The 55,102-nt window shown below is 71.4% G+C and carries 54 protein-coding genes (2 of these 54 running past the window's edge); 27 read left to right on the top strand and 27 right to left on the bottom strand.

Translation table 11 applies throughout. The annotated features are described in order from the left end of the window. On the bottom strand, positions 1-657 hold the 5' portion of the coding sequence (locus tag ACFPFQ_RS11110) for a LacI family DNA-binding transcriptional regulator (RefSeq protein WP_379617538.1). 381 nt of this gene lie to the left of the window's left edge; the window shows 657 of its 1,038 coding nt (coding positions 1-657); it begins with the start codon at positions 655-657; the stop codon falls past the left edge of the window. A 203-nt stretch (positions 658-860) separates the two neighbouring features. Here ACFPFQ_RS11110 and ACFPFQ_RS11105 point away from each other — a divergent pair, with 203 nt between their 5' ends. Genes ACFPFQ_RS11105 through ACFPFQ_RS11090 form a run of 4 tightly spaced genes read left to right on the top strand, consistent with a single transcriptional unit; the run spans position 861 to position 4,305 of the window. Further along, positions 861-1,958 carry an ABC transporter ATP-binding protein gene (locus ACFPFQ_RS11105; RefSeq protein ID WP_379617536.1) on the top strand — a complete coding sequence of 366 codons (1,098 nt, stop codon included), beginning with the start codon at positions 861-863 and terminating at the stop codon, positions 1,956-1,958. 10 nt (positions 1,959-1,968) lie between these two features. Next, positions 1,969-2,625 (top strand): ABC transporter permease, encoded by a 657-nt coding sequence (locus tag ACFPFQ_RS11100; RefSeq protein ID WP_379617534.1) that lies wholly within the window; start codon positions 1,969-1,971, stop codon positions 2,623-2,625. Next, on the top strand, positions 2,622-3,338 hold the full coding sequence (locus ACFPFQ_RS11095) for an ABC transporter permease (protein ID WP_379617532.1): 717 nt from the start codon (positions 2,622-2,624) through the stop codon (positions 3,336-3,338). Before ACFPFQ_RS11100 ends, ACFPFQ_RS11095 begins: the two co-directional genes overlap by 4 nt. Before the next feature lie 25 nt (positions 3,339-3,363). Then, positions 3,364-4,305: an ABC transporter substrate-binding protein gene (locus tag ACFPFQ_RS11090; protein ID WP_379617531.1), complete on the top strand. Its 942-nt coding sequence runs from the start codon at positions 3,364-3,366 to the stop codon at positions 4,303-4,305. A gap of 68 nt (positions 4,306-4,373) precedes the next feature. Here ACFPFQ_RS11090 and ACFPFQ_RS11085 read toward each other — a convergent pair whose 3' ends face one another. From ACFPFQ_RS11085 to ACFPFQ_RS11075, 3 genes are all read right to left on the bottom strand, one after another. Next, complete coding sequence (locus tag ACFPFQ_RS11085; protein ID WP_379617529.1) at positions 4,374-4,805, bottom strand: hypothetical protein; 432 nt, start codon at positions 4,803-4,805, stop codon at positions 4,374-4,376. Positions 4,806-4,929: 124 nt separating this feature from the next. Next, positions 4,930-5,643, bottom strand: coding sequence for a permease prefix domain 1-containing protein (locus tag ACFPFQ_RS11080; protein WP_379617527.1), 714 nt, complete (start codon positions 5,641-5,643; stop codon positions 4,930-4,932). Further along, positions 5,640-5,975: a PadR family transcriptional regulator gene (locus ACFPFQ_RS11075; protein ID WP_379617525.1), complete on the bottom strand. Its 336-nt coding sequence runs from the start codon at positions 5,973-5,975 to the stop codon at positions 5,640-5,642. Before ACFPFQ_RS11075 ends, ACFPFQ_RS11080 begins: the two co-directional genes overlap by 4 nt. A gap of 99 nt (positions 5,976-6,074) precedes the next feature. On the opposite strand from ACFPFQ_RS11075, the gene ACFPFQ_RS11070 reads away from it, so the two are divergent. Beyond that, complete coding sequence (locus ACFPFQ_RS11070; protein WP_379617523.1) at positions 6,075-6,497, top strand: hypothetical protein; 423 nt, start codon at positions 6,075-6,077, stop codon at positions 6,495-6,497. After that, entirely contained in the window at positions 6,494-8,038 is a 1,545-nt protein-coding gene (locus tag ACFPFQ_RS11065) for a multicopper oxidase family protein (RefSeq protein WP_379617521.1), read from the top strand. The genes ACFPFQ_RS11070 and ACFPFQ_RS11065 overlap by 4 nt, the downstream gene beginning before the upstream one ends. Positions 8,039-8,093: 55 nt before the next feature. Here ACFPFQ_RS11065 and ACFPFQ_RS11060 read toward each other — a convergent pair whose 3' ends face one another. The 9 genes from ACFPFQ_RS11060 to ACFPFQ_RS11020 form a co-directional block, all read right to left on the bottom strand. Then, positions 8,094-8,504: a PIN domain-containing protein gene (locus ACFPFQ_RS11060; protein ID WP_379617519.1), complete on the bottom strand. Its 411-nt coding sequence runs from the start codon at positions 8,502-8,504 to the stop codon at positions 8,094-8,096. Beyond that, a complete protein-coding gene (locus tag ACFPFQ_RS11055; RefSeq protein WP_379617517.1) occupies positions 8,501-8,800 on the bottom strand; it encodes a type II toxin-antitoxin system Phd/YefM family antitoxin in 300 nt (99 codons plus the stop codon). The genes ACFPFQ_RS11060 and ACFPFQ_RS11055 overlap by 4 nt, the downstream gene beginning before the upstream one ends. Positions 8,801-8,843: 43 nt before the next feature. Then, positions 8,844-10,010, bottom strand: a complete 1,167-nt coding sequence (locus ACFPFQ_RS11050; RefSeq protein WP_379617515.1) for an acyltransferase family protein — start codon at positions 10,008-10,010, stop codon at positions 8,844-8,846. Next, on the bottom strand, positions 10,007-11,077 hold the full coding sequence (locus tag ACFPFQ_RS11045) for a D-alanine--D-alanine ligase family protein (protein ID WP_379617513.1): 1,071 nt from the start codon (positions 11,075-11,077) through the stop codon (positions 10,007-10,009). The genes ACFPFQ_RS11050 and ACFPFQ_RS11045 overlap by 4 nt, the downstream gene beginning before the upstream one ends. After that, entirely contained in the window at positions 11,067-12,227 is a 1,161-nt protein-coding gene (gene alr, locus ACFPFQ_RS11040) for an alanine racemase (RefSeq protein ID WP_379617511.1), read from the bottom strand. Before alr ends, ACFPFQ_RS11045 begins: the two co-directional genes overlap by 11 nt. Positions 12,228-12,396: 169 nt before the next feature. Further along, on the bottom strand, positions 12,397-13,398 hold the full coding sequence (locus ACFPFQ_RS11035) for a TIGR03842 family LLM class F420-dependent oxidoreductase (protein ID WP_379617509.1): 1,002 nt from the start codon (positions 13,396-13,398) through the stop codon (positions 12,397-12,399). 2 nt (positions 13,399-13,400) lie between these two features. Then, positions 13,401-14,801: a dihydropyrimidinase gene (gene hydA, locus ACFPFQ_RS11030; RefSeq protein ID WP_379617507.1), complete on the bottom strand. Its 1,401-nt coding sequence runs from the start codon at positions 14,799-14,801 to the stop codon at positions 13,401-13,403. Beyond that, positions 14,798-16,081 carry an aspartate aminotransferase family protein gene (locus ACFPFQ_RS11025; RefSeq protein WP_379617505.1) on the bottom strand — a complete coding sequence of 428 codons (1,284 nt, stop codon included), beginning with the start codon at positions 16,079-16,081 and terminating at the stop codon, positions 14,798-14,800. Before ACFPFQ_RS11025 ends, hydA begins: the two co-directional genes overlap by 4 nt. Next, positions 16,078-16,929, bottom strand: a complete 852-nt coding sequence (locus ACFPFQ_RS11020) for a nitrilase-related carbon-nitrogen hydrolase (protein WP_379617503.1) — start codon at positions 16,927-16,929, stop codon at positions 16,078-16,080. Before ACFPFQ_RS11020 ends, ACFPFQ_RS11025 begins: the two co-directional genes overlap by 4 nt. 201 nt (positions 16,930-17,130) lie before the next feature. Here ACFPFQ_RS11020 and ACFPFQ_RS11015 point away from each other — a divergent pair, with 201 nt between their 5' ends. Next, positions 17,131-17,754: a DUF5134 domain-containing protein gene (locus ACFPFQ_RS11015; protein WP_379617501.1), complete on the top strand. Its 624-nt coding sequence runs from the start codon at positions 17,131-17,133 to the stop codon at positions 17,752-17,754. An 18-nt stretch (positions 17,755-17,772) separates the two neighbouring features. Here ACFPFQ_RS11015 and ACFPFQ_RS11010 read toward each other — a convergent pair whose 3' ends face one another. From ACFPFQ_RS11010 to ACFPFQ_RS11000, 3 genes are read right to left on the bottom strand one after another with little or no spacing between them, the layout of a single operon-like run. After that, complete coding sequence (locus tag ACFPFQ_RS11010) at positions 17,773-18,699, bottom strand: TAXI family TRAP transporter solute-binding subunit (RefSeq protein ID WP_379617620.1); 927 nt, start codon at positions 18,697-18,699, stop codon at positions 17,773-17,775. Beyond that, a complete protein-coding gene (locus ACFPFQ_RS11005) occupies positions 18,696-20,078 on the bottom strand; it encodes a HAMP domain-containing sensor histidine kinase (protein WP_379617499.1) in 1,383 nt (460 codons plus the stop codon). Before ACFPFQ_RS11005 ends, ACFPFQ_RS11010 begins: the two co-directional genes overlap by 4 nt. 1 nt (position 20,079) lies before the next feature. Beyond that, positions 20,080-20,742: a response regulator transcription factor gene (locus tag ACFPFQ_RS11000; protein WP_379617618.1), complete on the bottom strand. Its 663-nt coding sequence runs from the start codon at positions 20,740-20,742 to the stop codon at positions 20,080-20,082. 119 nt (positions 20,743-20,861) lie between these two features. On the opposite strand from ACFPFQ_RS11000, the gene ACFPFQ_RS10995 reads away from it, so the two are divergent. Genes ACFPFQ_RS10995 through ACFPFQ_RS10980 form a run of 4 tightly spaced genes read left to right on the top strand, consistent with a single transcriptional unit; the run spans position 20,862 to position 24,528 of the window. Beyond that, entirely contained in the window at positions 20,862-21,122 is a 261-nt protein-coding gene (locus tag ACFPFQ_RS10995) for a hypothetical protein (protein WP_379617497.1), read from the top strand. Beyond that, on the top strand, positions 21,119-21,373 hold the full coding sequence (locus ACFPFQ_RS10990; RefSeq protein ID WP_379617495.1) for a hypothetical protein: 255 nt from the start codon (positions 21,119-21,121) through the stop codon (positions 21,371-21,373). The genes ACFPFQ_RS10995 and ACFPFQ_RS10990 overlap by 4 nt, the downstream gene beginning before the upstream one ends. A 9-nt stretch (positions 21,374-21,382) precedes the next feature. Then, a complete protein-coding gene (locus tag ACFPFQ_RS10985) occupies positions 21,383-24,166 on the top strand; it encodes an FtsK/SpoIIIE domain-containing protein (RefSeq protein ID WP_379617493.1) in 2,784 nt (927 codons plus the stop codon). Next, a complete protein-coding gene (locus ACFPFQ_RS10980) occupies positions 24,163-24,528 on the top strand; it encodes a hypothetical protein (RefSeq protein ID WP_379617491.1) in 366 nt (121 codons plus the stop codon). The genes ACFPFQ_RS10985 and ACFPFQ_RS10980 overlap by 4 nt, the downstream gene beginning before the upstream one ends. Positions 24,529-24,588: 60 nt before the next feature. On the opposite strand, the gene ACFPFQ_RS10975 is transcribed toward ACFPFQ_RS10980, so the two are convergent. Beyond that, positions 24,589-26,046 carry an MFS transporter gene (locus ACFPFQ_RS10975; RefSeq protein WP_379617489.1) on the bottom strand — a complete coding sequence of 486 codons (1,458 nt, stop codon included), beginning with the start codon at positions 26,044-26,046 and terminating at the stop codon, positions 24,589-24,591. Positions 26,047-26,129: 83 nt separating this feature from the next. Between ACFPFQ_RS10975 and ACFPFQ_RS10970 the strand changes: the two genes are divergently transcribed. Together ACFPFQ_RS10970 and ACFPFQ_RS10965 are read left to right on the top strand one after the other, a co-directional pair. Continuing rightward, positions 26,130-26,768, top strand: coding sequence for a TetR/AcrR family transcriptional regulator (locus ACFPFQ_RS10970; RefSeq protein WP_379617487.1), 639 nt, complete (start codon positions 26,130-26,132; stop codon positions 26,766-26,768). 103 nt (positions 26,769-26,871) lie between these two features. After that, a complete protein-coding gene (locus tag ACFPFQ_RS10965) occupies positions 26,872-28,533 on the top strand; it encodes an HNH endonuclease signature motif containing protein (RefSeq protein WP_379617485.1) in 1,662 nt (553 codons plus the stop codon). 65 nt (positions 28,534-28,598) lie between these two features. Here ACFPFQ_RS10965 and ACFPFQ_RS10960 read toward each other — a convergent pair whose 3' ends face one another. The 5 genes from ACFPFQ_RS10960 to ACFPFQ_RS10940 form a co-directional block, all read right to left on the bottom strand. After that, entirely contained in the window at positions 28,599-28,775 is a 177-nt protein-coding gene (locus ACFPFQ_RS10960; protein ID WP_379617483.1) for a DUF6104 family protein, read from the bottom strand. Positions 28,776-28,782: 7 nt separating this feature from the next. Continuing rightward, positions 28,783-32,502, bottom strand: coding sequence for a multifunctional oxoglutarate decarboxylase/oxoglutarate dehydrogenase thiamine pyrophosphate-binding subunit/dihydrolipoyllysine-residue succinyltransferase subunit (locus tag ACFPFQ_RS10955; protein ID WP_379617616.1), 3,720 nt, complete (start codon positions 32,500-32,502; stop codon positions 28,783-28,785). Positions 32,503-32,693: 191 nt separating this feature from the next. After that, complete coding sequence (locus ACFPFQ_RS10950; RefSeq protein ID WP_379617481.1) at positions 32,694-33,500, bottom strand: hypothetical protein; 807 nt, start codon at positions 33,498-33,500, stop codon at positions 32,694-32,696. 155 nt (positions 33,501-33,655) lie between these two features. Continuing rightward, positions 33,656-34,687, bottom strand: coding sequence for an LLM class F420-dependent oxidoreductase (locus ACFPFQ_RS10945; RefSeq protein WP_379617479.1), 1,032 nt, complete (start codon positions 34,685-34,687; stop codon positions 33,656-33,658). 44 nt (positions 34,688-34,731) lie between these two features. Then, positions 34,732-35,571 carry a DUF427 domain-containing protein gene (locus tag ACFPFQ_RS10940; RefSeq protein ID WP_379617477.1) on the bottom strand — a complete coding sequence of 280 codons (840 nt, stop codon included), beginning with the start codon at positions 35,569-35,571 and terminating at the stop codon, positions 34,732-34,734. A 138-nt stretch (positions 35,572-35,709) separates the two neighbouring features. Between ACFPFQ_RS10940 and ACFPFQ_RS10935 the strand changes: the two genes are divergently transcribed. The 3 genes from ACFPFQ_RS10935 to ACFPFQ_RS10925 are packed head-to-tail and all read left to right on the top strand — an operon-like array spanning position 35,710 to position 37,004. Then, complete coding sequence (locus ACFPFQ_RS10935) at positions 35,710-36,294, top strand: helix-turn-helix domain-containing protein (RefSeq protein ID WP_379617475.1); 585 nt, start codon at positions 35,710-35,712, stop codon at positions 36,292-36,294. Between the two features lie 36 nt (positions 36,295-36,330). Then, positions 36,331-36,543, top strand: a complete 213-nt coding sequence (locus ACFPFQ_RS10930; protein WP_379617473.1) for a hypothetical protein — start codon at positions 36,331-36,333, stop codon at positions 36,541-36,543. Next, complete coding sequence (locus ACFPFQ_RS10925) at positions 36,540-37,004, top strand: NUDIX domain-containing protein (RefSeq protein WP_379617471.1); 465 nt, start codon at positions 36,540-36,542, stop codon at positions 37,002-37,004. Before ACFPFQ_RS10930 ends, ACFPFQ_RS10925 begins: the two co-directional genes overlap by 4 nt. Before the next feature lie 20 nt (positions 37,005-37,024). On the opposite strand, the gene ACFPFQ_RS10920 is transcribed toward ACFPFQ_RS10925, so the two are convergent. Then, positions 37,025-38,584: a long-chain-fatty-acid--CoA ligase gene (locus tag ACFPFQ_RS10920; protein WP_379617469.1), complete on the bottom strand. Its 1,560-nt coding sequence runs from the start codon at positions 38,582-38,584 to the stop codon at positions 37,025-37,027. Positions 38,585-38,911: 327 nt separating this feature from the next. On the opposite strand from ACFPFQ_RS10920, the gene ACFPFQ_RS10915 reads away from it, so the two are divergent. From ACFPFQ_RS10915 to ACFPFQ_RS10905, 3 genes are read left to right on the top strand one after another with little or no spacing between them, the layout of a single operon-like run. Then, positions 38,912-39,574, top strand: a complete 663-nt coding sequence (locus ACFPFQ_RS10915) for an SGNH/GDSL hydrolase family protein (RefSeq protein ID WP_379617467.1) — start codon at positions 38,912-38,914, stop codon at positions 39,572-39,574. Between the two features lie 52 nt (positions 39,575-39,626). Further along, positions 39,627-40,478: an ATP-binding cassette domain-containing protein gene (locus ACFPFQ_RS10910; protein ID WP_379617465.1), complete on the top strand. Its 852-nt coding sequence runs from the start codon at positions 39,627-39,629 to the stop codon at positions 40,476-40,478. Continuing rightward, on the top strand, positions 40,475-41,266 hold the full coding sequence (locus ACFPFQ_RS10905; RefSeq protein ID WP_379617463.1) for an ABC transporter permease: 792 nt from the start codon (positions 40,475-40,477) through the stop codon (positions 41,264-41,266). Before ACFPFQ_RS10910 ends, ACFPFQ_RS10905 begins: the two co-directional genes overlap by 4 nt. A gap of 32 nt (positions 41,267-41,298) precedes the next feature. On the opposite strand, the gene ACFPFQ_RS10900 is transcribed toward ACFPFQ_RS10905, so the two are convergent. Next, complete coding sequence (locus ACFPFQ_RS10900) at positions 41,299-42,129, bottom strand: aldo/keto reductase (protein WP_379617461.1); 831 nt, start codon at positions 42,127-42,129, stop codon at positions 41,299-41,301. A 153-nt stretch (positions 42,130-42,282) separates the two neighbouring features. Here ACFPFQ_RS10900 and ACFPFQ_RS10895 point away from each other — a divergent pair, with 153 nt between their 5' ends. The 3 genes from ACFPFQ_RS10895 to glmS all read left to right on the top strand — a co-directional run bounded on the left by ACFPFQ_RS10895 (position 42,283) and on the right by glmS (position 48,129). Then, positions 42,283-45,948: an ABC transporter ATP-binding protein gene (locus ACFPFQ_RS10895; protein ID WP_379617614.1), complete on the top strand. Its 3,666-nt coding sequence runs from the start codon at positions 42,283-42,285 to the stop codon at positions 45,946-45,948. 108 nt (positions 45,949-46,056) lie between these two features. Continuing rightward, positions 46,057-46,287, top strand: a complete 231-nt coding sequence (locus ACFPFQ_RS10890) for a hypothetical protein (protein ID WP_379617459.1) — start codon at positions 46,057-46,059, stop codon at positions 46,285-46,287. A 15-nt stretch (positions 46,288-46,302) separates the two neighbouring features. Next, positions 46,303-48,129, top strand: a complete 1,827-nt coding sequence (gene glmS / locus ACFPFQ_RS10885; RefSeq protein WP_379617457.1) for a glutamine--fructose-6-phosphate transaminase (isomerizing) — start codon at positions 46,303-46,305, stop codon at positions 48,127-48,129. Between the two features lie 292 nt (positions 48,130-48,421). Here the strand turns inward: glmS and ACFPFQ_RS10880 are convergent, their stop codons facing one another. Beyond that, the gene (locus tag ACFPFQ_RS10880; RefSeq protein WP_379617455.1) at positions 48,422-49,900 is read right to left on the bottom strand and encodes a GAF domain-containing protein; all 1,479 of its coding nucleotides are present in this window, start codon (positions 49,898-49,900) and stop codon (positions 48,422-48,424) included. 184 nt (positions 49,901-50,084) lie between these two features. Between ACFPFQ_RS10880 and ACFPFQ_RS10875 the strand changes: the two genes are divergently transcribed. From ACFPFQ_RS10875 to ACFPFQ_RS10860, 4 genes are all read left to right on the top strand, one after another. Beyond that, positions 50,085-50,801, top strand: a complete 717-nt coding sequence (locus tag ACFPFQ_RS10875) for a LuxR C-terminal-related transcriptional regulator (protein WP_379617453.1) — start codon at positions 50,085-50,087, stop codon at positions 50,799-50,801. A gap of 31 nt (positions 50,802-50,832) precedes the next feature. Beyond that, the gene (locus tag ACFPFQ_RS10870; protein WP_379617612.1) at positions 50,833-51,420 is read left to right on the top strand and encodes a DUF4126 domain-containing protein; all 588 of its coding nucleotides are present in this window, start codon (positions 50,833-50,835) and stop codon (positions 51,418-51,420) included. Positions 51,421-51,546: 126 nt separating this feature from the next. Beyond that, the gene (locus ACFPFQ_RS10865) at positions 51,547-52,197 is read left to right on the top strand and encodes a DedA family protein (protein WP_379617451.1); all 651 of its coding nucleotides are present in this window, start codon (positions 51,547-51,549) and stop codon (positions 52,195-52,197) included. 116 nt (positions 52,198-52,313) lie between these two features. Next, complete coding sequence (locus ACFPFQ_RS10860; protein ID WP_379617449.1) at positions 52,314-52,973, top strand: DedA family protein; 660 nt, start codon at positions 52,314-52,316, stop codon at positions 52,971-52,973. Here ACFPFQ_RS10860 and ACFPFQ_RS10855 read toward each other — a convergent pair. Further along, a complete protein-coding gene (locus ACFPFQ_RS10855; protein WP_379617447.1) occupies positions 52,963-53,814 on the bottom strand; it encodes an alpha/beta fold hydrolase in 852 nt (283 codons plus the stop codon). The two genes, ACFPFQ_RS10860 and ACFPFQ_RS10855, sit on opposite strands and share 11 nt — an antisense overlap. A gap of 76 nt (positions 53,815-53,890) precedes the next feature. Here ACFPFQ_RS10855 and ACFPFQ_RS10850 point away from each other — a divergent pair, with 76 nt between their 5' ends. Further along, the gene (locus ACFPFQ_RS10850; protein WP_379617445.1) at positions 53,891-54,493 is read left to right on the top strand and encodes a TetR/AcrR family transcriptional regulator; all 603 of its coding nucleotides are present in this window, start codon (positions 53,891-53,893) and stop codon (positions 54,491-54,493) included. Here the strand turns inward: ACFPFQ_RS10850 and ACFPFQ_RS10845 are convergent. Further along, positions 54,490-55,102, bottom strand: the 3' portion of a protein-coding gene (locus tag ACFPFQ_RS10845; RefSeq protein ID WP_379617443.1) for a 6-phosphofructokinase. It continues 413 nt past the right edge of the window; 613 of the gene's 1,026 nt are visible here — the last part of the coding sequence; its start codon lies off the right edge, out of view — the gene reads right to left on this strand; the stop codon is at positions 54,490-54,492. The genes ACFPFQ_RS10850 and ACFPFQ_RS10845 overlap by 4 nt on opposite strands.

Below are 55,102 nucleotides of genomic sequence, written 5' to 3'. Positions count from 1 at the left end.
CGGTGAGCCGACCAGCACGACGTCGAGGCCGAGCTCCTCGCCGTGGCGTTTGGCGAACACGCCGGCCGGGCGGTCGGGTGTGCTGGGGGTGGACGGGGTGAGCACGGCGACCCGGCGGTGGCCCAGGTCGGCGAGGTGCTCCAGTGCCATCGCGACGCCGTGACGGTTGTCGAACAGCACGCAGCCGGCCTTGGGGGCGGCCAGCAGCGCGTCGCCGATGGTGACCACCGGGACGGCTGCGCTCAGGTCGGCCCAGAAGTCGGCGGCCGGGTCGAGCGGTGACACCAGCACGCCGTCGACCTGCTGGTCGAGCAGCTGGCGCGCCAGCTGTCGTTCGCGGTCGGGCTCGCCGTTGGCGTCGGTGATGATCGCGTAGCGGTCCTTGGCCAGCAGCCCGCGCGACAGCTGCACCGCGAGGCCCTGCTGCCAGAGGTCCTCGAGGGAGCCGCACAGGACGCCGACCATCCCCGTGCGCCCGCCGGCCAGCGCCCTGGCGATGGGGTTGACCTCGTAGCCGAGCTCGCGGGCGGCGGCACGGACCCGCTCCTGCGTCTCGACCGGCACCTGCAGCCCGCGCAACGCATAGGAAACCGCAGCGGGGGAGAGGCCCGTCGCTGCCGCGACGTCCTTCAGGGTCGTCCGCCGACGGCGTTGCACGCGGGCGAGCCTACGGGGGTTGGGCTCGCAGGGCTTGCCGGCGTCCGCGCGCGCCGGGATCGAGGTTGGGCCAGAGGGGTGATCATGGTGACGGCGGGTGGTCGCGGAACTGTCACAGTTGTCGCGACTGTCGGCTGATCGGGATAGCCTCTTGCGACGCGGCGACCGGCAAGGGGTCGTCGGTGAACACGGAGGTCTCCCGGATGATCGAATTCCGGGGCGTGACCAAGCGCTTCCCCGACGGCACGGTGGCAGTCGACGAGCTCGACCTCACGGTGGATGCCGGGAAGATCACGGTCTTCGTCGGTCCATCCGGATGTGGCAAGACCACTTCCCTTCGCATGATCAACCGGATGATCGACCCGAGCGGCGGCACCATTACCGTCGACGGTCGCGACATCATGTCCACCGATGCTCCGGATCTCCGTCGGGGCATCGGCTACGTGATCCAGCAGGCCGGGCTGTTCCCGCACCGCACCATCCTCGACAACATCGCGACGGTGCCGCTGCTGCTGGGATGGGCCAAGGACAAGGCCCGCAAGCGCGCCACCGAGCTGATGGAGATCGTCGGGCTCGTGCCCGAGATGGCCAAGCGCTACCCGGCGCAGCTCTCCGGTGGGCAGCAGCAGCGCGTCGGCGTCGCCCGGGCGCTGGCCGCCGACCCACCCATCCTGCTCATGGACGAGCCGTTCAGCGCCGTCGACCCGGTGGTGCGCGAGACGCTGCAGGACGAGCTGCTGCGGCTGCAGTCGGAGCTGGGCAAGACCATCGTGTTCGTCACCCACGACATCGACGAGGCGGTCAAGCTCGGCGACAAGGTGGCCGTGTTCCGCACCGGTGGCCTGCTGGCCCAGTACGACGAACCGGGGCGGCTGCTGGCCCGTCCGGCCGACAGGTTCGTCGACAACTTCGTCGGGCGCGACCGCGGCTACCGCGGGCTCGGCTTCCTGTCCTCCGCCGACCTGCCGCTGGGCGAGCTGCCCACGGTCGCGCTCGGCGCGCAGGTGCCCAAGGGCTCCGGCTGGGTACTCGTGGTCGACGAGCGGCGCCAGCCGCAGGGCTGGTTCCACGGCGCCGAGCACGGCGGCGCGCTCGTTGTCGGCGCCGAGCAGGTCGTACCGGGTGGATCGCTCTACGACGTCAGCTCCGGCTCGTTGCGCAGCGCGCTCGACGCCGCGCTGTCGTCGCCGTCCGGGCAGGGTGTGGCGATCGACGCCGACGGTGCCGTCGCCGGCTCGATCAGCGCCGACGACGTGCTGCGCGCGCTCGCCGACACCCGGCGCGACGAGCCCGTGGCGTGAGGCGCCGTCCATGACCTGGGTTCTGGGCAACCTGCCCTTCATCCGCGGCCTGATCCTCGATCACCTGGTGTTCGCACTGGTACCGGTCGTGATCGGGCTGGTGCTGGCGATCCCGATCGGCTGGCTCGCCAACCGCACGCGGCTCGGGCGCACGATCGTGATCAACCTGGCCGGCCTGCTGTTCACGATCCCGTCGCTGGCCCTGTTCGTGATCCTGCCGATCATCCTCGGCACCGGCATCCTCGATCCGCTCAACGTGATCGTGGCGCTGACGGTCTACACGATGGCGCTGCTCGTGCGCAGCGTCGCCGATGCGCTCTCCGCGGTGCCGCCGCTGATCGTCAACTCGGCCACGGCCATGGGTTTCCGGCCGATGCGGCGGTTCCTCACGGTGGAGCTGCCGATCTCGGTGCCGGTCGTGCTGGCCGGGCTGCGCGTCGCGACCGTGTCCTCCATCAGCATGGTCACGGTCGGCTCCGTCATCGGGTTCGGCGGGCTGGGCCGCATGTTCACCGACGGGTTCCAGCGCAACATCCCGGAGGAGATCATCGCCGGCATCGTGCTCGTGCTCGCCATCGCGCTCGTCATCGACGGGCTGTTGCTGCTGCTCGGGCGCCGCCTCACCCCGTGGGACCGCGTCGCCGCAGCCGTGGGGAAGGCCACATGACCCTCTTCGGCTGGTTGTTCGACCCCGCCAACTGGAAGGGGTCGGGAGGGGTGCCGCAGCGACTGGTGGAGCACCTCGGCTACAGCGCGCTCACGATGATCATCGCGCTCGTCATCGCGATCCCGATCGGCGCCTGGATCGGGCACAGCGGCCGCGGGGGTTTCGTCGTCGTCGGCCTGGCCAACGGGTTGCGAGCACTGCCGACGGTCGGCCTGCTGGTGCTGCTGGTGGGAGCCGTGGGCATCGGCCTGCTCGGCCCGCTCGTGGCGCTCGTCATCCTCGCGGTCCCACCGATCCTGGCCGGCACCTACTCGGGTGTCCGCAACGTCGATCGCTCGGTGGTCGACGCCGCCAAGGGCATGGGCATGCGCGGACGCGACATCCTGTTCCAGGTCGAGCTGCCCAATGCCCTCCCGCTGATCATCGGGGGTGTCCGAAGTGCACTCCTGCAGGTGATCTCCACTGCCACGATCGCGGCATACGTCGCGCTCGGCGGGCTCGGCAGGTTCATCATCGACGGCCTGTCCGTACGTGACTTCCCGCAGATGATCGCCGGGTCGATCCTGGTGGCGGTACTCGCCATCGTGGCCGATCTCCTGCTCGCCGGCCTGCAGAAGCTGCTCGTCTCGCCCGGCCTACAGGCCGCCCCGGTGAGCCGACGCAGATCTCGGGCCGTAACCGAATCCCGACCTGCTGCCGCACAGGCGGCATGATCCCCCGCACGGAGGACGACCGAAGATGAAGCGTTCCTTGATCGCACGGACGGCCGCAGTCGCGGCCGTAGCCGCCATCGGCCTCACCGCGTGCGGTGGCGGCGGCGACCCTCTCGCCAACGGCGGCTCCGGCGCGGCACCCTCGGGTGGCGCCGCTGCCTCCAACAAGATCATCGTGGGCTCGGCGAACTTCGTCGAGAGCCAGATCCTCGCCGAGATCTACGGGCAGGCGCTGGCCGCCAAGGGCGTCACGGTGCAGCAGAAGCCGGCCATCGGCAGCCGGGAGACCTACTACCCGGGCCTGCAGGACGGGTCGATCGACCTGATCCCGGAGTACACGGGTGTGCTGCTGCAGTTCGTGAAGAAGGACGCCACGGAGACCGACCCCGACGCGGTCTACTCGGCGCTGCAGAAGGCGCTGCCGGCCGCGCTGACGGTCACCGCGAAGTCGGCGGCCGAGGACAAGGACGCGGTGGTGGTCACCAAGGAGACCGCCGCGAAGTACAACGCCAAGAGCATCGCGGACCTGGCCCCCAACTGCGGCCAGCTCGTGTTCGGTGGACCGCCGGAGTTCCAGAAGCGGCCCGACGGCATCCCCGGCATCGCGGCGAAGTACAACTGCAACTTCAAGGAGTTCAAGTCGCTCGACGCCGGTGGCCCGCTCACCGTCTCGGCGCTGAAGAACGGTGACGTGCAGGCGGCCGACATCTTCAGCACCGACGCGTCGATCCCGGCCGACGGCTTCGTCGTCCTCGACGACCCGAAGAGCAACTTCGCCGCGCAGAACGTCGTGCCGCTGATCAACAAGGCGAAGCTGACCGATCCGATCAAGGCGGCGCTGGACGCCGTGTCGGCCAAGCTCACCACCGCGGAGCTGACCGCGCTCAACGCCGAGGCCGCCGGCCCGACCAAGCCGAGCGCCGAGACCGTGGCGAAGAGCTGGCTGTCGAAGAACGGCCTGAGCTGACCCCGGGGTGCTCCGGCCGTGCCAAGCACGGCCGGAGCACCTGAGGTTGCGTGCAGATCTGGCTCCCGCTACGGCCAGGTGCAGATCCGGCGGCTCGCGTCGCCGTTCGGGTCCAGGCAGGCCTGGAGATCGCGCCCATGGTCGCCGGAGAGATACCACTCGCCCGGCATGTTCCCGAACCGGTCCAGGTCATGGGGCGCCGACCGGTAGGAGTGCTCGACCCATCCCTTGCTGTAGTAGGGCGTGTAGCCGATCCGCAGCACGTCACCGTTCTGCGGTCGGGTGACGATGCCGCGGTACATGTACGTCTGCCGGGCCGGCGCGTAGCAGACCATGACGGAGACGACGCTCCCCGGAGCGCGGCCGGGCACATCACGGCTCACGCTGTCCCCGCCCGAGCCCGCACATTCGAAGAAGTCGGCGTAGGCCGGGGTGGCGAGCACCGTGCCCATCGCCATGACGGCGACGAGGATCGACAGTGCTTTGACACGTAGCTTCACAGCAGTTCCTAGCTTCGGATTCTCGCGGTCGGCCTCCTGCCGCCCGGCCGCGTGTTGCCGAGCGATCTCCGCCTGCCGTTGGTCCGCGCCCCGGATGATTCGAGGAACGCCGAATCGATTCCGCCTAGCCGACCTGCGAGGGTGGTCGGAGGCGGGCCAGTCGTAGCGTCCTGGACGCCGACCAGACCACCAGTGCGAGCATGCCCACGCTCACGACGTACGCGGTGGGCGCGACCGGCCCGGCGGCGAGCATGACGTCGGCCGCTTCGGCGCTGACCAGGTGCATCGACCCGGACGTGACCAGCGTCAGGAGGGCGCCGGCGATGGCGGTGAGTGCCACCGTCAGGCCGATCCGGCGGGCCGGTGCCGCCCGGTGGAACGTGGCCGCGAACAGCAGGAGTTCGAGGGCGCCCACCCCGATCGACGTGGCGTCCTGCAGGCGGGCCAGCGCCGAGACGATCGCGGGTGGCGGTGCGGCGCCCGCAACCGCCTGCCAGGAGATCCCGTTGCTCCAGAGCAGATCCCAGGCGAGCATCATCCCCGGGAACGCGACGGCCAGCAGGAACGCCGTGCGCCGTCCCTGGCGGGCGGTGAGCTCCACCTGGTACTCGGGCGCGATCTCGGGGACCGTGCCGAAGTCACGCACGGCGCGCACCGCGGCGTCGTGCGGCGGGAGGCCACCGTCACGGTAAGCGGCAGCGGCGTCCTCCAGTCCGTCCCTGACCTCGGTCAGCATGCTGTGGCGCACGCGCGCGGGCCCGCGCAGGGCGCGCGACAGTGTCCGGACGTACTGGGCAACGGGATCGGTGTCGGGATCCATTCTGGCGGGCGTGGTCATGCCTGGCCTCCGGCGACCGGTCGCAGCACGGCGTCGACGACGCTGCTGAACTCGGTCCACTCCGTGCGCTGGCCCGCGAGCGCGTGCCGCCCGGCGCGGGTGAGCGTGTAGGTGCGCCGCTTGCGCCCGCCGACCACGCTCCATGCGCCCGACAGCAGTGCGGCCCGCTCGAGGCGGCGCAATGCGGGGTAGACGGTCCCGGTGGGCAGGTCGAGGACGCCACCGCTGCGCAGTTGCAGCGCCTCGATGATGGCGTAGCCGTGGCGGGGCCCGGCCTCGAGCACGGAGAGGATGAGGCCGTCGAGGTGGCCGCGGATCGCGTCGGGTCTCACGGGTAGGGATTCTACGTATCCCACGAGCGCTGACATCAGGGATCCGATCAGGGAAATCCCCGATGTATAAGTAGACACGCTACTTATAGCTTGGTGGGCATGGACACACTCGCACGACCAGCGGAGGCGCGCCGGGCACCGGCCACGCTGTGGCTGCTCCGCTGCGTGATCACGGTGCACCTCATGGCGGTACTGGGGCAGCCGGTGTTCGCGGGCCTGTTCCTCACCGGGGACGTGAAGGCGATCCAGGTGCACGCCATGGTCGGAAGCATGCTCGCGGCGTTCGACCTGCTCGTGATCGTCGCGGCGCTCCTGCACGTGATCGGTGGCCGCGGGCGGTTCTGGGTGCTGCCGGTCGCGGTCGTGCTGTTCCTCGCCGTCGGCCTGCAGATCGGGATGGGCTACGCGCGCATCCTGCAGGTCCACGTCCCGCTGGGCGTCGCGATCGTCACGGCATCGGTGCTGCTGGCGATCTGGGTGTGGAGCCCGTCCTCCCGACGTCCCCGCGGTGGTGTGCGATGACGGGGTTTTCGCGCCGCGGCTTCCTCGGCCTGCTCGGCGGTGCGGCCGCGATGACCGTGCTCGCCGGATGCGGCCCCCGCGGGCAGACCGGGGTCGAACTGGCCAGCCGGGCCTCGCTGCCCGAGGCGTTCCGCGTGCCGCTGCCGGTACCGCCGATCGCGCGACCGGTGGGCGTCGACCCGTCGGGTGCGCAGCTGTACCGGATCACCCAGCGCGTGGGGCAGGCCGAGATCCTGCCCGGGCTGCGCACCCCGATCCTGGGGTACGACGGCATCTTCCCGGGCCCGACGTTCGAGAGCCGCTCGGGCCGTCCGATCGTCGTCCGCCACCGCAACGAGCTCCCGGTGCCGACCGTGGCGCACCTGCACGGCGGGCACACCCCGCCCGAGAGTGACGGCTGGCCCCTCGACCTCGTGCTGCCCGTCGACGACCCGGGCGGCTGGATGCAGCACGGTTCGATGGTCGGTGACGTCGTGAAGGGGGAGCGCGAGCACCGCTACCCGCTGGCGCAGCGGGCCGCCACGCTCTGGTACCACGACCACCGGATGGACTTCACCGCTCCGGCGGTCTACCGGGGGCTGGCGGGTTTCCACATCGTCCGTGACGACGTCGAGGACGCGTTGCCGCTGCCGCGCGGCGACCGGGAGCTGCCGCTGATGATCGTCGACCGGGCGTTCAACGCCGACGGCTCGTTCGCCTACCCGGGTCTGGACCAGGCGATGCGCAGCCTTCCCGGCGTCGAGGACAACTGGATGGAGGGCGTGCTGGGCGACGTGGCACTCGTCAACGGCGCGCCGTGGCCGGTGCACGACGTCGACGCCGCGCGCTACCGGCTGCGGATCCTCAACGCGTCCAACGCCCGCCGCTACGGCCTTGCGCTCACCGTGCCCGGCGGCCCGGCACTGCCGCTGGTGCAGATCGGCTCCGACGGCGGGCTGCTCGCTGCGCCGATCGAGCACCAGTCGATCGAGACGGCTCCCGGCGAGCGCTTCGACGTGATCGTCGACTTCGCGGTGGTGCCCGTCGGCACCGAGGTGACGCTGGTGAACCAGCTCGGCACCGGCCGGATGGCCGAGATCATGAAATTCCGGGTGGTGCGCGCGGCGAAGGACGACAGCGCCGTGCCACCACGGTTGGCGGACGTGGAGCCGCTGGTACCCGCCGCGGGCGCGACCCTGCGGACGTTCCAGTTCACGCGGGGCAAGGTCGGCCGCCACGCCGGCTGGACGATCAACGGCACCTCGTTCGACCCCGACCGGTCGATCGCCGACATCCCCCTCGGGCAGACCGAGATCTGGCGGTTCGTCAGCGACGTCCACCATCCGGTCCACGTGCACCTCGACGCGTTCCAGGTGCTCGGCCGCGGCGGGCGCGAGCCGGGTCCCTACGACGCCGGCTGGAAGGACACCGTCGACCTGCCGCCCGCCGAGATCCTGGAGGTGGCGGTGCGGTTCACCGACCACACGGGCCGGTTCGTCCTGCACTGCCACAACCTCGAGCACGAGGACATGGCCATGATGGCGACGATCAGGACGGTGTGATCAGGACGGTGTGATCAGGACGGTGTGATCAGGACGGTGTGATCAGGACGGCTGATCAGATGACCGCGATCACGTCGAGCACACGCCGGAGGTCCTGCAGGTCCCGCGCATTGCGGGTGGCGATGCTGTACCCGTGACGCTCGGCGCTGGCGGCGATCATCAGATCGAGGCGGCGAGGACGGGGATCTCGCCCGGCGGCGCGCACGGCATTCGCGAGCATGCCGTAGGACGCCGCCGTCGCCAGGTCGAACGGCACGATGTCGAACGTCTCGATCACCAGCTGCAGCCGCCGCCTGCGCCGCTGGCGTCCGATCGGATCGGAAGCGGCGCCGACGCCGTACTCCAGCTCTGCGATCGTGACCGTGCTGATGGCCACCACATCGGCGATGGAACTCAGGCCCGCGGCAGGAGGCTCGATCACCACGGAGGTGTCGAGCAGGACCTGGCGCTCGACCGCGGCCGTCATTGATCGCGGCCCGGTGTCCACGGATCCGTCGGGAGGTCGTCGCCGAACAGCGCGTCGGCCGCGGCGATGTCGAGAGCCCATGCCGCTGGGTCCGGCCCTGGCCCTGCGGAAGCGAGGAGCGCATCGAACTCGGCCGCGGGGACGAGTCGGCGTTTGCGGGGGCCACGCTGATGCGGCACGAGATCGGCGACGGCATGGCCATGCACGGTGATCGTGAAGGACTCTCCCTCGGCCACCCTGCGCATGATCTCAGCATTGTTGTTGCGCAGGTCTGACTGCCGGATGGATTCGCTCACCACGCCAGAATAGCTACGGCATAGCGATAGTGCTATCTCCGGTTCACCGTGGTGGTTCGGATCCTCCGCCGCGTGGACGGTCGCCGCTCTCCTGGTCTGCGGGCGCACCCGTCGGGCGGGTGCGCGGGGGCCCGGCGGCGGTGGGCAGCAGGCGGGTCAACAACCGGCGCAGCCGCGGGGCCAGCGGCCGCTCCACGAGCCGGTGGATCGCGTAGGCGACCAGCAGCATCAGCGTCACGAGCCCGATGACCAGCACCCAGCGGTTCAGCGCGGGGCCGAGCAGCGTGAACAGCATGAAGCCGATGTGGGCGTGGATGAGGTAGAGCGGGTAGGTCAGGCTGCCGAGCACGGCGAACCAGGGCAGCGCGAACCGGCGCGTCGCCCCGATGGCCACCAGCGTCATCACCCCGTAGATCGCGATGATGATCACCGCGACCACGACGTCGTTGAACGCGGCCGCGTAGCGCTCACCCACCGCATCGGCGAACCCGACACCGCGGTAGACGGCGTTCACCAGGCTCAACCCGAGTATCAGGACGATCTCGAGCGACGGCCCGAAGCGGTGCAGCAGGAACAGCGCCATGCCGGCGACGAAGTAGTGGGCGAACTGGGTCTGCACCACGAGGTCGGCGGTGTTGGCCAGGCCCGCGGGCACCAGCCCGGACTCCAGCACGGCGATCGCCACCAGCCAGATCCACAGCGCGTTGAGCGTGCGCCTGCGGGTCATCCCGATCACGGTGAGCAGCAGGATGAGGGCGTAGAAGCGCAGCTCCGACCAGAGCGTCCAGTAGACGACGTCGACGTTCTCCTGGTTGACCAGCGAGTTGAGCATGGTCAGGTTCGTCAGGTACTGGAACGCCGTGACGCCGAACTTCGGGGCGCCGATGAGCACCGTCACCACGGCGGTGAGCGTGACGGCCACCCAGTAGGCGGGGTAGAGCCGCACGATCCGCGAGATCAGGAACTGGCCGGGCTTGCGCTGCCACGCGCTCATCAGCACGACGAAGCCGCTGATGACGAAGAACAGGTCGACGCCGAGGTACCCGTAGCGCGCGACCTGGTTCAGCTCCGGGTACGCGACCGGGCTCAGCCCGCCCGCGTAGGCGGAGAACAGGTAGTGGTAGAGCACCACCGACAGGGCGGCGATGATCCGCAGCAGGTCGATCTCGTGCAGGCGGGGCCGGGTGGCTGGGGCGTCGAGGGTCGTCATGCCACCGCCCGGGCGAGTGCCGTGTCGATCAGGGTGTCGAGCAGGCTGCGGTAGCTGACGCCCACGGCCTGCCACATCCGCGGGTACTGGGACGCCGCGGTGAACCCGGGGAAGGTGTTGATCTCGTTGAAGACCGGTCGGCCGTCGGGACGCACGAAGAAGTCGGCTCGGATCAGCCCGGCGCAGCCCAGTGCGCGGAACGCCTGCACGGCCAGCCGTCCCACCTCGTCGACGGTGGTCGTGTCCAACCGGGCTGGCACCTCGAACACGGTCTGCGTGGAGGCGTACTTCGCGTGGTAGTCGAACAGCGTGCCGTCGGGGACGCGGATCTCCAGCGGTGGGCTGACCGAGAGCGTGCCGTCGGGCAGCTCCAGCACGCCGATGTCGATCTCGCGGCCCGGCACGGCGGCCTCGACGAGGACCATGTCGTCGAACTGCCGCGCGACGGTGACGGCGGCAGGCAGATCGGCCCACCGGTCGACCCGGGTGACACCGAGGCTCGAGCCCGAGCGGGACGGCTTCACGAACACCGGCAGGCCGAGGCGCTCCCTGGCGTCGTCCGCGACGTCGACCTGCGATCCGGTGAGGACCACGTCGTCGGCGACGACGAGACCGGCAGCGGCCGCCGCGCGCTTCGTGCGCACCTTGTCCATGCCGAGCGCACCGGCGAGCGTGCCGCTGCCGACGTAGGGGATGCCGATGGCCTCGAGGCAGGACTGCAGGGCGCCGTCCTCCCCGAGCGGGCCGTGCAGCGCCGGGAACGCGACGTCGCACGCGCCGACCGCGGCGAGCCCGGCCAGTACGCCGGACGCCGGGGGCACCGTGGTGTCGGCCGCGGGCAGCTGGGCGTCGAGCGCGCGGAGCGTGGCCTCACCGCCCGCGGCGAAAGCGGCGGGGTCGTCCACGCCGACGGCCCAGTAGCCCTGCCGATCGATCCGCACCGGAACGGCGGTGAACCGCTCCCGGCCCAGGTGGGCGAGGATGCTGGCGGCGGACAGGCACGAGACGGGGTGTTCCCCGCTGCGGCCACCGAAGATGACGGCGACACGGATCGGCTCAGCGGGCACGGGCGACCTCTCCGGCGGGCACGGGTGATGGGCGCGTGGCGGCGTCCCCGCCGACGTAGAGGCGCTCGACACGGTTGCCGATGCCCGTGAGGACCTCGTGCGGGATCGTGCCGGCCCACGCGGCCCACTCGGTCACCGTCGGCTCGCCCCGGTCACCCGGGCCGAAGACCACGACGTGGTCGGGCTCGACGGCGCGGATGCCGACGTCGACCACGAACTGGTCCATGGCGATCCGGCCGGCGACCGGACGTCGCTCGGTGCCGACCCAGACCTGGGCGTACCGGCCTGCCGAGCGCGGGACGCCGTCGGCGTAGCCGAGGGGGACCAGCGCCAGCCGGGTGCGACCGCGGGTGACGTAGTCGTGGTGGTAGGAGACGCCGGTGCCCTCGTGCACGCTCTTCAGCGACACGATCGGGGCGCGCAGCGTCATGACCGGTCGGAGCCCGGTCTCGTGGCCCGGGATCGGTTCGACGCCGTAGAGGCCGATGCCCATTCGCACCATGTCGAAATGGGTGCTGGGCCGGTGCAACGCCCCTGCCGAGTTGGCGAGGTGCTTGATCACCGGCCGCAGGCCGGCGCTTTCGGCGACGGCGATGGCGTCGGTGTAGCGGGCGATCTGCGTGCCGACCAGCGCGCCGCTTTCGGCGTCGGCGTCGACGAGGTGCGACCAGACGGAGGTGACCGACACGTGCCCGGCCCGCTCCGCCGCGCGGGCGCGTGCGACGAGTTCCGGCCAGCTCTCGAGCGTCGCACCGTTGCGGGAGAGCCCGGTGTCGATCTTCAGGTGGACGTCGGCCGACCGGCCCACCCGGGCCGCGGCCCTGGCGACGGCGTCCAGCTGAGCGGCGGTGGCCACCGACAGGGTGATGTCGGCGGCCACGGCCTCGCGCAGGTCGGTGGCGGCCGGGTAGAGCCAGCTCAGGATCGGTGCCTCGATGCCGCCGGCCCGCAGCGCGAGCGCCTCGGCAGGCGACGCGACACCCAGCCAGCCAGCACCGTGCGCCACCGCCGCCCGCGCGACGGGCACCGCGCCGTGCCCGAAGGCGTCGGCCTTCACCACCGCCATGATCATGCTGTCGGTCAGCGACCGGGCGATCGCCACGTTCGTGCCGATGGCCGCGAGGTCGATGACCGCTTCTCCAGCGGTCACGCGCGAGCCTCGCGGGTCGTGGATCCTGCGCACTGCATGGTCGGCCCCCTCCACCCAGCGGGTGCGGCTGTCGATCAGCCTGGTGCCGGCCTCGCGCCGACACGTCTCAACAGGTTTTCATGCCCGTTTCGTTGCCGGCTCAGTAAGGGGGTGTGTTGACGCCACGGGTTCACGCCAGTCCGGGGATCACCTCGGTCCCGTAGGCCTCGACGGTCGCGTCGACCGCGTCGTGCATGGCGTAGACCGCGAACTGGTCGACCCCGAGCGCCTGCAGCTCGGCGAGCCGTTCCCGCTGCGCGGCGGGCGGCCCGAGCAGGCAGAACCGGTCGACGACCTCGTCGGGCACGAACGTGGTGGAGGCGTTGCCCGCCCGGCCGTGGTGGGCGTAGTCGTAGCCGTCACGGTCCTTGATGTAGCCCGTGAGCGCGGCCGGGACCGCCGCCGACGCCTCGCCGTAGCGCGTGACGAGATCGGCGACGTGGTTGCCGACCATCCCGCCGAACCAGCGGCACTGGTCCCGCGCGTGCCCGAGGTCCTCGCTGACGTAGGCGGGTGCCGCCACGCAGATCGTGATCTCCGCGGGATCCCGGCCGGCCGCCTCCGCGGCGGCACGCACGCTCTTGACCGTCCACTCCACGAGGTAGGGATCGGCCAGCTGCAGGATGAACCCGTCGGCGGCGCGACCGACCAGGTCGAGCGCCTTGGGTCCGTAACCCGCCATCCAGACCGGCAGCGCCGCCCCGTCGGGAACCCAGGGGATCTGCACGGTGGTGCCCTCGAGATCGACGGCACGACCCTCGGCGAGCTCCCGGATCACGTGCATCGACGCCTCGAGCCGCCCGAGCGTGGTGGGCGGCCGGCCCTGCACGCGCACGGCCGAGTCACCGCGGCCGATGCCGCAGATGGTGCGGTTGCCGAACATCGAGTTCAGCGTGGCGTGCAGCGACGCGATGACCGTCCAGTCCCGGGTGGCCGGGTTGGTGACCATCGGGCCGACCACCATCCGCGACGTGCGCTCCAGTATCCGCGGGTAGATGACGTAGGGCTCCTGCCAGAGCAGGTGCGAGTCGAACGTCCAGCCGTGGGTGAAGCCGAGCTCCTCGGCGTGCGCCATGCGATCGACGACCGTCTGGGCCGGCGGGTCGGTCTGGAGAACGAGCCCGATGTCCATTGTCACCTCAGGTACTGGCAGGTGTCGCGGCGCAGGTAGCGCCCGTGTCCCGGTGAGCCGTGGTACTCGCCACCGTCGATGATCACGCGACCGCGCGACAGCACCGTCTCGGCCTTGCCCGTGATCGTCTTGCCCTCGTAGGGGGAGTAGTCGACGGCCATGTGGTGCGTCGACGACGACAGCACCTGCTCCGCCGCCGGGTCGTAGATCACGATATCGGCGTCGGCGCCGGGGGCGACGGTGCCCTTGCGCGGGTAGAGCCCGAACATCCGGGCCGGTGTCGCGCAGGCGATCTCGATCCAGCGCCGCCGCGAGAGGTGCCCGTCGACGACACCCTGGTGCAGCAGGTCCATGCGGTTCTCGACGCCCGGCAACCCGTTGGGGATCTTGGAGAAGTCGCCGATGCCCATCTCTTTCTGCCCCTTGAAGCAGAACGGGCAGTGGTCGGTGGAGACCACCGACAGGTCGTCGTTGCGCAGCCCGCGCCAGAGGTTGGCCTGGTGCTCCACCGGGCGCAGCGGCGTCGAGCAGACGTACTTGGCGCCCTCGAAGTCCGGCCGCGCGAGGTCGTCGGTGGACAGGAACAGGTACTGCGGGCAGGTCTCGGCGAACGCGTTGAAGCCTTCCTCGCGTGCCGCCGCGACCTGCGCCAACGCCTTCGTCGCCGACAGGTGCACGATGTAGAGCGGCGCCCCGGCCACCTGGGCCAGCTTGATCGCCCGATGCGTGGCCTCGGCCTCGAGCAGCTCGTGGCGCACGTCGCCGTGGTAGCGCGGGTCGGTCTGGCCGCGGGCCAGTGCCTGCTCCACGAGCACGTCGATCGCGATGCCGTTCTCGGCGTGCATCATCGTCAGCGCGCCGGTCTCGGCGCCCTTCTGCATCGCGCGCAGGATCTTGCCGTCGTCGCTGTAGAAGACCCCTGGATAGGCCATGAACAGCTTGAAGCTGGTGACGCCCTCGCCGACGAGCCCTTCCATCTCCTTGAGCGACTGCTCGTTGACGTCGGCGAGGATCATGTGGAACGCGTAGTCGACGGCGCAGTTGCCCTCGGCCTTGGCGTGCCAGGCGTCGAGCCCCTCGCGCAACGTCCCACCGACGTTCTGGATGGCGAAGTCGACGATCGTGGTGGTGCCGCCCCAGGCCGCCGCGCGGGTGCCGGTCTCGAACGTGTCGGAGGCGAACGTGCCGCCGAAGGGCATCTCCATGTGCGTGTGCGCGTCGACACCGCCAGGGATCACATACTTGCCGGCGGCGTCGATCACGGTGTCGGCGGTCCAGCCCGCGGCCACCGACGAGCCGCTCGCGGCGAGCGCCACGACCTGCTCACCGTCGATGAGGACGTCGGCCGCGGTCTCCTCGGCGGCCGTGATGACCAGGCCGTTCCTGATCAGGGTTCTGGTCAAGGGGTGACCTCCTCGATCGACGCGACGAGCGCGGCAAGGCCCTCGGCGGCCTCGTCGGCCGTGAGGGTGAGTGGCGGGGCGATGCGCAGGACGTTGCCGTGCAGGCCGCCCTTGCCGACGAGCAGGCCGCGGCGCTTGGTGGCCTCCAGCACGGCCGTGGCGAGTTCCGGAGCGGGGTCACCCGGCGTGCCGGTGCCGGGGCGCACCAGCTCGACACCCAGCATCAGGCCCTTGCCGCGGATGTCGCCGATGATCGGCGAGCCGATGGCGCGCAGGCCCTCGAACAGGCCCGGGCCGACGCGGGCCGCGTTGCCCTGCAGGTCGTGTTCCAGCAGGTAGCGCAGGTTGGCCAGGGCTCCGGCGGACGTGAGCGGCGAACCGCCGAACGTCGAGATGGAGTTGGCGCCGAGCGAGTCCATGATCTCGGCACGGGCGATCACGCCACCCATGGACAGGCCGTTGCCGATGCCCTTCGCGAACGTGACGAGATCGGGGGTGGCACCGTGCGCCTGCCAGCCCCAGAAGTGCTCGCCCGTGCGTCCCCAGCCGGTCTGCACCTCGTCGGAGATCCAGAGGATGCCGCGCTCGCGCAGCACCTCCGCGAACGCGCCCAGCAGGCCGTCGGGACCGGAGGTGAAGCCGCCGACGCCCTGGATCGGCTCGGCGATGAACGCCGCGATGTCGCCGCCGGACTGGTCGAGCACGTCCTTGAGGTCGGCGACCGACGCGGCGATGTACTCGCCGTCGGACAGACCCGCGAACGGCGAGCGGAACTGCTGCCCGCCGTGCACGTAGTAGGTCTGGAACGGCGAGAGCGACGTGGGTGACCAGCTGCTGTTGCCGGTGATGGCGATCGTGGAGAAGGACCGGCCGTGATAGCTGTTGCGCAGCGCGAGGATCTGGTTGGACCGGCGCAGCGAGCTGGCCAGCAGCAGGGCGGCGTCGTTGGCCTCGGTGCCGCTCGGGGTGAGGAACACCTTGGCGTCCGGGATCGCGGAGACCTCGGCGATCTGCTCGGCGAGCTCCACCATCGGCCGGTTCAGGTACAGCGTGGAGCTGTGGATGATCCGGCCGGCCTGCTCGCTGACGGCCTTCGTGACCTCGGGCAGCGCGTGCGCGGTGGCCGTGGTGAGGATGCCGCCGAAGAAGTCGAGGTAGCGGTTGCCGTCGGCGTCCCAGACGTGGCGGCCCTCGCCGCGCTCGATCTCGATGGGCTCCTGGTAGTAGATCGCCAGCCAGGACGGGAGGACGGCGCGGGTCCGCGCAAGAAGCTCGCTCATGACTCCACCAGCGGTCCGTAGGCGTCGGGGCGGCGGTCGCGGTAGAACGCCCACTGCTGCCGCACCTCCTCGATCATGGCGAGGTCGAGGTCCCGGACGACGAGCTCCTCCTCGTTGCCCGACGCCGGCTCACCCACGAACTGGCCGCGCGGGTCGACGAAGTAGCTGGTGCCGTAGAAGTCGTTGTCGCCGTACTCCTCGACCCCGACCCGGTTGATCGCCGCGACGAAGTACTCGTTGGCGACGGCGGCGGCTGGCTGCTCGAGCTTCCACAGGTAGGACGACAGGCCGCGGCTGGTGGCACTCGGGTTGAACACGATCTGCGCACCGGCGAGGCCGAGCGCGCGCCAGCCCTCGGGGAAGTGCCGGTCGTAGCAGATGTAGACGCCGATCTTGCCGACCGCCGTGTCGAAGATCGGCCAGCCGAGGTTGCCGGGCCGGAAGTAGAACTTCTCCCAGAAGCCCTTGACCTGCGGGATGTGGTGCTTGCGGTACTTGCCCAGGTAAGAGCCGTCGGCGTCGATCACCGCGGCGGTGTTGTAGTAGAAGCCCTCGGACTCGAGCTCGAACACGGGCACGATCAGGACCATGCCGGTCTCGCGGGCGAGTGCCTGCATCCGCTGCACCGTCGGGCCGTCGGGAACGGCCTCGGCCCAGCGGTAGTGCTCGGCCTCCTGCACCTGGCAGAAGTAGGGGGCGTTGAAGACCTCCTGGAAGCCCATCACCTTGGCGCCCTGCTGGGCGGCTTCCCGCGCGTACTTCTCGTGCACCTCGATCATGGACTCGGTGTCGCCGGTCCACTTCGTCTGCACGATCGCCGCGCGGACCACCCGGGACTGCTCCGCCATGAATCAACCTCCACTGCTGATCGCCCGAAGGGGAAGGGGACACCTTCGAACGTCGGACCACCTCCGTGCAAGGGCTTCGGTGATGTGCCAGTACAAACGGTGCCGCACGGTTGCTACCCCCTCACGGTATGGAGCCGGAGGGCCGTTCTGACCTATCGTTCGAGTGGGCGTCCCGCCTGCCGACCGGATGAGGTGCGCAGCATGGAGCTGGTGACCGGAGCTCTTGCGGTCTGCTGCCTCGCGCTCGGCGTCATGCATCTGTTGCGACTGGCCGTGCGGCGCGTCGACATGATCGGCGAGGGCTCGCACGCGGCGATGTGCATCGGCATGGCCGCGATGTTCTCGCCGCTGCCCGATCCCGTCCCGACGCCGGTGTGGATCGTGATCTTCGTGGCCTGCCTGGGCTGGTTCGGCGCCGTCGCGATCCGGGGCCGCAGCCTGGGCGGCGAGCCCGGCCACCATGTCGTCGGCAGTGCGGCGATGCTCTTCATGCTGCTCAGCGGGCACGCCGGAGCGGCGGGGCATGCCTCGGGGAACGCGGGCCACGGTGGCGGGGTCGGGGGGTTCACCGCCACCTCGATCATCGCCATCGTGGCGGCCGGCTACTTCGCGTGGCACGGGCTGCGGTGTGCCGACCGGTTGCGGATGTGCCACGCGCAGGCCGAGCCGGTCGACACCGTGCAGGTCCGGGCGGGGTCGGACTCCGTCGCCGCGCTGGGTGGGTCCGTGCTCGCGCTGCCGGCTGTCACGCGGCCGCAGACCGCAGCCGTCGCCCACATCGTCATGGCTGTGGCGATGACGGTCATGCTGCTCGGGATGGTCTGAGCCCGGATTCAGCTGTGGTCAGCCGTGCAGCGCCCGGTAGGCCGCCATCGCGCCGGGGTGCAGCGGCACGTCTCCGGTGCCGATGAGGGAGCGCTGGTCCAGGTACTGGGTACCCAGCGCCGTCGTCGGGACGAGTGCCGGCGCGGCCTGCACGAGCGTGCGCACGACCTCGCCCGCGACCTCGTCCGGCAGGGTCGGCATGGCGATCAGCAGGTTTGCCACACCGACCGTCGGGACGCCGGGCGCCGGGCCGTACGCGCCCGCCGGCACCGACACCGGGCCGTACGCGGAACCGAAGGCGGCCTGCAGCTCGGGCAGGTGCGCGGCGAGCGGGAGCAGGCGGATGGGTCGCCGCGCCGCCAGCTCCGCGAGCGCCGGAGTCGGAACACCACCCGACCACAGCAGCGCGTCGGACCTGCCCGCACCGAGCGCGTCGACGGCCTCGCGCAACGGCCGGTGTGACACCTCGGCGGCGATGCCGGCGACCGCGAGCAGGCGCTCCCCGAACACCGCGGCCCCCGAGCCCATCGCGCCGAGCGACACCCGCTTGCCCACGAGATCGGCGGCACCGGCGATCGGGTCCTCGGCTCGGACCACGAACTGCATGTAGTTCTCGTAGACCCGCCCCAGCGCCACCAGCGGAACGGGCGCCGTGAAGGGCGCGGAACCGGTGAGCGCGGTACCGGCGACGTCGGCGAGCGCGAGGGCGAGGTTGGCGCGGCCCCCGGTGAGCAGGCCGATGTTGTCGACGGTGCCGCCGGTCTCCACCACAGCGGCGGTGAGCCCCTGCTCCTGCAACTGCTTCACCAGCAGGCCGCCGAACTCCACGTAGAACCCGCCGGACTCGCCCGCGGCCACCGTCAACGAGACGGTTCCGGTGCTCGTGCAGGCGGTGAGGCCGGCCAGTGCCGCGGCGCCGAGCAGCAGCGTGCGGCGGGAGATCATCGGCATGCCAGCTCCACGACGGCTTCGAGTCCGCCACCGGGTGCCGGGCCCAACCGCAGGGTGCCACCCCGTGCGGTGACGAGGCGCTCGGCGATCGAGAGGCCCAGCCCGGAGCCGCGCTGGGCGCTGACCTGACGGGCGCGCCAGAACCGTTCGGTGGCGCGCGGCAGGTCGTCGGCGGAAATACCGGGCCCGTCGTCGCGGACCGCCACCACGGCACGGCCGTCGGCGACGACCCAGCCCACCTGCACGGTAGCGCCGGAACCGCTGTACTTCACCGCGTTGTCCAGCAGTACGTCGAGCACCTGCGACAGCTCGCCTGCCGCGCACGCCACCTCCGCGCAGGGTCCCTCGGTGACGACGAGCCGCACGCCGGCCTGCCGCGCGACGGGTTCCCACAGCAGCACGCTCTCCGTCAGCACTGCGCCCACGTCCGCGCTCGCCGGCCCGGCGTCACCGGCCGCCAGATCGGTGGCGCGGCTCTCCGCCGACGCCAGGTCGAGCAGGTCGTCGAGCAGCGACTCGAGCCGCTCGACCTCCGTGACCGTCGACAGGTAGGTGCGCCGCCCGTCCGTGCCGATGTGCCCGTCGAGCGTGTCGACCCGCAGCCGCAGGGCGGCCAGTGGGTTGCGCAGCTGGTGGGAGGTGTCGGCCACGAGCCTGCGCTGCTGCGATGCACTCGTGGCCACCACGTCGGACATCCGGTTGAACGCTCCGGCCAGCTCCCGCAGCTCCGACGGTCCCGCGTTCGGTGAGACATGGGCACCGGGATGGCCCTCGGTGACCTCCCGCACCCCGCCTGCGAGCTCCGCGACCGGCCGCAGCACCCACCGAGCCACGACCAGCGCGAGTACCGCGAACGCCACGGCCGCCGCCAGCGCGCCGGAGGCCACCACGAGCCACGCCACGCCGACATCGGCGGCCGCCTCGGCGGGTGCGGCCCGCAGGACCACGGCTCCACCGACGCGGGTGCCGGTACCGACCGGGCGGCTGAGCAGGATCGGCCGGTCCGACCACGGCCCGAGCCGGTCGGGTTGCGCGGCCGGCTGGTTGCGCAGTGCAGCGTCGATGGCGTCGGCCACGCCGGCGTCGCCCACCGAGAGCCCGGACTGCACGATCAGCCGGCCCGCCGGGCCCACGACGACCACACCCTCGCCGTAGACGGAGCTGTAGGCGCGGACCTCGGTGTCGAGCACCGCGAGGCCTTCGGGAGTGTCGATCTGCTGGGCGAGCGCGGCGAACCGATCCAGATCGGCGGTACGCGACAGCACGAACCGCTGCGTCCGCTCCGCGGCGGTGCTGCCCAGCAACGGCAGCGCGAAGGCGGCCACGGCCACGATCGAGAACGCCGACAGCCCGAGCAACAGTCGCCTGCGCACGTCAGCCGCCGAGCCGGAAGCCGAACCCGCGGATCGTCGCCAGCAGCCCCGGCCGGTCGATCTTCGAGCGCAGCCGCGCGACGTGCACGTCGAGCGACCGCGACACGGCGAGGTAGGCGTCACCCCAGATCTCGTCGAGCAGTTGCTGGCGGCTCAGCGCCGACCCGGCCCGGCGGGCGAGCGCGGCGAGGATGTCGAACTCCATGGACGTGAGCGTCAGCTCCCGATCCGCGACCGTGGCCCGGCGGGCACCGATCTCGACGCGCAGGTCGGCGACCTCGACCACATCGTGGTCTTCCGGTGCCGCCACGGGCCGAGCCCGGCGCGCCACCGCTTCGATCCGGGCCAGCAGCTCGCGCAGCCGCACCGGCTTCACCAGATAGTCATCGGCCCCCAGCCGCAGGCCACGCACGATGTCGCGTTCGGCGTCGCGGGCGGTGAGCACGAGCACCGGGGTGTCGGCGATGCGCCGCAGCCTGCGCAGCACGTCGAGGCCGTCGCCGTCGGGAAGCCCCAGATCCAGCAGCACCACGTCGGCGTCGCGCACGCGAGCCCACACCTGCGCCGCCGTGGCGGCGCGGAACGCAACATGACCATGAACGCCGAGCGCCTCGACCACAGCGCCGGCCACCCCGTCGTCGTCTTCGACCACAAGAACTCGCAGCTTGATCACCCCTCAGGTGCGTCAGCCTGCCGGACGACGGGTACAGGTGGAAAGGACGATAGATTTCCCTTCACACGGTCACAGCGTGACAGCGGTCAGCTATTGGGGAGTTTCAGCACATGGCGAGCATCGAAGAGGTCCGGGCCGGCATCGCGCTGGCCAACGACAAGGCCTCGGAGAGTCTCGGAGCGCTGCAACAGGCGCAGTCGGCCCTGGAGCAGGCACAGGGGTCGCTGCAGCGCGTCACGGCGGGCAGCGGACAGGCCGACGTGTCGGAGGCCAACAGCCTGCTCGCGCAGGCCATCAGCAGCATCACCGACGTCCAGCAGGCCGTCCAGGCGGCCATCCAGGCGGCCGAGGGCGTCGCGAACCGGCTGTGAGCGGTTCCCTGGGTGACGTTCGCGGCGAGCTGGCCGGGGTGGCGGAGCAGATCAGCAACGCCGGGCAGTTCGCCGGGCTGGCGGCGGCCCGGATCGCCGCCGCGGTCGAGGTGCTCGCCGGGCTCGGCGAGCAGCACTCCGAGCCGGTGCTGCCCGAGGAACTGCGCCGCGCAGCGGACGAGCTCGACCGCTGCCTCGGGCTGATCAACGCCGGCACGCTGGCCGTCGCCGATCTCGACGCGCGGCTGTAGAGCGGCGTCGTGGCGCGAGGGCCGAACCGGCGGCAGGAGCGGATCGCAGGGGCGTTCGACGCGTTGTGCCTGGCGATCGGGCGGGCCCTCGGTGCGGCCGAGGGGGCCCGGGACACGGCCGTGCGCGAGCATGCCGCCACGATGGTCGAGATGTGGCTGCGCGAGCGCGGGCTCGACGCAGCCCGCGCCGATCCGCAACTGCAGGCGGTGCTCGCCAACCCGCGGATGGCCGACGTCGTGGCGTGTGTCGAAGCCGACCGGGCCGAAGCGCTCGCGCCCTGGCTGGCCGCGGGGCCCGGCCGGCTGAGCCGGTTGCTTCTGGAGGCCTCGCCGGGCGCCGCCGGGCGGGACCCGCAGGAGTGGCTCGGCCAGGTCGGCAAGATCGACGGGGCGGGGCCGGTCCCGGAGCTGTGGAAGATCGGCACGGGCCGGATCGGCGGTGAACCGCGCTCCGGCGGCCCGAGCCTGCGCAAGCCCTCGGTGTTCGACGTGTCCGTGCCGCTGCTCGACGAGTCGCACCTGCAGATCAGCTCCGACCACGAGTCCCGCGACGACGCCGAGACACTGGTGGAGAACCTGCTCCTGCGGGTGCTGAGCTACTTCCGGCCCGGCATGGTGCAGGTCCACGTCTGGGACGTGGCGCAGTACACCGGTTCGTTGCCGGGCCTCTACCCCCTGACACGGACCGGGCTGCTCACCGTCCACGACCCCGGCCGACTGCCGCAGCTGCTCGACGAGCTGTCGGACCGCATCCGGCGCGTCCACACCCGCGTGCTCGTGGACGGGCAGCCCTCGCTCTCGGCGCTGGCCAGCACCGAGGGAGGGCGCAGCGAGCCGTGGATCGTCGCCGTGCTCATGGGCAACCGTTCGGCACTGCGCGACGAGGACCACCGGCAGCTGCAGCGCGTGGCTCGGGGCGGGCCGGCCTGCGGCGTGCAGTTCGTGCTGCTCGACGTGCCGATGACGATCAACGCGCCCGTCGAGAGCGTCCAGGTGCGGCGGACCGGCACCGGCCCGTACAACGTGACGTCGATGACCGGGCCGCACGTCGCCGTCGACCTCGAGCCGCAGCTGCCCCCGGCCGAGGTCACCCGGGCCGGCCACGTGATCTCCGACGAGCACGAGCGCTGGCGCAGCCGGGTCGGGGTGTTCCGCGACCTGCTGCCGCCGCGGGAGCAGTGGGGGCGGGCGCGTTCGCTCGCCGGGCTGCACGCGCCGGTCGGGTTCGCCGATGGGTTGCCCGCCGAGGTCGCGCTGGCCGACGGGTCACCGCACGCCCTGATCGGCGGCCCGAGCGGCTCGGGCAAGACCAACCTGCTGCTGACGATGATCAGTGCGATGGCGGTGCGGTACGACCCCGACGAGCTCGAGTTCTACCTGCTGGACTTCAAGGAGGGCGTGTCGTTCGCGCAGTTCGCCCCGGGGCGCCGGGACCGCACGTGGCTGCCGCACGCCCGGCTCGTCGGGGTCAACATCAACACCGACCGCGAGTTCGGGCTCGCGCTGCTGCAGTTCCTCTCCGACGAGATGCGCCGCCGGGCCGAGGTGGCCAAGGCCCACGAGGTCACCAAACTGGAGGAGCTGCGCGCCGCCGACCCGGACGGGCGCTGGCCGCGGATCGTCGCGGTGATCGACGAGTTCCAGTACCTGTTCTCCGAACGCGATGCGGTCACCAAGGCGGCGACGACGCTGCTCGAGGACGTGGCCCGGCGCGGCCGATCGCAGGGCATCCACCTGGTGCTGGCCAGCCAGGACGTCTCGGGGATCGAGGCGTTCTGGGGACGGCCGGCGATCTTCGAGCAGTTCGTGCTGCGCATCGCGCTGCCGCGGGCCCGCCGGGTGCTCGCCGACCTCAACGACGCCACTCTCGACCTGCCGCGCTGGCACGCGGTCGTCAACCACGAGTCGGGCATCAAGCACGGCAACGAGGTCGTCCGGATCCCTGACGCCACGGCGAAGGGCTCCGTGGACGAAGTGCAGCGGGAGCTGCACGAGCAGTACCAGGCCGGGCGCGCCGAGCCGCGGCTCTTCGACGGCAGCAAGGCGCCGCGGATCGCCGATCTGATCGCCGAGCTGCCGCCGTCGGCCGACGGGGTCCCGCGTGCACTCGTCGGGCAGTGCATCGACGTGGCCGGCAGTGCCGCGACCGTCCGGCTGCCGGCGGCGCCGGGGCGCAACCTCGGTGTGCTGGCCAGCGTGCCGGCCGAGGCGGTTCGGGTGCTCGGTGCGGCCGCCGCCTCGCTGTCCGGGCAGTTCGCGCCGGGCACCGTCGACGTGCTGGTCGCGCCGCTGGTGGTGGAGGCGACCGAGCCTGCGGGGCAGCTCGTGACAGCGCTGACCACCGCCGGACACGTGCCCGAGGTCGTGACGCTCGACGGCTTCCGGGAGCGGATCGCCGCGCTCGCTGCGGAGATCACGACCCGGCTCGCGGGAGGCGGGAGGCGGCCGGTCGTGGTGGTGCTCTACGCCGCGGATGCCGCCGACACCAGCCTGGAGCGGGACGGCCTGGAGGCGCTGCGCAAGGTGTTGAGGTTCGGTCCGGAGACCGGGGTCCACGTACTGGGCTGGTGGCGCAGCGTGCAGCGGTTGCGGGCGCTGCTGGCGATGAGCGCTTCGGTCGACGACCTCGGGGCCTGGGTGGCGCTCGACGTGCAGGGTTCGGAGCTGGCCGCGCTGGCTCCGGGCATGATGCTGAGCTGGTCACCCCGTGCCGGCCGGGGGCTGTTCTTCGACCGCTCCCAGCACGCGCTGCCCGAGGTCGTCATCGTTCCCGAGCTGGAGGAGCCGCGATGACCGGGCCCGCATCGCGGCGCTACAAGGAGATCGTCGCAGGCATCACCCAGGCCGTCGAGGATCTCGGCGAGCAGGATCGGGCCCGGGCCGCGGAGCTGTCGCGGCGGCTCGTCGAACTCGACGCACGGATGCTGGCCACGGGGGAGGGCGCCGCCCTGACCCGGCTGGGAGTCGAGCTGCAGTGGGAGGCGGCGCTCGAGGTCCTGTGGGTCGAGTCCTGGATGAAGCTGCGTCCCCGACCCGGTCCCGACCCGCGGGCCGATCCGGCCGATCTCGCCGCGCTCGTCGCCGACGTCGAGGACGCGGGCGAGGCGCTGCAGGAGGCGGTCCGGCGGCGGCGGTTCGGGCTGCCCGGTCGCTGACGGTGCCCACGTGAACGGGCCGGACGGCAGCTGCCGCCCGACCCGTTCGCTCTCACGTGATCAGCCGTGCGCGTGCGCTGTGGCGCGGCGGGGCATGGCGAACGCGATGACGAAGGCCAGCGCCACCAACCCGAGCGTGACCAGCGCGGTCACGCTCCCGGCTGCCAGCGCCGCCTGCGGGGTGGGCACCGGGCCGACGATCGTGAAGAACACCGTGCCCAGAATCGCGACACCGAGCGTCATCCCGAACTGCTCGAGCGCACCCAGCGCACCGGACGCCGAACCGGTCTCGTGGTCGCCGACGCCGCTGAGGATGATGTCGAACATCGGCACGAAGATCATGCCCATGCCGGTTCCGCCGACGAGCAACGGCAGGGCGAGCGCGAGGAACCCGAGCTCGACGCCGGCGAGCTGGTAGGCAGCGACCAGGCCGATCACGCCCGCGCCCATCAGGACCAGCCCGATGTGGAGCAGCAGGCGACCGAGCCGGGCAGTCATGGTGCCAGCGATGATCGAGCCGATCACGGCGCCACCGGCCCACGGGGCCATCGTGAGGCTGGCCTGCATCGGGCTGAAGCCCAGACCGATCTGGAGCATGACGCCGACGGTGAACATGGCGCCCATCGCGGCGAGGAAGACGACCGCGAACCCGACTCCGGCGACGTAGGAGCGCTTGCCGAAGATGCTCGGCTCGATCAGGGGTGTGCGGCCGCGACGGGTCAGGCGCAGCTGCCGACGGGCGAACGCGGCGAACACCGGAACCGCCGCGATCATCATCGCGATCGTCCAACCGGGCCAGCCCAGCTCGTGCCCCTGCACCAGCGGGAAGATCAGCAGCACGGTGCCGGCGGCGGCGAGTGCGACGCCGGGCAGGTCGAGGCGGCTACCGGCAGCGACGGGGGCGACGGTCGGCAGGTGCCGGGCCGCGAGGGCGTACGACACGATCCCGATCGGGATGTTCACGAGGAACACCATCCGCCAGCCGGTGCCGAGCACGTCGGCCTCGAGCAGCAGCCCGCCGACGATGGGGCCGACGACAGCGCCGATCCCCATGACCGGACCGAACAGTCCCCAGGCCTTCGCCATCTGGTGCGGCGGGAAGATGTCCCGGAGCAGGCCGAAGCCCTGCGGCAGCATGACGGCACCGAACGCGCCCTGGGCGATCCGGGCGCCGGCGAGCACCTCGGGGTTCCAGGCGAGCGCGCAGAGCAGCGATACCGCCGTGAACCCGGCGACCCCGACGAGCAGCATCCGCCTCCGTCCGAACATGTCACCGAGGCGGCCACCGACCAGCAGCAGCACCGCCAGCGCGAGGGTGTAGCCGGCGGCCATCCACTGCATCGTGGCGTAGCTGCCGCCGAGGTCGGCGCGGATCGCGGGTGCGGCGACGCCCACCACCGTCGAGTCGAGCAGATCCATCACGGTGGCGCCCATGACGCCGGCGAAACCGAGCCATGCGCCGCACGTCGCGCGAGCGAGCGGGGCGGTGGGGGGAGCGCCGTCGAGCGTTGCGGTCATGGAGAGCCTCCATTGGAACGGAATGAACTGTTCCCTTCAAGGTATCGGAACGGAATATTCCGGTCAAGTGATAGGGTTGGGGCATGACCACACCACCGCTGAGCGGTCGCCGCGCGCAGGCGGCCCGCAACGACGAACTGATCCTCGACGCCGCACGTGCGGTGTTCGTGGCCGATCCGGGAGCGCCGATCTCCGCTGTCGCCGAGCGCGCCGGGGTCGGGATCAGCGCCCTGTACCGCCGTCACGGCAGCAAGGAGGACCTCCTGCGTCGGCTCTGCGCCGACGGCCTCCGTCGCTACATCCAGATCGCGGAAGCCGCGTTGGCAGGGACGCACGGCGCGGGCAGTGCGTTCGCCGCGTTCCTCGGGGGAGTGGTCGACGCCGACACCCATGCGTTGACCATCTCGCTCGCCGGCACCTTCACCCCCACCCCGGAGCTGTGGGAGCTGGCAGCGCGCTCGGGCGAGCTCGCCACCGCGATCGTCGACCGGGCGCACGCCGCAGGTGAGCTGCGGACCGACTTCGTCGTCGGCGATCTCGGGCTGGTGTTCGAGCAGCTCGCCCATGTTCGGGGCAGCGACGATGCACGCACCGCCGAGCTGCGGGAACGCTACGTGGCGCTGTTCCTCGATGCGCTGCGGGCACCGGCCGGACACCGGACACTGCCCGGACCGCCGCCGCAGGTCGGGGAGTTCGCGGGCCGGTGGGACAAGCGCTCCTGACCGTCCACCTCGCCTGTGGACAATTCGGCCTGTGGGCGCCAACTTGTGGACAACTCGGTGCGAGCGGGCCGGCCTTGTCGGCGCGCAGGCCTAGCGTCGAGGCATGGGTGACGCGCGGGTGCCGCAGGAACTGGCCGGGATGGCTCCCGGCCGGGAGCTGGCTGGCCTGCTGGAGCGGGTCGAGTTGGCGCAGCTCCCACACGACCGCCTCAACGACGTACTGATCGCGCAGAACCGGCAACTGGCGCGGGAGCAGGCCCGGATGTTCGCCGTCACGACCGAGATCGCGCGGCGACGCCCGTCAGCCGACCCGAACGTGATCCTGCGCGACAGCGTGCCGCAGCCCTACGCCGCCGACGAGGTGCGCGCTGCGCTCGCGCTGACCCGTCGTACCGCCGAACGCGAGACCGAGCTCGCCTTCACCGTGGTCGAGGTGATGCCGCTCGTCCAGGCGGCGCTGGAGCTGGGACAGATCGACAGGGGACGGGCATGGGTGTTCACGCAGCACCTCACCGACCTGTCCGCGGCTCAGATCGAGGTCATCTGCCGGGCTGTCCTCCCGATCGCCGGAAGGCTCACCACCGGTCAGCTGGCGGACAGGCTGCGGCGCCTGGTCATCGAGATCGATCCGGGATTCTACGAGCGGCGCTACCGCCGGGCCGTCGAGGACCGCCGGGTGATCGGCTACCTCGACGTCGACGGCACGGCCACGATCGCGGCGAAAGGTCTGCCCCCGGAGGAGGCAGCCGTAGCGCTGCAGCGGGTGGGGGCGTTGGCAGCCGCCGCACGCCGACGCGGGCACCCTGGCACGCTCGACCAGGTCAAGGCCGACGTGATGTTGGGCCTGCTGGACGGATCGCTGCACGGGCTGAACCGCGAGGACATCATCGCGGCGCTGCAGGAGCGCTACGCGGAGCGTGAGGGGCAGGCGGCCGCCACAGCCGCAGCCACGGCCGGAGCCACCACGGCCGCAGCGGCACCCGAGGGCGCCGTCGAGGTCCAGGTCGCGCTCACCACGATCCTCGGTCGCGACGACCTGCCGGGCGCACTCCCGGGATGGGGTCCGATTCCGGCGGCCGCAGCGCGCCGCATCGTCGCCCGGCAGCGTCGCGCGGAATGGCGCTGGGTCGTCGTCGATGCCGAGGGCTACCTGGTCTGCTCCGGAACCACCCGGCGCCGCCCCCGCCACATGTCGCGCGGTCGTCCGCCGGGCGGCATCGTCGAACTGCAGGTCCGCGAGAGCGACCTGGCGGAACTGGCCGCCGACCCGACCACCAGCACCTGGGCGCCGCTCATCGCCGACATCGTCGCGCAGTACGTGGATCGGGAGGCCGCGCTCCAGGACCTCGACGCGCACCCCGACGACCGGTTGCCACGTGCTGCCCTGGAGCGCCACGTCGAATGTCGGGACCGGACGTGTGCCCATCCCGGTTGCCAGGCACCCGCCACGCGGTCGGACATGGACCACACCCGCGATCACACCAAGAGCGGCCCGACCACCACCGATGACCTGTCGCCGGAATGCCGCCACGACCACGGCCTGAAGGAGGCCGGCTGGGAGCTCGAGCAGCCGGAGCCCGGCCGGTTCGTCTGGCGCAGCCCACTCGGGCAGGAGTACACGGTGGGCCCTACACCCATCATGATCCCGCCGTTGCAAGCGCCGGATCCGCCATCACTGCCAGAACCCGAGCATCCCGAAGAGGGCCCCGAGCCCGGCGGCGCAGCGCGCGACCGGGCGCCTCCGGATCCCGACGCCGGCGCCTGACCTGCGGCAAATCAGAAGGCCGCAGGTCAGGACCTCGGCATCGACCGGGTTCGACAGAGCCTGGTTCAGTCGTCGTCCGCGTCGTCGCGGGCGAGGAAGCTCGCGAGCCGCTCCACGGCGTCCTCGAACTGGGGATTCAGGTCGACGAACGCACGTAGCCGGTCAGCGAGCCACTCCACGCTGAGCTGCTCCTCGGCGCGCCGATCGGACAGTTCCTCGATGCCGCGGTCGGTGAAGTACATGCCGACCTCAGCCCTCGAACGCGGCGTCGATCAGTGCCGCCTGCTCGACCTCGTGCACCTTCGACGAGCCCGGGGCAGGGGCCGCCATCCGGCGGCGCGAGATCCGCTTGATCCCGACCGTGCGGGGCAGCTTCTCCGGCAGTGTCAGGCCCAGGAACGGCCACGCACCCTGGTTGGCAGGCTCCTCCTGGACCCAACGGATGTCCTCGGCGTTGGGATACCGATCGAGCACCGCGGCGATCTTGTGGTGCGGCAGCGGGTAGAGCTGCTCGAGGCGAACGATCGCGGTGTCGGTGATGCTGCGCTTCTCCCGGGCCGCCGCCAGCTCGTAGTAGATCTTGCCGCTGCACATCAGGACCTTGCGAACGCCCGTGACGGGGCCGTCGGCCTCGCGGTGCTGCGGGTCGTCGAGCACCGAGCGGAAGCGACCGCCGGTGAACTCGGACAGGGGGCTGACGACCTGCTTGGCTCGCAGCATCCACTTCGGTGTGAACACCACCAATGGACGGCGCACCCCGTCCATGGCGTGGCGGCGCAGCAGGTGGAAGTAGTTCGCGGGTTCGGTGGGCAGCGCCACCGTCATGGAACCTTCGGCGCACAGCTGCAGGAACCGCTCGATGCGCCCGGAGCTGTGGTCGGGGCCCTGCCCCTCCAGGCCGTGCGGCAGCAGGAGCGCGACGTCCGAGGTCTGGCCCCACTTGGCCTCACCGGACGACACGAACTCGTCGATGATCGATTGGGCACCGTTGACGAAGTCGCCGAACTGGGCCTCCCAGGCGACGAACGCCTCGGGGTTGGCCACCGAGTAGCCATACTCGAAACCGACCGCCGCGAACTCCGACAACGCCGAGTCGTAGGGCAGGAACCGCTCCTGCGTCTCCGACAGGTTGCGCAGCGGGAAGTACTCCTCGCCGGTCTTGCGGTCGATCACCACCGAGTGGCGCTGCACGAACGTGCCGCGGCGGGTGTCCTGGCCCGACAGCCGCACCAGGCGACCGTCGAGGACCAGCGAGCCGAGCGCGAGCAGCTCGCCGAAGGCCCAGTCGACGTTGCCCTCACGCGACATCGTGAACCGGCGCTGCAGCACCGGCTTGACGCGCTGGTGCACGGTGAAGCCCTCGGGGAGCTCGACGTGGGCGTCGCCGATGCGCTCGACGACCTCGATCGGGATCGAGGTGTCCAGGTCGATGGGCAGTGGCTGCTCGCCCTCCACCGACGGGCTGACCCGGGCCGGTGTCTTCTCCAGCTCGCGAACCTCGTTGAACACGTGCTCGAGCTGGTTGGAGAAGTCCTTGAGCGCGTGCTCGGCCTCCTCCATGGAGATGTCGCCACGGCCGATCAGCGACTCGGTGTAGATCTTCCGGACGCTGCGCTTGGCATCGATGATGTCGTACATCGAGGGCTGCGTCATCGAGGGGTCATCGCCCTCGTTGTGACCGCGACGGCGGTAGCAGATCATGTCGATGACGACGTCGTTGTGCCAGCGCTCCCGGTACTCGACCGCGAGCTTGGCCACCCAGACGCAGGCCTCGGGGTCGTCGCCGTTCACGTGGAAGACCGGCGCATCGATCATCTTGGCGACGTCGGTGCAGTACTGCGACGAGCGTGAGTGCTCGGGTGCGGTGGTGAAGCCCACCTGGTTGTTGACGACGACGTGCACGGTGCCACCGGTGCGGTAGCCGCGCAGCTTCGCCAGGTTGAGCGTTTCGGCCACCACGCCCTGGCCGGCGAACGCCGCGTCGCCGTGCATCATCAGCGGCAGGACGGTGAAGCCGCCTTCGCCCTTGTCGAGGATGTCCTGCTTGGCCCGCACGATGCCTTCGAGCACCGGGTCGACGGCCTCGAGGTGGCTGGGGTTGGACGCCAGCGACACCACGGTCTCGCCGTCGCCGAACATCCGGAAGTACTTGCCCTCGGCGCCGAGGTGGTACTTCACGTCGCCGGACCCGTGAGCCTGGCCCGGGTCGAGGTTGCCTTCGAACTCGCGGAAGATCTGGCTGATCGGCTTGCCGACGATGTTGGCGAGCACGTTGAGCCGGCCGCGGTGCGGCATGCCGATGACGACCTCGTCGAGCTCGTGCTCGGCGGCCTTGTCCAGCACGGCGTCGAGCAGCGGGATGACCGTCTCGCCACCCTCGAGCGAGAAGCGCTTCTGCCCGACGTACTTGGTCTGCAGGAACGTCTCGAACGCCTCGGCGGCGTTGAGCTTGGACAGCACGTACTTCTGCTCGGCCGAGTTGGGCTTCTGGTGCGGCACCTCGATCCGCTCCTGCAGCCACGCCCGCTGTTCGGGGTCGGCGATGTGCATGTACTCGGTGCCGACGGTGCGGCAGTACGCGTCACGCAGCACGCCGAGGACGTCGCGCAGCTTCATCCGCTGCTCGCCGCTGAACCCGCCTACCGCGAACTCGCGGTCGAGGTCCCACAGCGTGAGCCCGTGGGACAGGATGTCGAGGTCGGGGTGGCGCCGCTGCCGGTAGTTGAGCGGGTCGGTGTCGGCCATCAGGTGGCCGCGCGTGCGGTGGGCGTCGATCACCTCGATCACGCGTGCGGTCTTGTCGACCGCGCCCGCCGGGATGTCCTGCACCCAGCGGACCGGCTCGTAGGGCACGCGCAACGAGCGGAACAGCTCGTCGTAGAACCCGTCGCCACCCAGCAGCAGCGAGTGGATGCGGCGCAGGAAATCGCCCGACTCCGCACCCTGGATGATGCGGTGGTCATAGGTCGACGTCAGCGTGATGATCTTGCTGATGCCGATCTCGGCCAGGCGCTCGTCACTGGCGCCCTGGAACTCCGCCGGGTACTCCATCGCTCCGACGCCGACGATGGTGCCCTGACCCTGCATGAGCCGCGGGACCGAGTGGTTGGTGCCGAGCGTGCCGGGGTTGGTGAGGCTGATGGTGGTGCCGGCGAAGTCGTCGCCGGTCAGGCCCCCGGTGCGGGCCTTGCGGACGATCTCCTCGTAGGCCGCCCAGAACTGGGCGAAGTTCATCGTCTCGCAGCCCTTGATGGAGACCACGACGAGCTGGCGCTGCCCGTTCTTGCCGGGCAGGTCGATCGCGAGGCCCAGGTTGATGTGGTCGGGCTGGACGACGGTGGGCTTGCCGTCGACCTCCTCGAAATGCCGGTTCATGACCGGGAAGTCGGCGAGCGCCTTGACCACGGCGAACCCGATGAGGTGGGTGAACGAGATCTTGCCGCCGCGGGTGCGCCGCAGCTGGTTGTTCATGACGATGCGGTTGTCGGCGAGCAGCTTCGCCGGCACCGCCCGCACGCTCGTGGCCGTGGGCACGGTGAGCGAGGCGTTCATGTTCTTGACGACGGCGGATGCGGCGCCGCGCAACGGGGTGGACTCCCCGCCACTGCCGGCCGGTGCCGGCTTGGCAGCGCGGGAGGTGGTGCCGGCGGCCGGCTTGGCCGGGGGGGTCGGGGGCGTGGACGCCGCCGGACGGGCGGGTGCGGCCGGCGCCGGTGACTTCGGCGCAGGTGCGGACGCGGGTGCCGGCGCGGGAGCCGGTGCGGCGGCACCGTTGGACGACACAGCCGGCGTGGACCGCTCGACGGCTGCGGCGGCGACCGCGGGGGTCGGTGCGGCGCCGTTGCCGGCGGCCGGGTTCGCGTCGGCAGCGATGACGTCGTCGGCGACGGGCTGCGGACGGTAGTCGGCGAAGAAGTCGTGCCATGCCGGGTCGACGGTCGACGGGTCGTCGAGGAAGCGCTGGTACATCTCCTCGACGAGCCACTCGTTGGGACCGAACTGGCCGGCTGGGTGGGAGGTACTGCTGCTGGACACGCTGTGGACCGCCTTGATCGGATCGCATCGTCATCGCCGAGGACGGCCTTCAGGTTAGTCCCCGCGTCGACGAGCGGGTACCGCGCTCCAGCTCACCGGACGATGATCTCGGCGACAGCACCCCGCTAGCGCTGGGCCAACCCGTTCGGCCTGCTTCCCGGCACGTCGACGACGGCGGTGGCCACCGCTGTCGTGCTGATCACGGTGCCGGCGCCGAGCCCGCATCGGGAGTCGGTGCGCAGCGTGTCGCGCTCGCCCGCGAACTGACCGTTGCCGGGGTCGATCAGCAACTCGGTGCGGGTGCGCCCGGCGTCGTGGATCAGCGCGGTGCACGTGTGACCGTCGATGTTGGGGATCTTCTCCGCAACGGTCACCGCGGGGAGACCGGCGAGCGCGCGGTAGAGCGCGCCGCGCACGGCGGCGGGGACGAGGCAGGTGCGCAGCGCGGTGACCGCGGCGGCGAACGGCCCGAACCAGCTGCCGGGGTTCTCCGCGCACAGCTTGGTGCGCAGCACGTCCGGGTCGATCGGCAGCTGTGCCAGGAACGGTGCGGTCGGAGACTGCCAGCTGCCCTTGCGCGGACGGGTCGGGCGGGCGCAGAACTCCTCGGCATCGCCGATGGTGTCGTCGGTCGCCGTGTCGAACGCCCCGTGCAGGGCGCGGAACCGCCCCGTCGGGCCGATGTCGCCCGGGTTGAACCCGTCGTCGAGTGCCTCTTCGGCCGACCCGGTGAGCCAGGTCTGCCGCCCGGTCAGCTCGCGGTCGAGCAGCCACTCCCGTTCGGGATCGGCGGGGACCCACTGGCGCAGGCGATGCTCGGTGAGGTGGTTGTGACGGCCGAAGCTGCCCAGCCACCACGCGTGCGTCTCCACGTAGATGTACTGGGCTCGGTGCAGCGGGTGATCGGATGCCTCGATGGTGAGGTCGGGCAACTCACGCTCCACGGGTGGGAATGGGGGACCGGTCACCTCAGAGTGTGAGGCGGTGACGGCGCGTCACGCAGCCGGGTCCCATGGTCACCTGTACGGGTGCACGGTGGTGTCGCGCATCAGTGAGCTCGGACGCGCGACGCCACCGGTTCCCGCTTTCAGGAGATCCAGTCCTTGAGCTGTGAGATCAGCTTCGGCGCATCCGCGCTCACCGGGTTGACGTGCAGGTGCGTGACGCCGGCCTCGCCCAGCGCGGCGATCCGCTCCTTGACGAAGCCGGGGGGGCCGATCAGCGTGACGCGCTCGATGAACTCGTCGGGCAGTGCCGCTGCGGCCTCCTCCTTCTTGCCGTCGAGGTACAGGTCCTGGATCAGCTTCGCCTCATCGGCGTAGCCCTGGCGCTGGAACACGGTGTTGTAGAAGTTCTTGCCGCGCGCCCCCATGCCGCCGATGTAGAGCGCGTACATCGCGCGGGCGAGCTGGCGGGCCGGCTCGAACATCTCCTCCTCGAGCGCGCAGATGCCGCCGCCGGTGATCTGCAGCGTGCCGAGCTCGGGGGCGCGCTTGGCGAAGCCGGCATCGAGCGCCGGCCCGAAGACGTCGCGCACCTTCTCCGGCATCAGGACGTGTGGCAACCAGCCGTTGGCGAGCTCGGCGGTCATCTCGACGTTCTTGTCCCCGAGCGACGCCACCCAGATGGGGATGTCGGCGCGCCTCGGGTGGTTGATCAGCTTGAGGGGCTTGCCCAGTCCGGTGCCCTGGCCCTCGGGGAGCGGGATCGTGTAGAGGCCCTCGTGCTGGAGCTTCTCGCGGCGCCACACCTTGCGGCAGATCTCGATGATCTCCCGCGTGCGGGCGATCGGCTTGTCGTAGGCGACGCCGTGGAAGCCCTCGATCACCTGCGGGCCCGAGGCGCCGAGCCCGAGGATCGCGCGGCCTCCGGACAGGGCGTCGACGCCGGCCGCGGTCATCGCGGTGAGCGTCGGGGTGCGGCTGTAGATCGGGAGGATGCCCGACCCGATCTGGACGCGCTCGGTGCGCGCGGCGAGGTAGCCCATCAGCGACACGGCGTCGTAGCTGTAGGCCTCGGCGACCCAGACGACGTCGAGCCCGGCCTGCTCCAGCGCGACCACCGCCTCGGCGTTGCGGATGGGGTCATCGCCGTACTGGAGGGCGGTCGAGAGCTGCATCCGCTAGGCCTAACCCACTTGTTACCGGTGAGTCAAGCTCGACCTCAGGACCATGGTGTGATGGGGCGCTCCACGGCGACGCCGTCGAGGACGAGGTCGACGCGCTCGGTGAAGAACGACACCAGATCCGCGATCTGGACGGCGTCGGGCAGCGGGTCGGGATAGGACCATGCGACGTCGGGAACGGTGCGCCCGGACAGGGTCGCGGTCAGGTAGGTCGCCACGCCCTTGTAGGCGCACGCCGTCGTCGTGGGGCTGGCCTGCAGCAGGTCGGTGTCGACATCGCCGATCGGCAGGTAGAAGCGCGCCGGCAGGCTGGTCTCGAAGAGCATGTGCGGCCGGCCGCTCTCGGCGAGGACGTGGCCGTCGAGCTCGATCCGGACGTGCCGGGAGCTCTGCCGCACGTCGATCCGATGGAAGGGGTCGCGCGGGTGGCTGACGATCTGCTCGTCCTCCTCGAGCCAGGTGTCGAACGCGTCGAAGTCGAGCGCCACGTAGCCGTCGAGCGAGGGGTCATCGGGTCGGAAAGCGGCGCCGACGCGTTCGGTGGCGCCGAGCCGGACGGTGAGCGGGGCACCCTCTGCGCTGTGCACGCCGAAGCCCGTGTCGGGCGTCAGCACCTCCATCCGGCCGGGACCCAGTGGCTGGCCCCCCGGCCCGTGCCGGTTGCCTGCGTGCGGCGCTGCGGGGAGCAGTTCGCCCAGCACGTCGGCGACCGGAACCGCGTACTGGGGAACCACGCGCCGCGGCTCCCAGATGAGCACGGCATGGGCGGAGTCGACGGCGGGGCTGCCGTCGAGCAGTGCGCGTACTCGCTTCTGGACGGGCTCGTAGCGGAGCTCGTCGAGCCGTTGGAACAGGACATCGGCCAGCCGCGTCGCCATGGCCGGCGACGACCCTCGGCGGGACCATGGCCGTCAACAGCCGTGCATCGCCGTAGTCCGTTCGCAAGGAACCATGCTCAACAAGTATTGCGCAAGAAACCTTGCTAAAGAACTCTTTCGCAAGATACCTTTACTCGCATGGCGGACAACGAAGCGCACCGGATCACCGAACCGAAGGAGCTGCGGGCGCTGTCGCACCCCACCCGCTGGGCGATCATCGAGTTGCTCGGCCTGGAGGACACGGCCACCGCCACGCGCTGTGCCGAGCACACGGGTGAGAGCGTCGCCAGCTGCTCCTACCACCTCGGGATGCTCGCGAAGTACGGCTTCGTCGAGCAGGCGGCCGGCGGTACGGGTCGGGAGAAGCCCTGGAAGCTCCTGCGCCGCCACCAGCAGTGGGGATACGACGCGGACGCGGAGCCGGACCCGGAGACCGAGCTGGCGGCCGAGGCGCTCAACGAGGTCTACCTCGACCACACGGTCAGCAGCATGAAGGGCTACCTGCGGCGCGAGAGCCGGGAGCCCGCGGAGTGGCGCGCCGTCGCGGGCAGCTGGGCGAGCACCTGCTACCTCACGGCGGCCGAGGTCGGCGAGCTGAACGCGGCGTTCGCCGCACTCGTCGAGCCCTACCAGGTGCGCAACGACGACCCCACCCTCCGCCCGGAGGGATCGCGGCCGGTCCGCCTCTTCAACAGCGCCTGGATGCCCATCCCGCCGAACTGACCGCCCCACCCCACCCACTCACCGGACGGATCGATCATGGACGCGCACCAGTACCTCGCCCATTTCCGCGCTGTCGAACTCCAGACCGCCGCCGCCGATCACCGCCTCGCCCGCCTCGCGCGCGACACCCCTCGTCGCTCCCGCCCGGTGCTGCGCCTCTACGCGCGGATCTGGTGGGCGTCGCGCCCGCGAGCCACGTCGTGGGCGTCCGCACTCCTCGACGCTCCGGCGGTTAGATACCTGTCGTGAGATTCGCCGTTGTCCCTGCCGCCTACGTCCTCCTGCTGCGCGACGCGCCCACCGGCGCCACCGAGGTGCTGCTGCAGCTGCGCCAGAACACCGGCTACCGCGACGGTCACTGGGCCGCGGCCGCGGCCGGGCACGTCGAGCAGGGCGAGTCGGTGTTCGCCGCCGCCGTGCGGGAGGCCGCCGAGGAGCTCGGCATCGCCATCGAGCCCGCCGACCTGACGCCGGTCACCGCCATGCACCGCACGCACGCCAACGGGCAGCCGATCGACGAGCGTGTCGACTTCTTCTTCACCTGCCGCCGCTGGGCAGGCGAGCCCCGCCTGCTCGAGCAGGCGAAGGCCGCCGACCTGGGCTGGTACGTCCTGGACGCGCTGCCCGACCCGGTCGTGCCGCACGAGCTCGCGGTGCTCGACGGCATCCGCACGGGCGGCCTGCCCGCCGTGACGGCCTACGGCTTCTGACACCCGTCCGGACGGGGCGTTCAGACGACCGTGCGATCGCGTCCCGCCCAGTACGGCGCCCTGAGGTCCTTCTTGAGGATCTTGCCCGTCGGGTTGCGCGGCAGCTCGTCGAGGACGTCGACGGACTTCGGGCACTTGTAGGACGCGAGGTGCTCGCGGCAGTAGGCCAGCAGCGCCTCCGGGTCGACCGTCGCACCCGGCGCCGCCACCACGACGGCCTTGGGTGTCTCGCCCCAGCGCTCGTCCGGCACGCCGATCACCGCCACATCACCGACCGACGGGTGCTCCGCGAGCACCCGCTCGATCTCGGCGGGGTAGATGTTCTCCCCGCCGCTGATGATCATGTCCTTGATCCGGTCGGTGACGTAGATGTAGCCGTCGCCGTCGACGTGCCCGCCGTCGCCGGAGCGCAGCCAGCCGTCGTCGGTGACGGCCGCCGTGGTCGCATCCTGCTGGCCCCAGTACCCGGACATGAGCTGGTCGGTGTGCACCCAGATCTCGCCGGGTTCGCCGGTGGCCACCGCATGGCCGGTGGCGGGGTCGCGGACCTCGATGCGGACGCCGTGGATCGGCAGGCCCGCCGAGATCAGGCGGTGTGCAACCGCGGGATCGTGGTGGTCGGCCGGCCCGAGCGCGCTGACGACCCCGCAGGCCTCGGTCATCCCGTAGACCTGGTGCATCACGCCGGGGAACAGCGCGAGGCACGCGCGCATGACGGGCAGCGGCATCGGCGACGCGCCGTAGGCGAGCGCCCGCAGCGCCGAGTAGTCGCGGTCGGCGGCCCCGGGCACCTGCACCATCGCGGCCAGGAGCGCGGGCACGAGGAACGTGTGGGTGATGCGCGACTCCTCGAGCGCCTGCAGGACCGCAGCGGGGTCGGGCAGCCGCATGATCTCCATCCGGGCGCCGTTGGTGACGGCGACGAGCGCGTAGCTCGTGCCACCGACGTGGAACAGCGGCATCGCCACCTGCACCACGGCGTCCGCCCCCATCTCGAAGCTGTGCGCCGAGTTGGCGGCGTGCGCGGCCATCCCGTGGTGGGTCAGCATCGCGCCCTTGGGGAAGCCGGTGGTGCCCGACGTGTAGAGCTGCACGAAGCAGTCACCGGGGTCCGCTGCGTGCGTGATCGGGTCGGGGGCGTGCTCGGCGAGCCAGTCCTCGTACTCGTCGGCGTCGCCTCCGACCCGGATCACGCGTTCGACCGTCGGGAGCTTCTCGCGGATCTGCTCGACGACCGGGGCGAACTCGGGTCCGACGAACAGCAGCCGCGCCTTCGAGTCGTTGATCACGTAGACGATCTCGGGCGGCGCGAGCCGGAAGTTGACCACCGCGTTGGCTGTGCCCGCCCGCGCGCACGCCAGCGTCGTCTCCAGGCAGGACGGGTGGTTGAGGTCGAGCACGGCCACCCGGTCGCCCGGCTCGAGCCCGGCGGCGCGCTGACCAGCGGCGTTGCGTCGGATCCGATCGCCGAGCTGCGCCCACGTCGTCGTGGCGCCGGCGAAGGAGACGGCGACGGCGTCGGGTCGCTCGGTCTCCCACCTCGACACGATCGCGGTGAAGTCGCTGAGCTGACTCGTCATGGGCTCTCCAGCGGCGTTCTCGAGGGACGGACCGGGATCGTAGCCAACTTCGGCGGTGCCCGATTGAACCGAATTGCCGTCAATGTCTTTCCGGGCTCCGGACCCGGACCTGCTGCTCGCCCGGTCCGGAGTGCCGCCTGACCGCAACACGCGCTGTCCCCGCTTTCCAGCACGCTCCCGGCTGGCTACGGTGACGACCCGCCCTGTGCCGCTCCCCAAGTAGGCGCCCTCTCGCTCGGAGACCCCATGAGCTCTCATCCGCAGGCCCCCCGAATGCGTGCGACGGCGCGAAGAGTCAAGGCGGGGGGTGAACGGTTCCTCGGCGGTGTGCTGCCCGGAGCCACCTCCCGGCGGCTGCAGACCAAGGCCTTCGCCGACGAGTGGGCCGCGGCCAACCTCGACGCCCGGTCGGCGTCGGGCCCGCTGTGGGTCGTGCTCGGCGACTCGGCCAGCCAGGGGATCGGTGCCACCACCCGCGACGCGAGCTACGTCGGTGTCGCGCACGAGCTGCTGCGCCGCCGGGAGGCCTGGCGTGTGGTCAACCTCTCGCGGGCCGGAGCCGGTATCGCCGACGTGCTGGCGCGCCAGCTCCCCGAGCTCGCCGCGCTCACGCTGCACGAGTCCGCCGCGCTGGTCAGCTGCGTCATCGGGGTCGAGGACGTCGCTCGTCGCACCCCCGGGATCGAGCTCACGGTGCGGTCGCTGCTCTCGGCGCTGCCCAGCGGTGCGGTCGTCGCGACGGTCCCGCTGCGGGTGCCGGGCGCGGGCCCGGTCAACGCGGTGATCTTCGAGGAGGCGGCGCGCCACGGTCTGCGTGTTGCCGAGCTGCCGATGGCGGCGGTGGCGCCCGGCCGCGGGCGGGATGCGCTGGAGCTGGGCGACGTCGCGCACGCCGCGTGGGCGCGGGCACTGATCGCCGCCGTCGACGGTCCGGTGCAGGCTCCCGCCCCGGCTCCCGCCGCCGCGACGGTGGAGCCGGCCGATCGGTAGTCCGAGCCCGGGACGGATCACCGTCGACGAGCTGACGAAGCGCTTCGGTGCGGTGTCGGCCGTCGACGGCCTGTCGTTCGTGGTCGAACCGGGCACGGTCACCGGTTTCCTCGGCCCGAACGGATCCGGCAAGACCACGACGTTGCGGATGCTGCTCGGGCTCGTCACCCCGACGGCCGGAGCGGCGTTGATCGACGGTGTCGAGCACCGGGACCTGCGGGAACCCGCGAAGACGGTCGGTGCGGTGCTCGAGGCGCAGGGCTTCCACCCGGCGCGCACCGCGCGGCGCCACCTGCTGGTGTGTGCCGCCGCCGTCGGCGTCCCCGACAGCGCCGTTGACGTCGGCCTCGCCGCTGTCGGGCTCACCGCTGACGCCGATCGCGCGGTGGGTGGCTACTCGCTGGGGATGAAGCAGCGGCTGGCCCTGGCCGTCGCGATGCTCGGAGACCCGCGGATCCTCGTGCTGGACGAGCCGGGCAACGGTCTCGACCCCGAGGGCATCGCGTGGCTGCGCACGTTCCTGCGCGGGTTCGCGCGACAGGGCCGCAGCGTGCTGGTCTCGAGCCACGGGCTCGCCGAGGTCGAGCAGACCGCCGACCAGGTCGTTGTCATCAGCCGCGGTCGCTGCGTCTACCAGGGCGGCCTCGACGAGCTGCGCGGTTCGCGGCGGCCCCGGGTGCTCGTGTGGTGCGCGGCGCCGCAGCGGCTCGCGCAGGCACTGGCCGCCGCCGGCATCGTCGAGATCGACGCGCTGCCCGATGGCAGGCTCGGCATCGCGGGCGCCGATCCGGTGCGGGTCGGCGACATCGCGCTCGCGGCAGGCATCGCCGTGTACGGGCTGGTCGAGGAGAAGATCGAGCTGGAGCAGCTGTACTTCCAGCTCACGGCGCAGGACCGGCGATGACCCTGTTGCGCGCCGAGCTGCGCAAGACCTTCTCGACGAAGCTGTGGTGGGCGCTGCTCATCCCGGCGGCCGTGCTGGCGATCCTCATCAACCTCTTCGCGGGCGCCTTCGCCAACGGGCTGCCCGGCGGTGCGACGATCCTGCTCGGCTCGCTGGCTTACGCGCTGGGGCTGACCACGGTGTTCGCGACTGTCCACGGCATCGTCGCGATGTCCGCGGAGTTCCGGCACCGCACGATCACCACCACCTACCTCACGAGCGGCGCCCGCAGCGGGGTGCTCCTGGCCAAGACCGCGGCCTGCGCACTGGTCGGTGCGCTCTACGGCGTCGTCACCGTTCTCGTGGGGACGGCTGCCGGTGTGCTCGGCCGCACCGGGGGGGCGTTCCCGCCGGTCGGGCCGCTGTTGGCCCTGCTCGGCATCGGCGTGCTGGTCACCGTGCTCTGGTCGGCGGTCGGCACCGCGCTCGGCACGGTGATCACCAATCAGGCGGTGGTGCTGGTGGTCGTGCTGCTCTACCTGCTCCTCGGGGAGCTGCTGCTCACGGCCCTGCTGAACGCCTCGGGCAACGTCACGCTCGGCCTGCTGGCGTCCTACCTACCGGGCAACGCGAGCGACATCGCCCTCGACGACCTGCCCACCCGCATCATCGCGGGTGACGCCGGTGCCGCTGCGCTCGGCGCGGGGAGCAGGCCGCCGTGGTGGGGGGCGCTGCTGGTGCTCGCGGCCTGGACGGGGGCGGCCACCGCCACCGCGTGGGTGGTCGGCGGCCGCCGTGACATCACCTGAGCCGTGACATCACCTGAGCGGGCCTGCTCAGGTCAGCTCCCGTTGAACGCGTCAGGGTCCGGTCCGATCCGCGTGTCGCTGTTGAGCGCCTCGATGGCGGCCACGTCGTCGGCGTCGAGTTCGAAGCCGAACACGTCGAAGTTCTCGACGATGCGCGCGGGCGTCACCGACTTCGGGATCACGACGTTGCCGACCTGCAGGTGCCACCGCAGGATCACCTGCGCGGCGGTCCGGCCGTGCTTCGCCGCGATCTTGCCGATGGCGGTGTCCTGCAGCAGCGCGCCGCGGGCCAGCGGGCTCCAGGCCTCCGTGACGATGCCGTGCTCGGCGTGGAACGCGCGCAGCGGCTCCTGGGTCAGGTTCGGGTGCAGCTCGACCTGGTTGACCGACGGCACGGCACCGGTCTCGTCGATGAGCCGCTGCAGGTGCGGGATCTGGAAGTTGGACACGCCGACCGCGCGGGCCCGGCCGTCCTCGATGAGCTGCTGCAGCGCGGTCCAGGTCTCGACGTAGCGGTTCTGCGCCGGTGCCGGCCAGTGGATCAGGTAGAGGTCGACGTGGTCGAGGCCGAGCCGCTCGAGGCTCGTGTCGAACGCCCGGATCGCCGACTCGCTGCCCTGGTCGTCGTTCCACAGCTTGGTGGTGATGAACAGCTCGTCACGGGGGATGCCGGACGCCGCGATCGCCGCACCGACCTCGCCCTCGTTGCGGTAGAGGCGCGCGGTGTCGATGTGGCGGTAGCCGGCCTCGAGCGCGTCGCTGACGGACCGCTGGGTCTCTCCGGGCGGCACGAGGAAGACACCGAAGCCCAGCTGCGGGATGCGGATGCCGTTGTTCAGCCCGATGGTGGGTACGCCTGTCATGCTTGCGCCAACGACCGTCGCGGCGGCGTTCTTCCGAGTTCCGGAATCCGGTACCAGAATGTGGGAGTCGGTGGCGCGGCCTAACGTGGGTGGGTGCCCACCACCACCGCTGCCCGCCCCACGGGCTGGATCCGCAGGCTCATCGGGGCCTGCATGCGCCATCGCGGCGTCGCCATCGGCGCCGTGCTCGTCTCGGTCGTCGGTGTCAGCCTCGACGCCATCGGTCCGCTGCTCACCCGGTCCGCCGTCGACGGTGCCGTGGCCGGGTCCACCGCGGTGCTCGCCTCCGTGCTCATCGCGATCTCGGTGCTGGCGGTCCTGCGGTTCGGGATGGCGTTCCTGCGCCGCTACCTGGGCGGGCGGCTGGCCCTGAGCGTCCAGCACGACCTGCGGCGGCAGGTCTTCGCCGCCGTCCAGCGCCTCGACGGCGAGCGGCAGGACGCGTTGCGCACCGGCCAGGTGGTGTCGCGGGCCATCACCGACCTGCAGCTCGTGCAGGGTCTGCTGTCGATCGTGCCGATCTCGATCGGCGGTGTGGCGCTCGTCGTCGCGTCGCTCGTGGCGATGGTGTGGCTCTCGCCGCTGCTCACGGTGGTGGCGCTGGTGCTGCTCCCGGCAGCCGGCTGGATCACGCTCAAGTCCCGGTCCGCCCTGTTCCCGGCCACGTGGTCGGCCCAGCAGCGCGCCGCCGACATCGCGCAGCAGGTGGAGGAGACGGTCACCGGCGTGCGGGTGGTGAAGGGCTTCGGCCAGGAGGCCCGTGAGGTCGCCGCGCTGGAGTCGGGCGCGCGCAGGCTGTTCGCCGAGCGCATGCGGGCCGCGAGGCTCACCGCTCGGCTCAACCCGACGCTGCTCACGCTGCCGACACTGGGCCAGGTCGGGGTGATCGGGCTCGGTGGCTACCTGGCGCTCACCGGCTCGATCTCGCTCGGCACGTTCCTGGCGTTCACCACCTACGTCGCGCAGCTCGTCGGCCCGGCGCGGATGCTCGGCTCGCTGGTGGTCAGCGCACAGCTCGCCAGGGCGGGTGTCGAGCGCGTCTACGACCTGCGCGACTCCCAGCCCGACGTCGTCGACCCGGCCGAGCCGGCCACGCTCCCGGACGGGCCACTGGCGGTCGAGCTTCGTGACGTCACGTTCGGCTACACGCGCAGCGAGCCGGTGCTCGACGGCCTCACGCTCCGCGTCGCACCCGGCGAGACGGTGGCGCTGGTGGGCACCGCCGGCTCGGGCAAGTCCACCGTGGCGCTGCTGCTGCCGCGCTTCTACGACCCGCAACAGGGCGAGCTGCGCCTCGGGGGCGTCCCGCTGGGGCAGCTGCGCCTCGCCGACCTGCGCCGCGAGCTCGGGGTGGTGTTCGAGGAGGCGTTCCTGTTCTCCGACACCATCCGCGCCAACATCGCCTACGGCCGTCCCGATGCCACCGACGCCGAGATCGGCGCCGCCGCCAGAGCGGCCCAGGTGCACACGTTCGTCGAGGCATTGCCCGATGGTTACGACACGCTCGTCGGCGAGCGCGGCCTCACGCTCTCGGGCGGGCAGCGCCAGCGCATCGCGCTGGCCCGCGCAGTGCTCACCGATCCGCGGGTGCTGGTGCTCGACGACGCCACCTCCGCCGTCGACACCGCCACCGAGGCCGCCATCCACGACACCCTGCGCGAGCTCATGGTGGGGCGCACCACGCTGCTCGTCGCCCACCGTCGCTCCACGCTCGCGCTGTCCGACCGCATCGCCGTGCTCGACGCCGGGCGCCTGGTCGACATGGGCACCGAGGCCGAACTCCAGCAGCGCTCGGCCCTGTTCCGCGAGCTGATGGGGGTCGAGACCGCCGCGCCGTTGCACGGCCCGGTGGCCGTCGAGCCCGCCACCACCGACCTGTGGCCCGAGGTCGAGGCGGGTATGTCGGCCAACGAGTCCACGGCGGCCGCCGCGGCGGCCCGCAGCGCGGGGGGCGGCATCGGCGGCCGGGGCTCGATCGCCGGTTCGGTGGCCGTCACGCCGCGGTTGCTGGCCGCGGTCAACGCGCTGCCGCCCGCGCGCGAGCTGCCCCGGCTGGGGGCGGTCGATCCGACCGCTCCCGATCCGGATTTCCGGCTCGCCCGGCTGCTGCGCCCGGTGCGGGCACTGCTGGCGCTTGTCATCGTCGTGGTCGCGCTCGACGCTGCCAGCTCGCTGGCGTTCCCGGCAGTCGCCAGGCTGGCCGTCGACGGCGGCATCGCCGCCCGTTCCGGCGGGCTGTTGCTCGCGGCCACGCTGCTGGGGCTCGGCGTCGTCGCCGCGTCCTGGCTGGTGGTGGCCGTCGAGACCGTCATCACGGCCCGAGCCGGGGAGAGCCTGCTCTACCTGCTACGCGTGCGCAGCTACGCCCACCTGCAACGGCTGGGTCTGGACTACTACGAGCGCGAGCTGTCCGGCCGGATCATGACGCGGATGACCACCGACGTCGACGCGCTGTCCACGTTCCTGCAGACCGGGCTGGCCCAGGCGATCGTCAGCCTGCTCACCGTCGTCGGTGTCGCGGTGGCGCTGCTGGTCACCGACGTCGAGCTGGCGCTGGTGGCGCTGGCGGTGCTCCCCGTGCTGATCGTCGCCACAGTTGCCTTCCGGCGGCTCTCCTCCCGCGCCTACACCGAGGCCCGCGAGAAGGTCAGCATCGTCAACGCCGACATGCAGGAGAACGTCACCGGCGTCCGGATCGCGCAGGCCTACGTGCGCGAGGAGCGCAGCGCCGCCGCGTTCAGCGAGCGCAGCGACGCCTACCGGCGCTCCCGGCTGCGGGCGCAGACCTACATCGCCACCTACTTCCCGTTCGTCGCGCTGCTCTCGGACGTCGCGCAGGTGTCGGTGCTGGGCGTCGGGGCCACCCGGTTGGCCGAGGGCCAGCTCAGTGCGGGTGTGCTCGCGGCGTTCCTGCTCTACCTGGGGCTGTTCTTCTCGCCCGTGCAGCAGCTCTCGCAGGTCTTCGACGGCTACCAGCAGGCCAGGGTCGGGCTCACCCGCATCGCCGAGCTGCTGCGCACCCCCACCTCCGTGCCGCCGGAGCCCGACAGCGAGCCGGTGCCGGTGCCGGCACGGCTGCGCGGCGAGGTGGAGCTGCGGGGCGTGGGCTTCTCCTATGCCGGAGCGCCGTCGCCAGCGCTGCAGGACGTCTCGCTGCACGTGGCACCGGGGGAGACCATCGCGCTGGTCGGGGCCACCGGTGCGGGCAAGTCCACGCTGGTCAAGCTGCTGGCCCGGTTCTACGACACCGTGGATGGCGAGATACTCGTCGACGGTGTCGACGTGCGGCGCTTCCGCCTCGCCGACTTCCGGCACCGGCTCGGCATCGTGCCGCAGGAGGCGCACCTGTTCACGGGCGACGTCGCTGCCAACATCGCCTACGCCCGCCCGGACGCGTCGCGGGCCGAGATCGAGGCGGCGACGCGGGCGGTCGGCGCCATGGATCTGGTGCGAGGGCTTTCGGGCGGGTTCCGCCATCCCGTCGGCGAACGCGGGCAGGGCCTGTCCGCGGGGCAGCGCCAGCTCATCGCGCTCGCGCGCGCCGAGCTCGCCGATCCCGACGTCCTGCTCTTCGACGAGGCCACGGCCGCGCTCGACCCCGCCACCGAGTCCGCCGTGCTCGCCGCCGGTGACCACGTGACGTCGCGCCGCACGGCGTTCGTCGTCGCGCACCGGCTGGCCACGGCGTCGCGGGCCGATCGCATCGTCGTGCTGGACGCCGGGCGGATCGTGGAGGTCGGCACGCACGCCGAGCTGCTCGCGGTCGGCGGGCACTACGCCGCCTTGTGGAGCGCTGGAGAGCTGGAACCGGCGGCTTAAGGCAAATCCCTGCCCGATATCGGGCAGGGATGTGACAGTGGGCGCCGTTCTGGGGCACTATCTCGTCTCGTGCCCCAAGGCTCCTACGAGGAACTCATCAAGCATCTGGTGAACAGCACGCCGCTCACCGAAGGTGAGGCGATGCGGGTGGTGGCCGAGGTGATGGGGTTCTTCGCCGAGCCCATGCCCGATTTCGTGCGCCGTCGCCATGCGGAGCTGCGCGACCGGGGACTCGGCAACGACGAGATCTTCGCCGGGCTCGGTGTCGAGATCGCGGCGCGGCGGTTCTCGCCGCCCCCGATGTCGGCGCGCCAGCTCCGGCGCATCGTGTACGGCTGATCAGCGGAGGCTTTCATGTGCGGAATCGTGGGATACGTGGGTCCGCAGGACGCCGTCCCGATCCTGTTGGAGGGCCTGGGCCGGCTGGAGTACCGCGGGTACGACTCCGCCGGTATCGCGGTGGGGTCGCGCACCGGCCTGAAGGTGCGCAAGGTCAGTGGCCGGGTCGCCGATCTCGCCAACGACCTGCCGGCCCGCTTCAAGGGCTCGCCCGGCATCGGCCACACCCGCTGGGCCACCCACGGTGAGCCGACGCCGGAGAACGCGCACCCGCACACCGACATGGCCGAGCGCATCGCGGTGGTGCACAACGGCATCATCGAGAACGCCGACGAGCTGCGCGCCAAGCTGATGGCCGACGGCGTCGAGTTCACTTCGCAGACCGACACCGAGACGGTGGCGCACCTGGTGGCCGCCGCGTTCACCGCGGGGGCCACCGATCTCGAGCAGGCCGTGCGCCTGGCGTTGCGCCAGGTGGTGGGCGCCTACGGGCTGGCGGTGCTCGACGCCGAGCACCCCGACCGGATCGTCGTGGCCCGCAACGGCAGCCCGGTGCTGCTGGGTGTCGGGGACAAGGAGATGTTCGTGGCGTCCGACGTCGCGGCGCTCATCGGCTACACCCGCCAGGTCGTCTACCTCGACGACGGTGAGCTGGCCACGATCACGGCCACCGGCTACCGCACGTTCACCCTCGACGACCGCTCCACCGCCAAGTCGCCGTCCACCATCGACTGGGACGTCGTGGGCGCCGAGATCGGCGACAACGCCCACTTCCTGATCAAGGAGATCAACGAGCAGCCCCGCACTGTCGAGCGCGCGCTCCGCGGCCGCCTCGACGAGCGGTTCGACACCGCGCACCTGGGTGGGCTCAACCTCTCGGTGCGGGAGGCCCGCGAGATCCGCCGCGTGAAGATCCTCGGTTGCGGCACCGCCTGCTACGCCAGTGAGCTGGGCGCGCAGCTGATCGAGGACCTGGCGCGCGTCCCGGCGTCGTCGGAGGCGGCGTCGGAGTTCCGCTACCGCAACCCCGTGGTCGAGCCCGACACCCTCTACGTGGCGGTCAGCCAGTCCGGCGAGACCATCGACACGCTGGCCGCGGTGCAGGAGTTGCAGCGCAAGGGCGGCCGGGTGATCGGCATCGTCAACGTCGTCGGCTCCACGATCGCCCGCCAGGTGGACGGCGGCATCTACCTGCACGCCGGCCCCGAGATGTCGGTGGCGGCCACCAAGTCGTTCACCTCCACGGTGGTGGCGTTCGCGCTGCTCGCCCTGCACCTGGGCCGCATCCGCGACCTGGCCCCATCGGAGGGCAAGCGGATCATCGCCGGGCTCAACGCCCTGCCCGCGCAGATCACCGAGATCCTCGAGCAGTCCGACGCCATCGCCGAGGTCGCCAAGGAGATCGCGCAGAGCAACAGCGTGATGTTCGTGGGCCGCCGCCGCGGTTGGCCGGTGGCCCGCGAGGGCGCGCAGAAGCTGAAGGAGGTCTCCTACGTGCATGCAGAGGCCTACCCGTCGGCCGAGCTCAAGCACGGCCCGCTGGCGCTGATCAACCCGGACCTGCCCACCGTGGCCGTGGTGCCCGACGACGACCTGCTCGACAAGAACACCTCCACGCTGCGCGAGATCAAGGCCCGCAAGGGTCCCGTGATCGCGCTGGCCCACCGCGAGCTGCCCACGGAGCTGGCCGATCGCACCATCGTGATCCCGCGCAACGAGCCGGAGCTGGACGCGATCCTGATGTCGATCCCGCTGCAGCTGCTGGCCTACCACGCCGCCGTGGCGCTGGACCGCGATGTGGACAAGCCGCGCAACCTGGCCAAGAGCGTCACCGTCGAGTAGCCACAGTGCGCGCACCGACGCAGCACAGGAATTGCCGGAATCCTCTGTTTTGTGAATGAGGAGATACGGCTCAGCCGCCTGCGCATCAGCCGCCGTCGCGCCATGACGGCGGGCGGAACGATAGGGCTCGCCGGCCTGCTGGCCGCCTGCGCGGGCACCACCGCCACGCCGGCCGCGACACCACCAACGCGCGCGACAGCATCTTCGACGCCTCCGGCCTGCTCACGATGCAGCAACAGGGTGCGGGCTGGCTGGGCGTGATCAACCTCGGCGTCCGGGTGTGAGCGTCCCGCTAACCCTCCATCACCAGCCGGGCCAGCCGCGTCATGACCGCGGGGCGCCGCGGATCGGTGGTGGGCAACAGCCCCGCCAGCCGGTCGTGCGCCTCGAGGTCGTCGTGCCCCAGTGGATGTGTCACGAACGTCGCCAGCAGGTCGGCGTCCTCGGAGGCGAGCACCGCCCTGCGCAGCCCGGCCTCGATGTCGGAGCGCAGCTCGCGGATCTCCGGTGCGTCCGAGCGCGGGAGCAGCGGCCCGGTGCAGATCCGCAGCGCCTCGGCGATCTGCCCCGACTGCAGGGCCCGGCGCACGGCGTCGAAGTCGGAGTCGACGCCCGCGTCGAGCCGGTAGGGGCGGGTGCGCAGGACGTCGGCCCCGATGAGGCCGCGCAGCCGCAGGATCTCGCCCCGCACGGTGGTGGGGTTGCCCTCCTCCCCGTAGAGCAGCAGCGCGAGCTGCTCGGCGGTGCGTCCCTCCGGGTGCAGCGCCAGCGCGGTGAGCAGCTCGGCGGGTCGTAGCGTCAGCGGGATGGACCGGCCGTTGAGGATCACGGTGGGGGCGGCCGTCTCGCCCATGAACCGCAGCGAGAGCGCCCGCCGTCGGGCCGGTGCGGCGCGGTCCGGGGTGTGCAGCAGGTAGCCCTCGGCGAGGGGTTCCACCACCATCTCGCGCCCGTCGTCGAGCCGGACGGTGGACGTGGTGTCCGACAGCGCCACCCGCTCGGGCCAGGTGCCGTAAGGCTCACCGGCGATGATCCGGCCCGTCGGCGTGACGAGTGCACCGGATCTGCCTCGCAGGCTCGCGAGGTGGGGCATGTTGCGCACCCGCAGCTGCTCGTCGGCGATGGCGAGGCGCACCCGCAGCTGGTGCTCGGCGAGCTGCGCGGTGGCGGAGACGAGCTGCACCATGGCGGGATGCACCGTGTGCAGCGGCCCGCTGATGTCGATGGCGCCCAGTATCGAGCCGGTGTCGGGATCGTGGACGGGGGCCGCAGCGCACGTCCATGCGTGGTAGGTGCGCACGAGGTGCTCGGCGGAGTGGATCTGCACGGGCGCGTCGACGGCGAGTGTGGTGCCCATGGCGTTGGTGCCGATGGCGTCCTCGGTCCAGCGCGTGCCCGGCATCAGCCCGACGCCGTCGGCGGCCACCAGCAGCTTGGCGGCGCCCTCGCGCCACAGGATGATGCCCTCCGCATCGGTGACCAGCATGACGTGCATGGCCTCGTCGGCGATGCTGACCAGCGTGCTGCGCAGCAGCGGCATCACCTCGCCGAGCGGGTGCGCCTTGCGCCGGTCGGGCAGGTCGTCCTCGGCCAGCACGACCGGAGGGGTCCGCCGATCGGGGTCGACGTGGGCCGCGAGGCTGCGTTGCCAGGACTCGGATACGAGTGACCGGGGCGCCACCGGACCGGTGCCGCCGCTCAGCGTCGTCTCGAACACACGGTGGAGGACACGAGCGTGCTCGACCGGGTCGGCTGCGCTGCGCGTCGTCATGCGCCCTGCGTTGTCATCGGCACTCCGAGCGTCATCGCCCCCTGGTCAGGGGCCTCATCATCACCCAGCCCCCAACGGGCAGCAACGTGATGTCGATTGAGTGTGCAACGTCCAGGCAACGTGCAGATGCCTAACGTTGAGACACCTGCCGTCGAATTCGGAGCAGGGGAGCAGGGAGGTCACCATGACCACGGATGCCGTGCTCGACGTTCGGGTGCCGGCGGTGGAGTCCGGAACGCCGGTCGCCAGCCGCACCGCACGTGTGCTGATCGTCGACAGTGAGGCGATCGTACGGTTCGGATTGCGCCAGCTGTTCGCGCCCGACCCGGAGCTCGCCGTGATCGGTGAGGCCGCCAGCCCCCGGGACGCACTGGTCATCGCCGACCGCTGCCCGCCCGACCTGGTGATGCTCGACGTCGACCTCGGCCGCGGCGACGCCGCCGGTGTCGAGCTCGCCCGGATGCTGCTCGAGCGCCATCGCGGCGTGAAGATCCTGGTGCTGACGGGCTGCCGTGATCGCGACGTCATGATGCGCACCGTCCGCCTCGGTGTGCACGGCTACGTGCGCAAGGGTGCGGAGACCGCTGACATCCTGCGCGCGGTGCACGCGCTGCTGCGCGGGGAGAGCGTGTTCGACTCGCGCCCCAGCCCGGTCGTCGTCTCCGTGCCCGACGCTCCGGACCGCCCGCCGGCGCGCTCGTTCGGCAACGCGATGCTCACCGAGCGGGAGAACCAGGTGCTGCGGCTGCTCGCGGTCGGGATGTCCAACCGGGAGATCGGGCGCCGGCTCGTGATCAGCGAGGCCACCGTCAAGTTCCACGTGCGGAACCTGCGTGACAAGCTCGAAGTGCGCAGGCGTACCGAGATCGTGTACACGGCGACGCGCCAGGGCATCGTCTAGACATCGGGGCCGCTAGCCTGCTCCGGTGGAGATGCTGCCGGCGGTGCTGGCGAGCGGCTGGGCGTCGGGTGTCAACGCGTACCTGTGCGTCGTGATGCTCGGCCTGCTGGGTCGCCTCGGGGGTGTCGAGGCTGTGCCCGAGGCGCTGACCAGGATCGACGTCCTGATCGTGGCGGGCATCTTCTGCGTCATCGAGTTCGTCGCCGACAAGATCCCCTATGTCGACTCGGCATGGGACGCGATCTCCACGGCCATCCGCCCCACGGTCGGGGTGGTGCTCGGGCTGCTCATCGCGCACGACGCCCCGTCGCTGGAGCAGGCGGTGCTGGCGGCGAGCGGTGGGGCGACGGCGCTGGTCAGCCACCTGGTCAAGGGTGGCCTCCGGCTGATCGTCAACACCTCGCCGGAGCCGGTGACGAACATCGGGGTGAGCCTCGGCGAGGACGTCGCCGTCGCGGGCGTCGCCACGGCAACCGTGCTCGCCCCCTGGGTCGCGTTCTCGATCGCCGCAGTGCTGCTGGTGCTCGGCATCATCTTGCTGGTGATCCTGTGGACCCGCGTTCGCAGGGGATGGCGCCGGTTCACCGCATGGCGCACGCGGCGGCTCGCACCCTCCTGACCAGCGGTGCAAGGGCATCAAGATTGATATTGTGCAGGTCGTGGGCCCCGGAACCGTTGTGTGGATGTTGTGAGAATCAGACCTTTTACGGGTGCCGGAACCGGCGATGCTGCCTAATCTGGAGCCATGCTCGACGCGATCCGGTTGCTCCTGGAGAACGCGATGGCGTCTCCATGGCTGCTGCTCGTGATCGTCGGCATCGCCACGATCGACGCGCTGCTGCCGGTGGTGCCGGCCGAGGCCCTGATCATCGCGGCCGGGGTGGCGTCGGCGGCGGGCACCCAGAACCTCGCCACGGTGATCGGGGCGGCGGCGCTGGGTGCGTTCATCGGTGAGGTGGGGGCGTACCTGATCGGGCGCTCGTTCGGCCCCGCATTGCAGCGCCGACTGGTGCCCGGAACGGCTCGGGCCACCACGTTCACCCACGTCGAGCAGACGCTCGCCACCAGCGGTGGCCTGATCCTGCTCACCGCCCGGTACATCCCGGCCGGTCGCACGATCGCCGCGCTGGCCGCCGGAGCCACCGGGTTCTCGCCCGTGCGCTACGTCGCCTACAGCGCGCTGGGCGCCACGATGTCGGCCACCTACGTCGCGATGCTCGGCTATCTCGGCGGTGCCACGTTCGCGAACGATCCCCTGGTCGCGTTGCTGTTCAGCCTCGGGGTCGGCACGGCGATCACGCTGGCTGTCGGGTTCACACGCCGCCACCGGGCCGCGACCGAGCGCACCGCGCGCAACCACGAGCGCATCGACACGCCCACGAGCGCCGGTCACTGACCCCCGGGATCGCCGTCCGGGTTGCGCGCGCCTCAGGGTCGGGTCAGCCGAAAGTCGGGGTAGGTACCGCCTTTCTACTGATGCCGGTGGCTCCGGTCCTGCCTAGCGTGGTGTCCATGGTCGACGGTCTGCGGCAGTTCCTGGAAGGCGCGATGGCGTCGCCATGGCTGCTGCTCGTGATCGTCGGCCTCGCCGTGCTCGACGCGCTGCTGCCGGCGGTCCCGAGCGAGGCCCTCATCATCACCGCCGGGGTGGCGGCGGCCGCGGGTTCCCAGAACCTGGTGCTCGTCGTCGCGGCGGCGGGGCTCGGCTCGTTCGTCGGCGAGTCGATCGCCTACGGGATCGGCCGCTGGTTCGGCCCGGCCGTGCGGCGGCGGATGCCCGCGGGCACCGCTCGAGCCACGATGTTCGACAACGTCGCCCGGCTGCTGGCCACCCGCGGTGGCCTGATCCTGCTGACGGCCCGCTTCATCCCCGCCGGGCGCACGGTCGCCGCGGTGGCTGCCGGTGCCACCGACTTCCCGGCGTCGCGCTTCCTGGCCTTCAGCGGCCCCGGCGCGGTCCTGTCGGCGGCGTACGTGGCCATGCTCGGCTTCGTCGGGGGTGCTGCCTTCGCCGACGACCCGCTGGTGGCACTGCTGTTCAGCCTGGCGGTGGGCACCACCGTCACGATGGTGATCGGGCTGACCCGCCGCCGCGTCGCCGGGCCCCGCGGGGCTGGTGACCACGAGCGGATCGACGCTGACACTGTGATGACCGTCGGGGTCAGTAGCTGACCTCGGCGAAGAACTGCCGCAGCAGGCCGCCGACCAGTGCCGGCTCCTCTTCCTGCAGGAAGTGCCCGCAGCCGGGCAGCGGGGTGACCTCGGCATGCGGGACGTCGCGCTGCAGGCGCGCCATGGTGTCGGCGACGTCGGGCAGCACCCGGTCCTGTTCGCCGTAGATCGCTCGGACGGGCACCGTGATCGACGGCAGCCCGGCCGCGATCTCGGCGAAGCCGGGCATGCCGAGCCCGACGCCGGCGCGCGCGAGCGCGAGCCGGTCGGCTGCCGTCGCGAACGGCGCCTGCACGGCGGCGAGGACGTCGGCGGCGAGCTCGTTGCCGTCGGCGAGGCCGAGCCGCATGATCTCGGCGAGCCCGGCGGGGCCGGTGACGTGGTCGCGGGTGGCGCGCCCGAGCAGCGATCGCACGAACTCCACGACGGCGGGTGAGAACTCGGGGTGGAGCAGCGTGTTGAGCAGGGCGAGCGCCGCGATCCGCGCCGGCCTCCCGAGCGCCCAGTGCGCCGCGATCGGGCCGCCGATGTCGTGGCCCGCGATCGCGACCCGGTCGATCCCGAGCACCCCGAGCAGCCCGTCGACGGCGCGCTCGAAGTAGGCGAAGTCGTAGCGTGCGTCGATGGGCTTGCCGGAGGCACCGAAGCCGGGCAGATCCATCGCGATCACATGGTGGTCCGCGGCGATGGGTGGCATCACCTCGCGCCAGAGCAGTGAGGACGTGGGCCAGCCGTGCAGCAGCAGCACCGGTGGCCCGGAACCGAGCTCGCGGTAGCCGATCTCGATCCCGTCGCCCGTCTGCACGGTGTGGATCGGGATCGCGGTGAGTGCAGTGCGCATGGGTCCTCCACAAAACCAACCGACTGTCGGTCTGTTTTCTAACAGACCGACAGTCGGTTGGTCTAGGGTGCATCGGGTGACTACGGACGGCCGCGTCGTGCGGGGCAGGACCACCCGCGACGGTCTCGTCGCGGTCGCCCGCACGCTGTTCGGCGAGCACGGGTACGACGCCACGTCGATAGGCGCGGTACTGGCGGCGGCCGGCGTTGCGCGCGGTGCGCTCTACCACCACTTCCCGTCCAAGGAAGCGCTGTTCGACGCCGTGCTCGAACGGGAGATGGCCCGTATCGCGGAGGTCGTGGGCGCGGCCGCCCGGACGGCGGGGGATCCCGTCGCGAGCATGCGCGCCGGGTGCGGCGCCTGGCTGGAGGTGGTGCTCGATCCCGAGGTGCAGCGCATCGTGCTGCGGGACCCGCCCGCCGTGCTCGGCTGGGCCCGCTGGCGGGAGCTCGACGAGCGTTACCTGGTGCGCGGGTTGCAGGCGAGCGTCCGGATGCTCGCAGCCCGTGGCCGGGTCGACCCGGACCAGGCCGACGTGCTCGCGCACATGGTGCTGGGCGCGGCCAGCGAGGCGGCGCTGCTCGTTGCGGGGGCCGCCGACCCGGAGGCCGCCATGGCCACCGGCCGGGCGGCGATCGACACCCTGCTCACCCGCCTGTTCGAGCCGGAACCTCGCTAGCCGAAGAAGACCTCGGCCTCGGCGTAGAGCGCCGGGTCCACGGTCTTGAGCGTCTTCGTCGCCTCGGCCAGCGGCACCATCACGATGTCGGTGCCCCGCAGCGCCGTCATGTGACCCCACTGCTCGTTGTGCACGGCGTCGATGGCGTGCAGGCCGAAGCGGGTGGCGAGCCAGCGGTCCCGGGCCGTCGGGGTGCCACCGCGCTGGACATGGCCCAGCACCGTGGTGCGGGCCTCCTTGCCGGTGCGGGCCTCGATCTCGCGGGCGAGGTAGTCGCCGATGCCGCCGAGCCGGACGTGCCCGAAGGCGTCCTTCTCGCCCGTGAGCAGCGACTCGTCGCCGTCCTTGGGCTTGGCGCCCTCGGCGACCACGATGATCGGGGCGTAGTCGAGGCGGAACCGGGCCTCGACCCACTTGCAGACCTGCGCGATGTCGAAGCGCACCTCGGGGATGAGGATGGCGTTGGCGCCGCCTGCCATGCCGGAGTGCAGCGCGATCCAGCCGGCGTGGCGGCCCATGACCTCGACGATCAGCGCGCGGTGGTGCGACTCGGCCGTCGTGTGCAGCCGGTCGATCGCCTCCGTCGCGATGTTGACCGCGGTGTCGAAC

It is taken from the genome of Pseudonocardia sp. GCM10023141 (assembly GCF_042653605.1).
Note: the sequence above shows the minus strand (reverse complement) of the source record. Positions and strands in the feature narration are given on the sequence as shown.

Excerpts from the sequence above, each read along its gene's own strand:
- ACFPFQ_RS11105 (WP_379617536.1), top strand. The coding sequence starts at position 861 with ATGATCGAATTCCGGGGCGTGACCAAGCGCTTCCCCGACGGCACGGTG.
- ACFPFQ_RS11100 (WP_379617534.1), top strand. The coding sequence starts at position 1,969 with ATGACCTGGGTTCTGGGCAACCTGCCCTTCATCCGCGGCCTGATCCTC.
- ACFPFQ_RS11095 (WP_379617532.1), top strand. The coding sequence starts at position 2,622 with ATGACCCTCTTCGGCTGGTTGTTCGACCCCGCCAACTGGAAGGGGTCG.
- ACFPFQ_RS11090 (WP_379617531.1), top strand. The coding sequence starts at position 3,364 with ATGAAGCGTTCCTTGATCGCACGGACGGCCGCAGTCGCGGCCGTAGCC.
- ACFPFQ_RS11080 (WP_379617527.1), bottom strand. The coding sequence starts at position 5,643 with ATGACCACGCCCGCCAGAATGGATCCCGACACCGATCCCGTTGCCCAG.
- ACFPFQ_RS11070 (WP_379617523.1), top strand. The coding sequence starts at position 6,075 with ATGGACACACTCGCACGACCAGCGGAGGCGCGCCGGGCACCGGCCACG.
- ACFPFQ_RS11065 (WP_379617521.1), top strand. The coding sequence starts at position 6,494 with ATGACGGGGTTTTCGCGCCGCGGCTTCCTCGGCCTGCTCGGCGGTGCG.
- ACFPFQ_RS11060 (WP_379617519.1), bottom strand. The coding sequence starts at position 8,504 with ATGACGGCCGCGGTCGAGCGCCAGGTCCTGCTCGACACCTCCGTGGTG.
- ACFPFQ_RS11050 (WP_379617515.1), bottom strand. The coding sequence starts at position 10,010 with ATGACGACCCTCGACGCCCCAGCCACCCGGCCCCGCCTGCACGAGATC.
- ACFPFQ_RS11035 (WP_379617509.1), bottom strand. The coding sequence starts at position 13,398 with ATGGACATCGGGCTCGTTCTCCAGACCGACCCGCCGGCCCAGACGGTC.
- ACFPFQ_RS11025 (WP_379617505.1), bottom strand. The coding sequence starts at position 16,081 with ATGAGCGAGCTTCTTGCGCGGACCCGCGCCGTCCTCCCGTCCTGGCTG.
- ACFPFQ_RS11020 (WP_379617503.1), bottom strand. The coding sequence starts at position 16,929 with ATGGCGGAGCAGTCCCGGGTGGTCCGCGCGGCGATCGTGCAGACGAAG.
- ACFPFQ_RS11015 (WP_379617501.1), top strand. The coding sequence starts at position 17,131 with ATGGAGCTGGTGACCGGAGCTCTTGCGGTCTGCTGCCTCGCGCTCGGC.
- ACFPFQ_RS11010 (WP_379617620.1), bottom strand. The coding sequence starts at position 18,699 with ATGATCTCCCGCCGCACGCTGCTGCTCGGCGCCGCGGCACTGGCCGGC.
- ACFPFQ_RS10995 (WP_379617497.1), top strand. The coding sequence starts at position 20,862 with ATGGCGAGCATCGAAGAGGTCCGGGCCGGCATCGCGCTGGCCAACGAC.
- ACFPFQ_RS10980 (WP_379617491.1), top strand. The coding sequence starts at position 24,163 with ATGACCGGGCCCGCATCGCGGCGCTACAAGGAGATCGTCGCAGGCATC.
- ACFPFQ_RS10975 (WP_379617489.1), bottom strand. The coding sequence starts at position 26,046 with ATGACCGCAACGCTCGACGGCGCTCCCCCCACCGCCCCGCTCGCTCGC.
- ACFPFQ_RS10970 (WP_379617487.1), top strand. The coding sequence starts at position 26,130 with ATGACCACACCACCGCTGAGCGGTCGCCGCGCGCAGGCGGCCCGCAAC.
- ACFPFQ_RS10965 (WP_379617485.1), top strand. The coding sequence starts at position 26,872 with ATGGGTGACGCGCGGGTGCCGCAGGAACTGGCCGGGATGGCTCCCGGC.
- ACFPFQ_RS10960 (WP_379617483.1), bottom strand. The coding sequence starts at position 28,775 with ATGTACTTCACCGACCGCGGCATCGAGGAACTGTCCGATCGGCGCGCC.
- ACFPFQ_RS10955 (WP_379617616.1), bottom strand. The coding sequence starts at position 32,502 with ATGTACCAGCGCTTCCTCGACGACCCGTCGACCGTCGACCCGGCATGG.
- ACFPFQ_RS10945 (WP_379617479.1), bottom strand. The coding sequence starts at position 34,687 with ATGCAGCTCTCGACCGCCCTCCAGTACGGCGATGACCCCATCCGCAAC.
- ACFPFQ_RS10940 (WP_379617477.1), bottom strand. The coding sequence starts at position 35,571 with ATGGCGACGCGGCTGGCCGATGTCCTGTTCCAACGGCTCGACGAGCTC.
- ACFPFQ_RS10935 (WP_379617475.1), top strand. The coding sequence starts at position 35,710 with ATGGCGGACAACGAAGCGCACCGGATCACCGAACCGAAGGAGCTGCGG.
- ACFPFQ_RS10930 (WP_379617473.1), top strand. The coding sequence starts at position 36,331 with ATGGACGCGCACCAGTACCTCGCCCATTTCCGCGCTGTCGAACTCCAG.
- ACFPFQ_RS10920 (WP_379617469.1), bottom strand. The coding sequence starts at position 38,584 with ATGACGAGTCAGCTCAGCGACTTCACCGCGATCGTGTCGAGGTGGGAG.
- ACFPFQ_RS10905 (WP_379617463.1), top strand. The coding sequence starts at position 40,475 with ATGACCCTGTTGCGCGCCGAGCTGCGCAAGACCTTCTCGACGAAGCTG.
- ACFPFQ_RS10900 (WP_379617461.1), bottom strand. The coding sequence starts at position 42,129 with ATGACAGGCGTACCCACCATCGGGCTGAACAACGGCATCCGCATCCCG.
- ACFPFQ_RS10895 (WP_379617614.1), top strand. The coding sequence starts at position 42,283 with ATGCGCCATCGCGGCGTCGCCATCGGCGCCGTGCTCGTCTCGGTCGTC.
- glmS (WP_379617457.1), top strand. The coding sequence starts at position 46,303 with ATGTGCGGAATCGTGGGATACGTGGGTCCGCAGGACGCCGTCCCGATC.
- ACFPFQ_RS10880 (WP_379617455.1), bottom strand. The coding sequence starts at position 49,900 with ATGACGACGCGCAGCGCAGCCGACCCGGTCGAGCACGCTCGTGTCCTC.
- ACFPFQ_RS10875 (WP_379617453.1), top strand. The coding sequence starts at position 50,085 with ATGACCACGGATGCCGTGCTCGACGTTCGGGTGCCGGCGGTGGAGTCC.
- ACFPFQ_RS10870 (WP_379617612.1), top strand. The coding sequence starts at position 50,833 with ATGCTGCCGGCGGTGCTGGCGAGCGGCTGGGCGTCGGGTGTCAACGCG.
- ACFPFQ_RS10865 (WP_379617451.1), top strand. The coding sequence starts at position 51,547 with ATGCTCGACGCGATCCGGTTGCTCCTGGAGAACGCGATGGCGTCTCCA.
- ACFPFQ_RS10860 (WP_379617449.1), top strand. The coding sequence starts at position 52,314 with ATGGTCGACGGTCTGCGGCAGTTCCTGGAAGGCGCGATGGCGTCGCCA.
- ACFPFQ_RS10855 (WP_379617447.1), bottom strand. The coding sequence starts at position 53,814 with ATGCGCACTGCACTCACCGCGATCCCGATCCACACCGTGCAGACGGGC.